At 60.6% G+C, this 41,141-nt stretch carries 37 protein-coding genes; 29 read left to right on the top strand and 8 right to left on the bottom strand.

Going from position 1 to position 41,141, the window contains the following annotated elements:
- The 4 genes from AC1DVF_RS22495 to yfiB all read left to right on the top strand — a co-directional run.
- On the top strand, positions 1–414 hold a 414-nt coding region (locus AC1DVF_RS22495), incomplete at its 5' end, for an ATP-binding domain-containing protein (RefSeq protein ID WP_477783157.1).
- A gap of 120 nt (positions 415–534) precedes the next feature.
- Positions 535–1,110, top strand: a complete 576-nt coding sequence (gene yfiR, locus AC1DVF_RS22500) for a regulatory sequestration protein YfiR (RefSeq protein ID WP_093442386.1) — start codon at positions 535–537, stop codon at positions 1,108–1,110.
- Positions 1,107–2,375: a diguanylate cyclase DgcN/YfiN gene (gene dgcN / locus AC1DVF_RS22505; RefSeq protein ID WP_093442383.1), complete on the top strand. Its 1,269-nt coding sequence runs from the start codon at positions 1,107–1,109 to the stop codon at positions 2,373–2,375. Before yfiR ends, dgcN begins: the two co-directional genes overlap by 4 nt.
- Before the next feature lie 14 nt (positions 2,376–2,389).
- Positions 2,390–2,875 carry an outer membrane lipoprotein YfiB gene (yfiB, locus tag AC1DVF_RS22510; protein WP_407047286.1) on the top strand — a complete coding sequence of 162 codons (486 nt, stop codon included), beginning with the start codon at positions 2,390–2,392 and terminating at the stop codon, positions 2,873–2,875.
- Here yfiB and AC1DVF_RS22515 read toward each other — a convergent pair.
- Positions 2,872–3,819 carry a LysR family transcriptional regulator gene (locus tag AC1DVF_RS22515; protein WP_477783168.1) on the bottom strand — a complete coding sequence of 316 codons (948 nt, stop codon included), beginning with the start codon at positions 3,817–3,819 and terminating at the stop codon, positions 2,872–2,874. The two genes, yfiB and AC1DVF_RS22515, sit on opposite strands and share 4 nt — an antisense overlap.
- A 149-nt stretch (positions 3,820–3,968) precedes the next feature.
- Between AC1DVF_RS22515 and AC1DVF_RS22520 the strand changes: the two genes are divergently transcribed.
- Both AC1DVF_RS22520 and mmsB read left to right on the top strand, forming a co-directional pair.
- Complete coding sequence (locus AC1DVF_RS22520) at positions 3,969–5,495, top strand: CoA-acylating methylmalonate-semialdehyde dehydrogenase (RefSeq protein WP_038357437.1); 1,527 nt, start codon at positions 3,969–3,971, stop codon at positions 5,493–5,495.
- A 10-nt stretch (positions 5,496–5,505) separates the two neighbouring features.
- Positions 5,506–6,408: a 3-hydroxyisobutyrate dehydrogenase gene (gene mmsB / locus AC1DVF_RS22525; RefSeq protein ID WP_093442369.1), complete on the top strand. Its 903-nt coding sequence runs from the start codon at positions 5,506–5,508 to the stop codon at positions 6,406–6,408.
- Positions 6,409–6,571: 163 nt separating this feature from the next.
- Here mmsB and AC1DVF_RS22530 read toward each other — a convergent pair whose 3' ends face one another.
- A complete protein-coding gene (locus AC1DVF_RS22530; protein ID WP_003177747.1) occupies positions 6,572–6,916 on the bottom strand; it encodes a cupin domain-containing protein in 345 nt (114 codons plus the stop codon).
- A 512-nt stretch (positions 6,917–7,428) separates the two neighbouring features.
- Here AC1DVF_RS22530 and AC1DVF_RS22535 point away from each other — a divergent pair.
- The 11 genes from AC1DVF_RS22535 to AC1DVF_RS22585 are packed head-to-tail and all read left to right on the top strand — an operon-like array spanning position 7,429 to position 22,115.
- Positions 7,429–7,998, top strand: a complete 570-nt coding sequence (locus AC1DVF_RS22535; RefSeq protein ID WP_477783158.1) for an acyl carrier protein — start codon at positions 7,429–7,431, stop codon at positions 7,996–7,998.
- Positions 7,999–8,006: 8 nt separating this feature from the next.
- The gene (locus AC1DVF_RS22540) at positions 8,007–9,281 is read left to right on the top strand and encodes a beta-ketoacyl-[acyl-carrier-protein] synthase family protein (RefSeq protein ID WP_093442363.1); all 1,275 of its coding nucleotides are present in this window, start codon (positions 8,007–8,009) and stop codon (positions 9,279–9,281) included.
- A 1-nt stretch (position 9,282) separates the two neighbouring features.
- Entirely contained in the window at positions 9,283–10,341 is a 1,059-nt protein-coding gene (locus tag AC1DVF_RS22545; RefSeq protein WP_093442360.1) for a beta-ketoacyl-[acyl-carrier-protein] synthase family protein, read from the top strand.
- Positions 10,338–11,633: a beta-ketoacyl-[acyl-carrier-protein] synthase family protein gene (locus AC1DVF_RS22550; RefSeq protein WP_477783159.1), complete on the top strand. Its 1,296-nt coding sequence runs from the start codon at positions 10,338–10,340 to the stop codon at positions 11,631–11,633. The genes AC1DVF_RS22545 and AC1DVF_RS22550 overlap by 4 nt, the downstream gene beginning before the upstream one ends.
- On the top strand, positions 11,630–12,838 hold the full coding sequence (locus AC1DVF_RS22555; protein WP_477783160.1) for a beta-ketoacyl synthase N-terminal-like domain-containing protein: 1,209 nt from the start codon (positions 11,630–11,632) through the stop codon (positions 12,836–12,838). The genes AC1DVF_RS22550 and AC1DVF_RS22555 overlap by 4 nt, the downstream gene beginning before the upstream one ends.
- Positions 12,839–12,892: 54 nt before the next feature.
- Entirely contained in the window at positions 12,893–15,763 is a 2,871-nt protein-coding gene (locus AC1DVF_RS22560) for an aminotransferase class III-fold pyridoxal phosphate-dependent enzyme (protein WP_477783161.1), read from the top strand.
- A 9-nt stretch (positions 15,764–15,772) separates the two neighbouring features.
- A complete protein-coding gene (locus tag AC1DVF_RS22565; protein WP_093442345.1) occupies positions 15,773–16,510 on the top strand; it encodes a 3-oxoacyl-ACP reductase family protein in 738 nt (245 codons plus the stop codon).
- Positions 16,507–17,271, top strand: coding sequence for an SDR family NAD(P)-dependent oxidoreductase (locus tag AC1DVF_RS22570; protein WP_077570926.1), 765 nt, complete (start codon positions 16,507–16,509; stop codon positions 17,269–17,271). Before AC1DVF_RS22565 ends, AC1DVF_RS22570 begins: the two co-directional genes overlap by 4 nt.
- Before the next feature lie 2 nt (positions 17,272–17,273).
- Positions 17,274–18,572: a DUF1302 family protein gene (locus AC1DVF_RS22575; protein ID WP_180698291.1), complete on the top strand. Its 1,299-nt coding sequence runs from the start codon at positions 17,274–17,276 to the stop codon at positions 18,570–18,572.
- 57 nt (positions 18,573–18,629) lie between these two features.
- Positions 18,630–19,466: an outer membrane lipoprotein-sorting protein gene (locus tag AC1DVF_RS22580; RefSeq protein ID WP_477783162.1), complete on the top strand. Its 837-nt coding sequence runs from the start codon at positions 18,630–18,632 to the stop codon at positions 19,464–19,466.
- 33 nt (positions 19,467–19,499) lie between these two features.
- Positions 19,500–22,115: an efflux RND transporter permease subunit gene (locus tag AC1DVF_RS22585; protein ID WP_320335847.1), complete on the top strand. Its 2,616-nt coding sequence runs from the start codon at positions 19,500–19,502 to the stop codon at positions 22,113–22,115.
- A gap of 69 nt (positions 22,116–22,184) precedes the next feature.
- Here AC1DVF_RS22585 and AC1DVF_RS22590 read toward each other — a convergent pair whose 3' ends face one another.
- The 3 genes from AC1DVF_RS22590 to AC1DVF_RS22600 form a co-directional block, all read right to left on the bottom strand.
- The gene (locus AC1DVF_RS22590) at positions 22,185–22,595 is read right to left on the bottom strand and encodes a MerR family transcriptional regulator (RefSeq protein WP_034154373.1); all 411 of its coding nucleotides are present in this window, start codon (positions 22,593–22,595) and stop codon (positions 22,185–22,187) included.
- Positions 22,596–22,794: 199 nt separating this feature from the next.
- Entirely contained in the window at positions 22,795–23,370 is a 576-nt protein-coding gene (locus tag AC1DVF_RS22595) for an NAD(P)H-dependent oxidoreductase (RefSeq protein WP_137218889.1), read from the bottom strand.
- Between the two features lie 55 nt (positions 23,371–23,425).
- Positions 23,426–24,307 (bottom strand): LysR substrate-binding domain-containing protein, encoded by an 882-nt coding sequence (locus tag AC1DVF_RS22600; RefSeq protein WP_093442329.1) that lies wholly within the window; start codon positions 24,305–24,307, stop codon positions 23,426–23,428.
- Positions 24,308–24,523: 216 nt separating this feature from the next.
- On the opposite strand from AC1DVF_RS22600, the gene AC1DVF_RS22605 reads away from it, so the two are divergent.
- Positions 24,524–25,288, top strand: coding sequence for a sulfite exporter TauE/SafE family protein (locus AC1DVF_RS22605; protein ID WP_093442324.1), 765 nt, complete (start codon positions 24,524–24,526; stop codon positions 25,286–25,288).
- Here the strand turns inward: AC1DVF_RS22605 and AC1DVF_RS22610 are convergent.
- The gene (locus AC1DVF_RS22610) at positions 25,278–25,592 is read right to left on the bottom strand and encodes a putative quinol monooxygenase (protein ID WP_311885676.1); all 315 of its coding nucleotides are present in this window, start codon (positions 25,590–25,592) and stop codon (positions 25,278–25,280) included. The two genes, AC1DVF_RS22605 and AC1DVF_RS22610, sit on opposite strands and share 11 nt — an antisense overlap.
- A 184-nt stretch (positions 25,593–25,776) precedes the next feature.
- Here AC1DVF_RS22610 and mdaB point away from each other — a divergent pair, with 184 nt between their 5' ends.
- The 8 genes from mdaB to AC1DVF_RS22650 all read left to right on the top strand — a co-directional run bounded on the left by mdaB (position 25,777) and on the right by AC1DVF_RS22650 (position 33,927).
- Positions 25,777–26,367, top strand: coding sequence for an NADPH:quinone oxidoreductase MdaB (mdaB, locus tag AC1DVF_RS22615; protein WP_038357444.1), 591 nt, complete (start codon positions 25,777–25,779; stop codon positions 26,365–26,367).
- A gap of 60 nt (positions 26,368–26,427) precedes the next feature.
- Complete coding sequence (locus tag AC1DVF_RS22620) at positions 26,428–27,339, top strand: LysR family transcriptional regulator (protein ID WP_116256485.1); 912 nt, start codon at positions 26,428–26,430, stop codon at positions 27,337–27,339.
- Between the two features lie 103 nt (positions 27,340–27,442).
- Positions 27,443–28,336: an NAD-dependent epimerase/dehydratase family protein gene (locus tag AC1DVF_RS22625; RefSeq protein WP_186623016.1), complete on the top strand. Its 894-nt coding sequence runs from the start codon at positions 27,443–27,445 to the stop codon at positions 28,334–28,336.
- 140 nt (positions 28,337–28,476) lie between these two features.
- The gene (locus AC1DVF_RS22630; RefSeq protein ID WP_477783163.1) at positions 28,477–29,094 is read left to right on the top strand and encodes a Fic/DOC family protein; all 618 of its coding nucleotides are present in this window, start codon (positions 28,477–28,479) and stop codon (positions 29,092–29,094) included.
- A gap of 662 nt (positions 29,095–29,756) precedes the next feature.
- Positions 29,757–31,106 (top strand): GntP family permease, encoded by a 1,350-nt coding sequence (locus tag AC1DVF_RS22635; RefSeq protein WP_095051052.1) that lies wholly within the window; start codon positions 29,757–29,759, stop codon positions 31,104–31,106.
- Between the two features lie 15 nt (positions 31,107–31,121).
- Positions 31,122–31,982 (top strand): MurR/RpiR family transcriptional regulator, encoded by an 861-nt coding sequence (locus AC1DVF_RS22640; RefSeq protein WP_110718966.1) that lies wholly within the window; start codon positions 31,122–31,124, stop codon positions 31,980–31,982.
- Position 31,983: 1 nt separating this feature from the next.
- Positions 31,984–33,441, top strand: a complete 1,458-nt coding sequence (locus tag AC1DVF_RS22645) for an N-acyl-D-amino-acid deacylase family protein (RefSeq protein WP_477783164.1) — start codon at positions 31,984–31,986, stop codon at positions 33,439–33,441.
- 117 nt (positions 33,442–33,558) lie between these two features.
- Positions 33,559–33,927 carry a glyoxalase superfamily protein gene (locus tag AC1DVF_RS22650; RefSeq protein ID WP_095051026.1) on the top strand — a complete coding sequence of 123 codons (369 nt, stop codon included), beginning with the start codon at positions 33,559–33,561 and terminating at the stop codon, positions 33,925–33,927.
- Positions 33,928–34,180: 253 nt separating this feature from the next.
- On the opposite strand, the gene AC1DVF_RS22655 is transcribed toward AC1DVF_RS22650, so the two are convergent.
- Together AC1DVF_RS22655 and gliR are read right to left on the bottom strand one after the other, a co-directional pair.
- Entirely contained in the window at positions 34,181–34,546 is a 366-nt protein-coding gene (locus AC1DVF_RS22655) for a DUF6124 family protein (protein WP_099757938.1), read from the bottom strand.
- A gap of 517 nt (positions 34,547–35,063) precedes the next feature.
- Positions 35,064–36,080: an AraC family transcriptional regulator GliR gene (gene gliR / locus AC1DVF_RS22660; protein WP_477783165.1), complete on the bottom strand. Its 1,017-nt coding sequence runs from the start codon at positions 36,078–36,080 to the stop codon at positions 35,064–35,066.
- Positions 36,081–36,288: 208 nt separating this feature from the next.
- On the opposite strand from gliR, the gene AC1DVF_RS22665 reads away from it, so the two are divergent.
- Genes AC1DVF_RS22665 through AC1DVF_RS22675 form a run of 3 tightly spaced genes read left to right on the top strand, consistent with a single transcriptional unit; the run spans position 36,289 to position 41,074 of the window.
- The gene (locus AC1DVF_RS22665; protein WP_460089822.1) at positions 36,289–37,884 is read left to right on the top strand and encodes an FAD-binding oxidoreductase; all 1,596 of its coding nucleotides are present in this window, start codon (positions 36,289–36,291) and stop codon (positions 37,882–37,884) included.
- Between the two features lie 5 nt (positions 37,885–37,889).
- The gene (locus tag AC1DVF_RS22670; protein ID WP_477783166.1) at positions 37,890–39,485 is read left to right on the top strand and encodes a glycerol-3-phosphate dehydrogenase/oxidase; all 1,596 of its coding nucleotides are present in this window, start codon (positions 37,890–37,892) and stop codon (positions 39,483–39,485) included.
- Between the two features lie 20 nt (positions 39,486–39,505).
- Complete coding sequence (locus AC1DVF_RS22675; RefSeq protein ID WP_477783167.1) at positions 39,506–41,074, top strand: FGGY-family carbohydrate kinase; 1,569 nt, start codon at positions 39,506–39,508, stop codon at positions 41,072–41,074.
- Positions 41,075–41,141: the final 67 nt, after the last annotated feature.

The raw sequence follows: 41,141 nt of genomic DNA on the forward strand, positions 1-41,141 counted from the left end.
GATTACGGTCTGGGCTTGATGAACGGCGACATCGGTATCGCCCTCAAGCTGCCCGAGCGCGAAGGGCCGGACGCGGGAAAACCGGTATTGCGCGTGGCGTTCCCGCGCAACGACGGCCAGGGCGGCGTGCGCTTTGTACTGCCCAGCCGCCTGAACGACGTTGAAACCGTCTACGCCATGACGGTACACAAGTCCCAGGGCTCGGAGTTTGCCCACACGGCGCTGATCCTGCCGGATGCCTTGAACCCGGTGCTGACCAAAGAATTGATCTACACCGGTATCACCCGCGCCAAGCACTGGTTCACCCTGATCGAATCCCGCCCGGGGGTGTTCGAGGAAGCAGTGCAGCGCAAGGTCAAACGCCTGAGTGGGCTGATGCTGGAACTGGAAGAGGGCGCCGTGCCTCGGGGGTGAAAATCCAGACGATTGACGGCGATTACTGACCGACCGGTCAGGGGGGCGCTGTCTCGCTGGCGTTCCAGTGCTGTGCTATCGTTGCGGCATCATTTCGCTACGATCCAAGAGAATCCCTGCATGAAGGTGTCTGTCTGGGCGACAGAGCGCGTAGTTGTCTGCAAGCACGCGTTGCTTGTCGGTCTGCTCTGGTTGTTGACGGGTGCGGCTGTCGCACAGTCGCAAGCGCCGACGGGCATGGCCGAACAACGGGCCAAATCTGTCACTCAGGTTGTTCTTGGCATTCTCAGCTACGCGCGCTGGCCGGTGGAACCGGCGCAATTGCGCTTGTGCATCGTCGGCCCCACCGAATACACCGATGATCTGGTCAAAGGCACCACTCAAGCCACCGGCCGGCCGGTGACCGTACGTCGCCTGCTGGCCGACAACCCGGCCATCGTCAGCGACTGCGATGCGGTGTACATCGGCAAACTCACGGTGGATGAACGCGCTCGCTTGTTCGCTTCGCTGATCGGTCATCCGGTGCTGAGCATCAGCGAAGGCGGCGATCAGTGCACGGTCGGCAGTCTGTTCTGTCTACGCGTTGGCGATGAACAGGTGTCTTTCGAGGTCAACCTCGACTCTGTTGCCCGCAGCGGCGTGCGTATTCATCCAAGCGTGCTGCAATTGTCGCGTCGCAAACCGGCGGCGCCATGAAACTGTTCCGAGCGGAAAAACGCCCGACGTTGGGGTCGGTCATCGGCCGAGGGCATTTGATTGTTGCGCTGGTGGGCGTGGCGATGGCCAGTGTTTCGCTGACGTTGCTCGGCGTACTGGCTTTACGGGTGTACGCCGATCACAACCTGCACTTGATCGCCCGTTCGATCAGCTACACCGTGGAAGCTGCGGTGGTGTTCAACGACAAGACGGCCGCCAACGAATCGCTGGCGCTGATTGCTTCCGCCGAAGAGGTCGCTGATGCCCAGGTGCTGGACAGCCAGGGACAACTGCTCGCGCATTGGCAGCGACCGGAAAACGGCTTGTTCTCTGAGCTGGAAATGCAGATCACCCGCGCCGTCCTGGAAAAACCCATCAGCCTGCCGATCGAGCATCAGGACCGTGAAATCGGTCGCGTATTGCTCACTGGTCATGGCGGTAGCCTGATGCGCTTTCTGCTCAGTGGTCTGGCGGGGATCATCCTCTGTACCGCGATCAGCGCCTGGGTCGCGCTCTACCTGGCGCGGCGCCAGTTACGCGGCATCACCGGCCCCCTGCGCAGCCTGGCCGCCGTCGCCCACGCCGCACGCAGTGAACGTGCGCTGGACCGCCGCGTGCCGCCGGCGCAGATCGCCGAACTCGATAACCTCGGCAATGACTTCAACGCCTTGCTCGACGAACTGGAGTCGTGGCAAACCCATCTGCAAAACGAAAATGAAACCCTCGCTCACCAAGCCAGTCACGACAGCCTGACCGGTTTGCCAAACCGCGCCTTTTTCGAAGGGCGGTTGATCCGCGCGTTGCGCAATGCTGGCAAACACGATGAGCGCGTGGCCGTGTTGTTTCTCGACAGTGACCGTTTCAAAGGCATCAACGACAACTTCGGCCACGCCGCCGGTGATGCGGTGTTGGTGGCCGTAGCCAACCGCGTTCGTGCGCAGTTGCGCGAAGAGGATCTGGTGGCGCGGCTGGGCGGTGACGAGTTCGCTGTGCTGCTCACGCCGCTGCACAAGGTCGAAGATGCCGAGCGGATTGCCGACAAGATCCTCGCCAGCATGGACATGCCCATCGCGTTGCCGGGCGACACCAGTGTGGTGACCTCGCTCAGTATCGGCATTGCGGTTTTTCCCGATCATGGTGCCACGCCGGGGGCCTTGCTCGATGCCGCCGATGCGGCGATGTATCAAGCCAAGCGCCTGTCGCGCGGCGCCCAATTCACGGCCGGGGCGGAGCACCCGGTCGATTCCGTGCAAACCAGGAGCTGACTCTCGTGTCCACACTGACCATTCGATCTTTTTACGCTGTGCTGTTGATCGCCGTACTGGCCCTGACCGGTTGCCAGACCGCGCCGCAAAAAGGCCTGACCCCGGCGCAAGTTGCGGTCCTCAAACAACAGGGCTTTGAACTGACCGACGAGGGCTGGGAGTTTGGCCTGTCCGGCAAAGTGCTGTTTGGCAGCGACGTCGAAAGCCTGAACACGCAAAGCACCGAGATCGTCGAACGCATCGGCAAGGCATTGCTGGGCGTCGGTATCGAGCGCGTGCGCGTCGATGGTCACACCGATGCATCGGGCAAGGAAACCTACAACCAGCAACTGTCCCTGCGCCGTGCGAAAAGTGTTGCCAACGTCCTGCGCACAGTCGGCATGAAGGACGAGAACATCCAGCTGCAGGGCCTGGGCAGCAAAGAGCCGGTGGCATCCAACGATACGGCAGCCGGTCGCACGGAAAACCGCCGGGTCTCGATTGTGGTCAGCGCCGACTAATCGGCGAACTGCATTTCGCGCGTCTTGCCCATCAACAGATCCTGATTTCGCTCAGTCACCTCACGGATGTAATCCCACAACAGGGTGATCCGTTTCAACTTGCGCAGATCCTCGCGGCAGTACATCCAGAACTGCCGGGTGATGTCGATGTCCTCCGGCAATACCGGCAGCAGGCGCGGATCCTGTGCGGCGAGGAAGCACGGCAGAATCGCCAGAGAACGCCCCTGCTGTGCGGCGACGAACTGCGCGATCACGCTGGTGCTGCGCAAATGCGCGCTGGCGCCCGGCAACACGTTCGCCAGGTACAGCAGCTCCGAGCTGAACGCCAGGTCATCCACATAACTGATGAATTGATGCTTGCTCAAATCGGCCGGGCGGCGGATTGGTGGGTGTTGGTCCAGATAGTCCTGGGTTGCGTAGAGCTGCAAACGGTAGTCGCAGAGTTTGCAGCAGACGTACGGTCCATGCTCCGGGCGTTCCAGAGCAATGACGATATCGGCCTCGCGCTTGGACAGGCTGATGAAGTGCGGCAGCGGCAGGATGTCCACCGAGATCGCCGGGTAGGCGTCGACGAAATGGCTCAGCTGCGGGGTGATGAAAAAACTGCCGAAGCCTTCGGTGCAACCCATGCGCACGTGCCCGGAGAGTGCCACGCCAGAGCCGGATACCTGCTCGCAGGCCATGTGCAATGTGCTTTCAATCGACTCGGCATAACCGAGCAAGCGCTGGCCTTCGCTGGTCAGGACGAAGCCGCTGGTCCGCGATTTCTCGAACAGCAAAGTGCCCAATGCCGCTTCCAGCGAACTGATCCGCCGCGACACCGTGGTGTAGTCGACAGCCAGCCGTTTGGCCGCGGTGCTGGCCTTGCGGGTGCGGGCGACTTCGAGGAAAAACTTGAGGTCGTCCCAGTTCAGCGAACCGAGGGAGGTGATGTTTTTTTGCATGATGGACGGGCTTATATGTGCGTTCTTATTAGAAGTTTGCACATCTATACTCCAAAAACAGTCCGACAACCAATTCGTGACACACGCCTCATCTCAAGGCGAACCCTTCGCCTTGGCTCCTACGATAAAAACAAGTTTCGGAGACCAGCATGAACGCATCGCTTACGCCCAACGACACCACGCTGCAGAAGGTCAAACTGCTGATCGACGGCGAGTGGGTCGAGTCGCAGACCACCGAATGGCACGACATCGTCAACCCGGCCACCCAACAGGTGCTGGCCAAAGTGCCGTTTGCCACCGCCGCTGAAGTCGATGCCGCCGTCAGCGCCGCCCAGCGTGCTTTCCAGACCTGGAAACTGACTCCGATCGGCGCGCGCATGCGCATCATGCTCAAGCTGCAAGCGCTGATCCGCGAGCACTCCAAACGTATTGCCGTCGTCCTGAGTGCCGAGCAGGGCAAAACCATTGCCGACGCCGAGGGCGATATTTTCCGTGGTCTGGAAGTGGTCGAGCACGCGTGCTCTATCGGCAGCCTGCAAATGGGCGAGTTCGCTGAAAACGTCGCCGGCGGCGTCGATACCTACACCCTGCGTCAGCCAATCGGCGTGTGTGCCGGCATCACCCCGTTCAACTTCCCGGCAATGATTCCGCTGTGGATGTTCCCGATGGCCATCGCTTGCGGCAACACTTTCGTTTTGAAGCCTTCGGAGCAGGATCCGCTGTCGACCATGTTGCTGGTGGAGTTGGCCATTGAGGCCGGCGTTCCGGCGGGCGTGTTGAACGTGGTTCATGGTGGTAAAGATGTGGTCGATGGCCTGTGCACGCACAAGGACATCAAAGCCGTGTCCTTCGTCGGTTCGACCGCTGTCGGCACTCACGTTTACGACTTGGCCGGCAAGCACGGCAAACGCGTGCAATCGATGATGGGCGCGAAGAACCACGCCGTGGTGCTGGCCGATGCCAATCGCGAGCAGGCGCTGAATGCCCTGGTCGGCGCCGGTTTCGGTGCGGCCGGGCAACGTTGCATGGCCACCTCGGTGGTGGTGCTGGTCGGCGCGGCGAAACAATGGCTGCCAGATTTGAAAGCGCTGGCGCAGAAACTCACCGTCAACGCCGGTAATGAGCCGGGCACCGACGTCGGCCCGGTGATCTCGAAGAAAGCCAAGGCGCGAATTCTCGACCTGATCGAAAGCGGCATCAAGGAAGGCGCCAAGCTTGAACTGGACGGCCGCGACATCAAGGTGCCGGGCTACGAGCAAGGCAACTTTGTCGGCCCGACCCTGTTCTCGGGCGTGACCACCGACATGCAGATCTACACCCAGGAAATCTTCGGCCCGGTACTGGTGGTGCTGGAAGTCGACACCCTTGATCAGGCGATTGCGCTGGTCAACGCCAACCCGTTCGGCAATGGCACGGGCCTGTTCACCCAGAGCGGTGCGGCGGCGCGTAAATTCCAGACGGAAATCGACGTCGGCCAGGTCGGCATCAACATCCCTATCCCCGTGCCGGTACCGTTCTTCAGCTTCACCGGTTCGCGCGGTTCGAAACTCGGCGACCTCGGTCCGTACGGCAAACAAGTGGTGCAGTTCTACACGCAGACCAAAACGGTCACGGCGCGCTGGTTCGATGACGACAGCGTCAACGACGGCGTGAACACCACCATCAACCTGCGCTGAGGAATCGACCATGAAAATCGCATTTATCGGTCTGGGCAACATGGGCGCACCGATGGCGCGCAATCTGATCAAGGCTGGCCACTCGCTGAGTCTGGTCGATCTGAACAAAACCGTGCTGGCTGAGCTGGAGCAACTGGGCGGCAGCATTCGTGCCTCGGCCCGCGAAGCCGCTGAGGATGCTGAACTGGTGATCACCATGCTACCGGCGGCGGTGCATGTGCGCAGTGTCTGGCTCGGTGAGGACGGTGTGCTGGCTGGCATCCGCCAAGGTGTGCCCGCGGTGGATTGCAGCACCATCGATCCGCAGACCGCTCGCGATGTGGCTGCCGCTGCGGCGAAACAAGGCGTGGCCATGGCCGATGCGCCGGTGTCCGGTGGTACTGGCGGTGCGACTGCCGGCACGCTGACCTTTATGGTTGGCGCCACCCCGCAACTGTTCGCCACCCTGCAACCGGTGCTGGCGCAAATGGGCCGCAACATTGTGCATTGCGGCGAAGTCGGCACCGGGCAGATCGCCAAGATTTGCAACAACCTGCTACTGGCGATTTCGATGGTCGGTGTCAGCGAAGCGATGGCGCTGGGCGATGCGTTGGGCATCGACACCTCGGTGCTGGCCGGGATCATCAACAGCTCGACCGGGCGTTGCTGGAGTTCGGAGATGTATAACCCGTGGCCGGGCATCGTCGAAACGGCGCCGGCCTCGCGTGGTTATACCGGTGGGTTCGGTGCGGAACTGATGCTCAAGGATCTGGGGTTGGCGACCGAAGCTGCGCGTCAGGCGCACCAACCGGTGGTGCTCGGCGCGGTGGCGCAGCAGTTGTATCAGGCGATGAGCCAGCGCGGTGACGGCGGGAAAGACTTCTCGGCGATCATCAACAGCTATCGCAAGCCTGCAATTGAAGGGCAGCGCTGAACAAACTGTGGGAGCGAGCCTGCTCGCGATGACGGCGGTTGCTTCAACAAGGAAGTGACTGACGGTCCGCTTTCGCGAGCAGGCTCGCTCCCACAGGGGATTTGCGTATATCAGACATTGTTTGCCGGGAAATCACGTCGGGTGATCTCCCGGCTTTTTTGCATCAGGCAAACACGAAATATTTACGCACGGTCTCGACCACTTCCCACGTGCCTTTCATCCCCGGCTCAACCACGAAAATATCGCCGGCGCGCAGATGAATCGGCGCCATGCCGTCCGGAGTAATCACGCAGTAGCCTTCCTGGAAATGGCAGTACTCCCACTTCACATAATCGACGCGCCATTTGCCCGGTGTGCATATCCACGTACCCATGATCTTGCTGCCGTCTTCGCTGGTGTAGGCGTTGAGATTGACGGTGTGCGGGTCGCCTTCGAGTTTTTCCCATTTGCAGGCATCGAGTACCGGCAGCGGATGAGTGTCGCGTAGAACGGTGATAGGGGCGGTCATGTGTCGGCTCCAGACAAGGCGATCAAACGGAAGCTGCACCCTATAGCGCCGTGCCTTGGCCCAGATGTCTGTGCTCGACATGCAGATATCCAGAAACGCTGCCAGGTTTTACGAATGGAGACGTAAACCTTCCAGCAAAATCAATTAACGGCAGTATTGATCTAAAACAAAGGCTATGARGTTATAACTATTTTACTTGTCTGGTTTTTACTTTTAGTACGTCTGTTCCGTTGCGTCCTTAGTTGCTTTCGATAGTCAACCTGCCTGATACCGCGGGCGCCCCACCATACCCCGTCTTTGTTAAGTAAATAAGTCGCTAACCGCAACAAGGAGGTGCGGTGTCAGTGGGCTTTCGCAGACTTTTTTCGAGTTGTAAAAAAACCTTGAATAGTTCGTTGACTCTCCCCTTAAGGGCAGAGTTTAGATTCCCGCCGCGTGAGAAGTTGCTGTGGGAAAAGTTACTTTTCATAAGTCGAATTCATGAAGTAGCCACGACATATAGGGAGATAGAAATGAACAATCCATTGGACTTGGAACATGTCGTTGCCAGCACTCGCGAAATCCTCGCACAGCTGTTGGTGATGGATGCGAATGACATCGAAGAAAACAGCAGCATCGTCGAAGACCTCGGTGCCGACTCGCTGGACATCGTCGACCTGAGCTTCCAGCTGGGCCGCCAATATGGCTGCACACTGCCGAAAACCAGCGTGCTTGACCATGCGGTGGCGGTTTGCGGGGATGCCAGCGAGTTTCTCGCCAGCGGTCGCATTACCGAAAGCGGCAAGCGCCTGCTTGAGCAAAGTCTCAGCGCCTACACCCCGGATCAACTGAAAGCGGGCATGCAGCCGGCTCAGGTCTTCGCTGCTACCACCGTGCGTAACTGGGCCAACCAGTGCCGCAATCTCTTCAACTACCTGCCGGCAGCGTGCCCGGATTGCAACGCTCACCAAGCGGTTCTGAACGAGCGCCAACAAGTGGTCTGCGGCGCGTGCAGTGCACGTCTGGTGCCGGCGGATGGCGATGAAGTGTCCCGTCAATTGGTTGAGCAGTTTGTCACCACTCACACCAAAGAAGCGGTGTAGGAGTTCTCATGCGGGCACGAGAAGTCTATGTGAGCGGGTTCGGTCTGGTGGCGCCCATGGCGCTGGACGCTGCCACGTTGTTCGAGCGGATTTGCCGGAAGCAATCCTGTGTCCGCGAACATCCTCGGTTCAAGGCGCTGGGATTCAACAACAGCGCCGCCGGTTTTATCGACGATACGCAGTGGCAGCGGATCGGTGCCGGTTTCGGCGGCAACGCGGCGCTGCACCCACGGCAAAGTGTGCTGGCCGAATACGTTGCCCGGCAGGCGCTGGAGCATGCCGGGCTGACACCGGCAGACTTTGCCCACAGTCGCAGCGGTCTGTTTCTGGGCGCCAACAAATACTGTGCCGACAGCCACGACCTGCAGCGGCTCAGCCGGTGCATGGATGAGGCCGGACGTGTCGATCTCGACCGTCTGCTGGACAGTCCGGCAGCGTCCAGCGCGACTTTCACCCGGCGGGTCGATCAACAGACGCAGCACCTGGCCGATCGGCTCGGCATTCGCGATCACATCTCGACCCATTCCGATGCCTGTGCCGCCGGCACCATGGCCATCGGCAGTGCTTACCGGGCGATCGAGCGCGGAGAGATCGATCTGGCTATCTGCGGCGCCGTCGAACTGATGGCCAACGAACTGCCTTATTACATGTTCAACAGCCTCGGCGCGCTCTGTCAGGCCGACTTGCCGGCGAGCGAACAAAGCCGCCCGTTTATGCCTGACCGCAGCGGTTTTGTCCTCAGCGAAGGCTCGGCGATGGTCATTCTCGAATCTGCTGAACACGCACAGCGGCGCAAGGCTGCGCCCCTGGGCCGGGTGTTGGGGTACGCGAATGTCTGCGAGGCACAGAAAATGACCTCCAGCAGCCGCGATGGCAGTAAATACGAGGAATGCATGGAAGCAGCAATCGAAGATGCCGGGCTGCTGCGCAGCGCCGTGCAACACGTCAACACCCACGGGACCTCCACGCAGGCCAATGACAGTTGTGAAGCGTTGGCGCTGCAGCGTCTGTTCGGCGGCTGCCAGGACTTCATGACCTTCACCGCCAACAAGTCCGCCATCGGGCATTCCCTGGCAGGCAGTGGCGCGATCGAAGCGGTGCTGTCGCTGATGAGCCTGCGTGACGGTGTGCTGTTGCCCACCCTGAATTACGACCCCGAGCGTGCCGAATACCCTTCGCTGAAGTTCTTGAGCGAGCCGGTGCGACAGCCGATCAGCGTGGTGATGTCCAACTCGTTCGGCTTTGGCGGCATCAACAGCTCGCTGGTTCTGGGGAGGGCATGACATGAACCGAGCCATCTACCTGAATGCCGCTGCGGTGCTGAATGTGGCGGGCAGTGAATGCGCTGACTTGCTCGGCACACCCTGCGCGGCGCAACCGCTGGCCTTTGACGCACAGCGTCAGGCGTTTGCCTTGCCGACGCCGCGACTGGCCAGTGATCTGTTTGATCGCAAGATCCAGCGCAGCGTCGAACCGCAGGGCTTGCGCCTGTTGCATTGCGCCGCACGGCTGGCGCCAGCGCTGGCGGCGCTGCAATTGCCCGCGTCACGCATTGCCCTGACAGCGGCCATTCCTGAAGTCGACGCGCCGAGTCCTTGCTGGGATGCGGTGCAGGCGATCATCGAACAGCCGCAAAAACACCTGGCGCAGTTATTGGCCAACACACCGCCCCTGCATGCGCTGACCCTGCTCAACAGCAGCGTCATGGCCTATGTGGCTGAAGCATTGAATTGCCATGGGCCAATGGGTGGATTTTGTTCTCAGGACAACGCCGGGCTGGATGCGCTGATCGAAGCGTGCCAGCAGATTGGCGAGCGACATGCCGACGCCGCGTTGGTGGTCAGCAGCAGCCCGAACCTGACCCCAGCCCTGTATCTGCGCGAGCCCGATCAGGCGAACGAAGCGATTTTCGGTGAGGGCGCCGCCGCGCTGTTGCTGGCGTCGACACCGCCGCCGGGTGCGGCACACGCCGTGCGCATTGCCGGATTTGCCCGCGGTTACAGCAACGATCCGCAACGCTCTGTGGCGGTGGGTCGGCGCGTCATCGATCAGGTCCTGAGCGTCGAAAAACTGCGGGTCGGCGACGTCGAGCATATCGTCGGCAATTGCGCTGACGGGCAAGTGATGAAGTTGCTCGAAGCTTTCCCGCGCGAGATTCGCAGTACCCGCGCCATGACCGGCGAACTGGGCGCCAGCGGCTTGCTGACAGAGGCCGCACTGACTTTGCATCTCAGCGGTGATACGGCGGCGGCACCGGGTTACACGCTGCTCGTCAGCCACACTCGCGCCGGTCACTGGGGCGCATTGCTGTTGGCCAGTGAAACCATGGAGAAGCACGCATGAGTGCGACACGGATTGTGATCACCGGCATGGGCGCCGTCACCGGTTTCGGTTTCGAATGGCAGACCCTCTGGGAAAAAATGCTCGGCGCCGAACATTGCGTGCGGCCATGGCAGCCGGACGACTTGCAAGAGGCGTCGTTCGCGGTGCGTTATGCCGCGCCTGTCGACATGCGCCTGTTGCCGGAAAAACTGCAAAGCCATCCGGCCTGGACGATGCCGCTGGAAAAGCGCAGTCGGTTTGGCTGGGTGGCTGCCACCCAGGCAGTCGGTGACAGCGGCTTGCAGCCAGAACAGTTGCGGGGCGCGGCGGTGCTGTGTGCCTCGGGAGCACCGCAGCACATGCTCGCCGACATGCTGCTGACCGAAGCCCCGAATGGTGGCACCCCGAGCTGGTCGTACCTGATGCCACGGGCCGGGCAAGTGAATGCCGATGGCTCACTGCGCCAGAGCAACGATCGTCTGGCGCGGGTAATCGCCGACGACCTGGGCTGTGAAGGACCGGTGATCAATATCAGCAGTGCCTGTGCCGGTGCTTCACAAGCCATTGGCAATGCCTTCCAGATGATTCGTCGCGGAGAAGTCAGCGTTGCGCTGGCGGGTGGCGCCGACTCGGTGCTCAACCTCGACACCATGGCCGCGTTGTATCTACTCGGTGCCGCGTCGGGCGAGCAGCGCTGGGGCGCGGATCTGTGCCGTCCGTTCGATCGTGACCGCAGCGGTCTGATTGCCGGCGAGGGCGGTGGTTTTGTCGTGCTGGAAAGCCTCGAACATGCCTTGGCCCGTGGCGCCACGCCGTATGCCGAGGTGTTGGGTTTCGGCAGCAGTCTGGATGCCTACAAAGTCACCGCACCGCAACCGCAAGGACGCGGTGCGGCACTGGCGATGCAGGCCGCGCTGGATGACGCCGGTTTGCGCGCGCAGCAGATTGATCTGATCAACGCCCACGGCACTTCGACACCGCTCAATGACGTGGCCGAGACCCTGGCGATCAAAAGCGTGTTCGCCGAGCACAAGCATTATCGAACCCTGGCCGTCAGCGCCAACAAATCACAGTTCGGTCACCTGATCGCGGCCGCTGGCGCCCCTGAATGCATCGTCACCGCGTTGGCCTGCCTCAACGATCTGGTCACGCCAACGGTGAACCTGCATGACGCCGACGAACAGTGCGATCTGGATTACTGCGCCGGGCAAGCCGTCAGCCGCCGAGTGGATTACGCGCTGAGCAATTCCTTCGGTTTCGGTGGCCTCAATACTTCGCTGGCCCTTGGCAAATATCGGGAGCATGGACAATGACTGACGCCACTGTACGTGTCGCGATCGCCGGCAGCGGTTGTGTATTGCCCACCGGCTGGGGCGTCGAGGGTTTCTGGGCGGCGGCCCGCGAAGGGCGCAGCGCAATCTCGCCCCTGAACTCGTCGCTGTTCCACAGCGAGCGGGTCACCGCGTTCGGGCATATCGCTGATCGAGATCATCAACGTAGCCGTCAGGACGTTGCACAAAACCTCCAGCGTTACTGCCCGCCGGCGGTGATCTGGGGCGTCAGTGCGGTGCGCCAGGCGTTGGCCGAGGCCGAGCTTGAACCGGGCCGCGACAACGTGCGTTTTGGTCTCTATTGCTGCCAGGGCGGTTACACCCATCCCTCGCTCGCGTCTTACGGTGAACTGCTGCACGAATGTCAGACCGAGAGCGGTGCCGACATGCAGCGTCTGGCCAAACGTGTGTTGCAGGAGCGCGCGCTCGATCCGTTTCTGGTGCTCAAGAGCCTGAGCAACGGTTTGCTCGGCGTCGTCAGTCTGGCCTTGAAGCTTGAGTGCGAATGCAACGCCTACATGCAAGGCGTGGCCGGCAATCTGGCGGCGCTGCGCGAAGCCTGCGCGGCGTTGCAGAGCGGGCGGATCGATGCGGCCATTGTGGTGGGCGCGGGCAGTGAACTGGATCCGCTGGCCCTCGCCGCACTGGCCGAGGCGGGGGTGATCAGCACCGACGGTTCGCCAAGCCTGCGTGCCTTTGATCGCCAGGGCCGTGGCGGCATTGCCGGCGAAGGTGCGGCGGCGCTGGTACTGCGCCGCGCCGATGACCTGCCGGCAGGGCCGCAAACCTGCCTGACAGCACTGTTCGCCCATCCGCGTCTGGACTCTCTGAGCTTGCCGGACAAACAGGTGGATCTGCTGATCAGCAGCGCCACTGGCGATCCGCACAAGGATGCCGATCTGGCCCGCACGCTGGCGCGAACCGGCGCCGCGCACATCACCAGCAGCACGCCGCTGACCGGCATGCTCAGTGGTGCACCGAGCCTGGTTGACCTGATCTTTGCCCGGCAGGCTTTGCAGGCGCAGAGCATCCCGCCGGTCAGTGGCCTGGAGCAACCGCTGGATGCGCATCTGCCGTTCGTTATCGGCGGGCCGCGCGATGCCGTGCTCCACGATTGCCTGGTCATCAACCGCGACGACAACGGTTTTAGCGCCGGTTACCAACTCGAATTTCACGCGGCTGACTGACCGTCGGCACGCAACGAAACGCAGCTGATTTTTTACTCAAGGGATAGAACTGTCATGGATTACCGCGATTACGTACGGCCGAAATTCGTTGAATTGATGCAGGCCCTGGGCCTGGAGTGCCAGTTCCACAGAGCGCTGGGCAGTAAATTGTTTTACCGCGACCGCCAGGGCGAAGAGGTGACGGTTACTGACTTCCTCGGCGGTTACGGCGCCGCGCTGTATGGCCACAACGATCCGCAATTTGTCGATCAACTCGTCGACCTGCTGCGTGCCGATGTGCCGTTCAATGCGCAGATGTCGGTGCGCGGTGCGGCCGGTCAATTGGGGCGTGAGCTCAGTGAGGCGTTCAACCGTGAGCTGAACAACAGCGAACGCTATATTTCGACCTTCTCCAACAGTGGCGCCGAGTCGGTGGAGATCGCCGTCAAGCACGCCGAATACCGTCGTCAGAAAAACCTGCAGAAGCAATTCGACGAGCGCGATTTCGCCCTCGCCAATCTGGTTGCCAGCGACAAGGCTTACGTCGAACTGGACATCGACGATCTCGATTTGCCCGCCGGTCTGCTGCCGCAGAATCTATCCTGCGTCACCGTGCGCCAAGTGGCCGAAGCGGTGCGTCAGCACAACCTGGCGCAGTTGCATGTCGAGCCGGTGTTCCTCGCTGTGCGCGGCAGCTTTCACGGCAAACTGGTGAACACCGTTCAGTTGACCTATGGCAAGCAGTACCGCAAACCGTTCGCCCGTTTCGGCCTAAACGTCGAGTTCATCGACCCGCAGCAACCCCAGCAATTGCAAGAGCTGCCGGCCCGTCATATTCGTCATTGGCTGAGCCTGGAGTGGAGCGGCGAAACCCTGCAGGTGCGCCGTGAGGCATTCAGTGCGATCACCGCCGTATTGCTGGAGCCGATCCAGGGCGAGGGCGGCATCAACGAGTTCGCCAATGAGTTCTATCTGGGCCTGCGGCGTCTGTGCAACGAGCAGCAATGCCCGCTGATCATCGACGAAGTGCAATCCGGTTTCGGCCGCACCGGCACCTTGCTTGGCGCCAGCCATTTCAACTTGCAGGGTGATTACTACTGCCTGTCGAAAGCGCTGGGCGGTGGCCTGATGAAAATCGCCGCGACGGTGATTCGCGCCAGCCACTACGAAAACGATTTCAGCTACATCCACAGTTCGACCTTTGCCGAAGATGACGCGTCCTGCCATATCGCCCTGTCGGCCTTGCGCCGTCTGTTCGAGAACGACAGCGCGATGCTCAAGGACGTGAACAAGAAGGGCGAGTACCTCAAGGCTTCGCTGCTGGAACTCAAAGCAGCGTACCCGGACGTCATCGCCGACGTGCGTGGGCGCGGCTTGCTGCTGGGCTTCGAGCTGCACGACCTGACCGGCACCAGTTCACTGGTTCAGGCCTCGGCGCAGTACAACGATGCGCTGGGCTACATCATCGCCGGCTACCTGCTGCAATTCGAATCCCTGCGCGTGGCGCCGTCGGGCAGCAATGCCAATGTGATCCGTCTGGAACCGCCGGTGTGCATCACCTTCGAAGAAATCGACGGCTTGATCGGCTCCTTGCAGAAAGTCTGCGACATGCTGCGCCGCCGCGATGCCTTCCCGCTGGCCGCCGGGGTGTGCGCCGACAGCATCGCTGATGTACCGGCGCGTGAGGTCAGCTTCAAGGAGACCGAAACCCGCCCAAAGTCTGATGAGAACGTGCGCGTGGTGGCCCGCGTGGCGTTCATCAACCATTTGATTGATTCGGACATGCTCAGCGACGTCGATCCTTCACTGTCGACCCTGAGCGCTGAACAGAAACGCGAGTTCATCAAACGCATGGCCCCCGAGCGCCGTGCCGCGCCAATCGGCCCGGTGCAGATTCGCTCGAAACTCGGCACCGCCGTGGAGTTCACCCTGTACCCGCTGTGCATGGATTCCGACGCCATGGCGGCGTACATCGCCAGCGGCGATCTGCAAACCATCCGCGAAGAAGTCGGCAACCGTATCAAGGATGCCCGCGCCGACGGCTACAGCGTCGCCGGGCTGGGCATGTACACCTCGATCGTCACCAACAATTGCCAGGCGCTGCAGATTCCCGACATGGCGCTGACTTCCGGCAACGCGCTGACCATCGGCATGGGCCTGGAAGCCATCGAACAGGGCTGCAAACAGCAAGGCCTTGAGCTGGGCGAGCAGACCGCTGCAGTGGTCGGTGCCGCCGGCAATATTGCCTCGACCTACGCCTCGCTGCTGTCGACCAGCGTCGAGCACCTGATCCTCATCGGTAGCGGCCGCGACGGTTCCCTGCGTCGTCTGGAAAAAACCGCGCAACAGATTTACGCCGAAGCCGCCCGCGCGATTCTCAAGGGTGTCGCCGAACACGATCGCCTCGCCCGTCGCCTGCAGCAAATTGATGGAATCGATGCGCTGTTGCAGGCCCACGGCAGCAGTGCCGATCTAGGCCTGCGCGTGGCGAAACTGGTCGAAGAACGCCTGGGCGCGAATGCCTTCATCACCGTCAGCAACGATCTTGATGTACTGAAACAGGCACGCATCGTGCTCTGCGCGGCGAACGCACCGCAGCCGTTTCTCTTTGCCGAACACTTCGCCGAAAACAGCGTGATCTGCGACATCGCCGTGCCGCTGAACGTTGACCAGAACCTCGCTAGCCAACGCTCCGACGTGCTCTACATGCACGGCGGCATCGTGCAGACGCCGCTGGGCGATGGCCTGGTGAAAAACGTTCGCGCCTATCTCAAACAGGGTCAGTTGTACGCGTGCATGGCCGAGTCGGTGCTGATGGGCCTGTCCGGTATGAAACAGCACTACTCCTACGGCGACATCAGCCGCGAGCAAGTGCAGCAGATTCGTGCACTGGCGGCGACTCATGGCTTCAGCCTCGCGCAGTTCAAAACCGACAACTCGCTTTAAGGAACGGTCATGCCGAATAAAGTAGCAGTGGTGACCGGTGGCAGTCGCGGCATCGGCCGGGCGATTGTCCAGACCCTGGCCGGGGCGGGTTATCAGATCGCGTTCAGTTACGTGCGCGATGAAGTCGCGGCGATGGCCTTGCGCGATGAGGTACAGGCGTTGGGCATCGATTGTCTGGCGTTGCAGTGCGATGTCAGCAGCGGCGACAGCATCAAGGCGTTTTTCGAACGGGTCGATCAGCATTTTCAGCGTATCGATCTGCTGGTCAACAACGCCGGCATCACCCGTGACGGCTTGCTCGCGACGATGTCGGCGCGCGACCTGGTCGAGGTGATCCAGACCAACCTGATTGGCACGATGCTCTGCTGTCAGCAGGTGGTGCCGGGCATGTTGCGCCAGCGCAGCGGTTGCATCGTCAACATCAGTTCGGTGGCGGCGCAGAAGCCCGGCAAAGGCCAAAGCAACTATGCCGCCGCCAAGGGCGGGGTCGAATCGCTGACCCGTGCCTTGGCGGTGGAGCTGGCGCCGCGCAACATTCGCGTCAACGCGGTCGCCCCGGGCATCGTCAAGACCGAGATGAGTACGGCGCTGATCGGCAGTCAGGAAGAAGAAATCCAGTCGCGTCTGTTGATCAAACGCTACGCCGAACCGGAAGAAATCGCCGAAGCGGTGCTGTACCTCGCCGATCGCGGTTTGTATCTGACCGGGGAGGTCCTGTCGGTCAACGGCGGGTTGAAAATGCCATGAGCCGGACCATTCTGATCACCGGTGCGGCCAAAGGCATCGGCCGCGCGGTTGCCGAGAACTTTGCCGCCGACGCCGACAATCGCCTGATCCTGCTGGATCTCGATCTGGCCGAACTGCAGCGCTGGGTCGACGAGCGACAGGAGCAGATCAAGGCGCGGGTCGAAACCCATGCGGCGAACATTGCCGACCTGCCGGCCATGCAAGCGTTCTTTAAAACCCTCGGTTCGCAAGTCGAATACGTCGATGTGCTGGTCAACAGCGCCGGCATCTGCAACGAGAACGAACCGGAAGATCTGCACAACTGGCACAAGGTGATTTCGGTCAACCTCAACGGCACGTTCTACGTGACCTCGTTGTGTCTGGCGCTGATGCCCGACCGTGGGCGGATCATCAACATGTCGTCGATCCTCGGCCGTGCCGGCAAGGTGCGCAACACCGCGTACTGCGCGTCCAAACACGGCATCGTCGGCATGACCAAGGCGCTGGCGCTGGATCTTGCTTCGCGGCAGATCACCGTCAACGCGATTCTGCCAGCGTGGATCGACACGCCGATGTTGCAGGGTGAACTGGCGACGCAAGCGGCAATTGCCGGTTTGACCCAGGAGCAGATCGTGCGTAACGCGAAGAAGAAACTGCCGATGCGCCGTTTCATCCAGAGCGAAGAAGTGGCGGCGATGGTGCGTTACCTGGCCAGCCCCGAGGCTGGCGGGGTGACCGCGCAGAGTCTGGTGATCGATGGCGGTGTCGGGTTGGGAATGTAGCGATGCTTCGATTTCACAACAGTCACATTGTGGGTGCGGTGTGGGCGTGCATGGCTGCGCCCGCCGCGATGGCCGAATTTACCGTCGCTGATCTGAAGCCCGATTACGCCGACGGAGAAGTCGGCGTGGCCACGGCCATGCGTCTGCACGGCGACGATCAGGTCACGCAAAAAGCCGTGTATTTCAAAGCCAACCTGGAAGACAACTGGGAGGGCGGTTACTACAAGGCCAAGGGGCGCGTGCGTTACGACGCGCGCTATGACGGCAACAATCCGTACAGCGAACGGGCGCGCGACAAGTACCGTTTCGACGCTGATTGGCGGCACCTCTACGTCGGCCATTCGCTGGGTGACGGCGAAGTGACGGTGGGCTGGCAGCAAGTGGTCTGGGGCCGCGCGGATGAATTGCGCGTGCTCGATCAGATCAACCCGCTGGACTATCGCGACGGTCTGACGCCGTTGCTCGAAGACAGCCGCATCGCTGTGCCGATGGTTCGTTTTGCGCAACCGGTGGGCGAGTGGGAGCTGGAGGCGCTGTGGATCACTGACTTCGTGAAAAACCAGGCGCCGGTTGAGGGCAGTGAATTTGCCGCGCCACTGTTTGCTACGCCGGACCCGCAGTATTTCCTGCTCGACTCCAAGCCCGGCTATGACGGCGACAAGGGCTATTCCTATGGCCTGAGCGCCAACGGCCGGATCGGCGCGGTGGACACCAGTTTTGTCGCCTTGAGCGCGCGTCAGCAGGACCCGGTGTACGCGGTCGAAGGCCTCGCCGACGACGGCCGTACGCGGCTGGAACGGCAGTTTCCCCGTTACACCATGGGCGGTGCCGGGCTGGCGATCGACGCCGGGCACAGCATCGTGGTGCGCAGCGAGGTGGCGTATTTCGACAACTGGCGCGTGACCAATCCGACGCGTGCCTACGGTGCCGACAGCACGCCTATGGTCAAGTCACTGCTGGGTGTCGACTACCTGTTGCGCGACTGGCTGATCTCCGCGCAATGGCAGGAGCAGGTGTTGCTCGACTGGCAGGACGGCATGTTGCAGGACAAACGCGAACCGCTGTTCACCCTGTCGGCCGAAGGCACCCATTGGCAGGACCGTCTCAAGAGTCGTCTGGTCGCTGCTGCCTCACCACCGTTTCAGGACAACGCATTGCTGCAAGGCATCTTCACCTACAAGCCGGTGGACTACATCAAGCTCGGCCTGGAAGTGGATGTGTTCTTCGGCAAACCCGACAGGTCTTTTGGCGAGTACAGCAAGCGCGATCAAGTGCGGCTGTCGGCCGGTTATCTGTTCTGACCCATCACGCCTGCCGCGCTCGCGCAGGTGCACTCATCCAACGAAAAGGAAGTTGTTATGTTGCCGTTTTTGAAAAGTCTGACCACCGCCGCATTGATCYTCGGTAGCGCCTGCGCCAGTGCCGCCGAGGCTGGCAATGCCGATGAGATCATCCGTCAGGTACGCGATCGCAATGACGGGAACAGCTTCATGTCCCAGGTTTCGCTGATCCTGCATGACAAGAAAGGTAATACCCGGGTTCGCGAGTTCACCTATCTGCAAAAGGATTACCCGGACAGCGACAAGTTCAGCATGTACTTTTCCGCGCCGACTGACGTCCGTGACGTGGCCTTCCACATCGAAAACCCGCACGAAACCCTTGGCCTGGAAGACAGCCAGTGGATGTACCTGCCAGTCAGCCGCCAGACCCGCCGCATCTCCACCACCGACAAGCGTGGCTCGTTCATGGGCAGTGAGTACTCGTACGCCGATCTGGACAAGATCCGCGTCAAAGACTATTCGCAGAAACTCGTCGGCGAAGAACAGATCAAGGGCCGCGACTGCTACGTGATCGAGCGCGAACCGGCGTCCCCCGAAGTGCTGGCCAAGACCGGTTACAACAAGCTGAAGGTGTGGATCGACAAGCAGAATTTCCTGGTCATGCGTCAGGATTTCTTCGACGTAAAAGGTGTATTGATCAAGCAGATGCGCACGCAGAAAGTCGCGACCATCGATTCGATCGACAGCATCGTGCTCAGTGAAACCGAGCACTTCATCGACGGTACGCGTTCGGAAATGCGCTTCAACCAGTTGCAGTACAACGTTTCTCTGGAAGATCGCCTCTTCACCCAGACCGCCATCAAACGCGGGCTGAAAACCGGTGACCTGCCGGAATTTGCCGTGTCTGCCCGCTAAGCGCCGACCCCGACGACCTGGAACCGCATGATCATGGAAAGATATCTGAATTTCGTCGAGCGCTATGCGCGGGCGATTGTTTTCCTGCTGGTGGCGATTACGGCGTATTTCACTTATACGCTGGGCGCGCTGGTGTCCGACACCAACCCTTATCTGCTCAAGGAAAGCCACCCGGCGCGCAAGACCATCATCGATTTGCAGGGTGAATTCACCGGCACGTTCGACTCGGTCATGGTGGCGCTGAACAACCCGCAAACGGTGTTCAACAAATCGACGCTCAACGCACTGTTTTCGATGTCGCAATCAGTGCGCAAGATGATTCTGGCCAACGATGCCGACAAGGAGCAGTTGGCACAGATCGTCGCCCGGCATGCAGACGACAGCCGTGCGCAGTTGTTGACCCGGGACATTCTCGAGGGTGGCTTTTCGCAGAACGATTACGCTAACGCCAAGGCCTTGCGTGATCATGCCCAGAGTCAAAACTGGGATTCCCATGATCAGCTGTTCCTGACCTTTCTCGCCGAGCGGATCAACCCGATCCGCGAAATGGCCTCGATGGGCGACCTGGAAAACATCGTCCTGACCGACGACGGCGAGCTGTTGATCCACAAAACCCTGAATGCCTATGACATGGACCCGGCGCTGGTCGAGTCGCAGATCATGGGCAACGAATTGATGGTCGACGGGGTGGTGTCCAAGGACAAGAAAGTCGCGATGCTGGTGGCCGAACTTGGCACCAAGCAGGACGACGCTCAGGCGCAATTGCGCGCCTATCAGATCGTGCGCGGCATCGTCGCGCAATATCAGGCCGAACACCCGGAGTACAAGGACGAAATCTTCATTGCCGGCATGCCGATCTTCATCGCCGCGCAGCAGGAGATCATCGATCATGACCTGGCCGTGCTGTTTCCGATCGTGTTTTTGCTGATTACCTTGCTGCTGATTTTCTTCTTCCGCAAACCACTGGGCGTGCTGCTGCCGCTGTTCAACATTCTGTTCTGCACCATCTGGACCTTGGGCCTGATGGCGCTGTTGCGGGTGCCGTTCGACCTGTTGACCAGTGTGCTGCCGGTGTTCCTCTTCACCATTTGCTGCTCCGATGCGATCCACGTGATGGCTGAATATTACGAGCAGAAAAACGCGGGCAAGAGCAATCGTGAGGCCAACCGTGAAACCCAGCGTCTGATGGTGGTGCCGGTGGTGTTGACGACCGTGACGACCATCGCCACGTTCATGATTTCCACCACCAACAACATTGTCAGCATCCGCAATTTCGGCGTGTTCATGTCGATCGGTCTGACGGCAGCGTTAATCATTTCGCTGCTGCTGATTCCGGCGTGGATCGCGATCTGGGGCAAGGATCAGCCGCAGCAGGCCAAGGCTGAAGTACACAAGGAATCGATCATCTCGCGGTACCTGGTGGCGTTCTGTGCCTGGATGATCCGCTTTCGCAAACCGATCCTGATGGTCATTCTGCCGCTGCTGGCACTGGCCACCGTGTTCACCTTCCGCGTCGATATCGAAGACTCCGGCATTGCTTACTTCAAGCCGGAAAGCCACATTCGCGTGTCCGATCAGTTCATCAACCACGCCAAAGTAGCGGGCACGGCGCCGGGCTGGATCGCGATCGACAGCAAAGAGCCGCGCGGCGTGCTGACCACCGAAGTGGTGCAGTTCATCGACAAGCTCGACCACTTCATCAAGCAGCAACCGAACGTCAGTTACGGCTACTCTCTGGCCACGTACGTCAAGCGCATGAACCTGGTGCTCAACGACATGAACCCGGAGTATCTGCGGGTGCCGAATGCCGTGGAGAAGGTCACCTCGGTCAATGACGACGGGCAGGTCGAGCGTTTTGAAGTGCCGGGCAATTCGCTGATCGAGCAGCACGTGATGCTGTTCGAGAACGGTGGCGGTTCGGACCTGAACAACGTGCTCAACGCCGATTTTTCCAAGGCCTTGACCCTGTACACCATGACCTCGTCGGTCGCCAGCGACTATCAGGGCATGCTCGACCGCCTCGATGCCTGGTTGCTGGTCAACAAACCGGCCAACCTGGAGGTGACCCACGCGGGCACGCCGTTGATCTGGACCGGGGTGTTGCAGGAAATCACTCAAGGCCAGGTGCTGAGTTTTTCCCTGGCCTTGCTGGTCGTCACGCTGATGATGATGTACTGGCTCAAGTCAGTGCGCCTCGGTGTGCTCGGCATGCTGACCTTGCTGACCACGTCGGTGACGGTCTATGGCTTCATGTTCCTGTTCGGCATTGAGCTGAACATCGGCACGACGCTGGTGACGTTCCTGGTGGTCGGCGTGGTGGATTACGCGGTGCACCTGCTGTCGCGGATCAAGTTGCTGGTGCAGCAGGGCATTGAGATCGACGCGGCTATTTTGCAGGCGATGCACAGCGTTGGCCGCTCGACGGTGATCAACGTGGTGATCTTCTCCGTAGGCTTCATGGCGCTGCTGTTTTCCGACTTCAAGCCGATTGTCGATCTGGGTGCACTGGTGGCGATGGCGCTGTTTTCCAGCGGAGTCATGACCATTGTCCTGGTGACGCTGGTGTCACCGTGGTTCTTTGCGGCGATAGCACCGGTGCATGCGCCGGTTCAAGCGCTGCGCACAGAAGGGGAGGCGGTACCGGGCTGATTCGCCAACGACCGGGCGCGCCTGCCCTGAGACGACGGGCGAACCCGGTCATGCGGCGCAGCAGGGTTTTCAGTTCAGTGTATTGACCGGGTTTTTTTCGCCATAGCGGGCGATGCGCTCGAACTGACATTCCTGGCGGGCGTCGTTGAGGTTGTGTTCAAACGCCTCAAGGCCATCATGCAATTGCTGCAAATCGCCGATCTGGGTCACCAGTTCGGCTTTTTTTTCGGCAATGGCTCGTTGCGCCATGTCCCACGGGAATTCGTCGCCGCGGTAGTTGTTGAGGATCACCTGCAGCTCTTTGAGCTTGAAGCCCAGTTGCTGGGCGCACTTGATGAACGTCAACACTTCGACACTTTGCTGGCTGTAGATACGGTATTTGCCTTCACGCTTGGGCTCGGGCAACAGGCCGATTTCTTCGTAATGGCGAATGCTTTTGACTGTGGTGCCCGACAGCTGGGCGGCTTTGCCGATATACATAAGGTCCGTCTCGATGGTCAAACATAGCGTAGCGCGATCGGGCGTCATGCCGGATCGGCGGCGATTATATGTCCAATACCATCTGAAAATGGCAACTGCGCGTAAATGACGTGCACAGGCGACGGACGGGCTCGTGGAGGAAGCCCGAAGAGGCACTGACGGCGGCTTGTGCGCCGTCAGTTGAGGCGGCTGGAAAGCCTTAGACGGCGGCGGTCACGCGCGCCTGTTCCAGCCAGGCATCGCGCTGGTTTGGCTTGGAGCCAAGGATCGGCCCGAAGGTCAGGGTCTTCAGTGGCTTGATGCCGCAGAATTCCAGCGTGGTCTTGCGCATCTGATTCAGCCCCGGCATGCCGTAGATCCATTTGTAGTACCAGTACGGCGTGTCCATGGTCACCAGCAAATGCGCGGTGCGGCCTTTGAGCAGCTTGTCGGGGAAGGCTTTGCCTTCGCGGTATTTGAAGGCGAAACCCGGCAGGAAAATCCGGTCGACGAAGCCTTTCAACAGTGCCGGAATCCCGCCCCACCAGATCGGATAGACGAATGTCAGATGTTCAGCCCAGGTGATATCGGCCTGGGCTTGCAGCAGGTCCGGCTCCAGTGGTTGCACCTTGTTGTAGCCTTCGTGCAGGACCGGGTCGAACTCCAGCGCATCCAGACGCAGCAGCCGCACTTCATGCCCGGCGTCCTTGGCGGCCTGAACGTAAGTCTCACTCAATGCCCCGCAAAAGCTGTCGGTGGAGGGGTGACCCAGTATCACGAGCATTCGTTTGCTCATTGTGTGTACTCCTGAAATGAAGCTCACAGGATAGAGTCTGCCCCTAGCGGTAGAGTCAAGGCACCAGCGCATCAAACAAGGCCCGGGCGTAACCGGGCAGGTGGTCGAAGTCCCGTGCGCACAGTTGCAAGGTGCGATGCGCCCAGACTTCGTCCAGCGGCCGGCACGTTACCGAGTGCACCGCCGCCCAGCGTTCGATGGCCACCTTGGGCACGATAGCCAGCCCCGCACCTCGCGCCACCATGCGCATGACGCCCTCGAAGCCATCGGCACGGATCCGGATCGACATGCGCTGGCCGATGTGCAGCGCCTGTTCCTCCAGGTGAATCGCCAACGCGCTGTGGCTGCCAAGCGCTACGTAGTCGTGCGCCAGGGTTTCACCAAACGTCAGCGACGCCTGACTCGCCAAAACATGCTCAGGGGGCAGGATCAGCACCAATGGATCGTCGCGAAAGGGCCGGGTCTGCAGACCGTGGGTGTCGACCGCATCGGAGACGATCCCGAGGTCCGCCGCGCCTTGGCGCAAGGCATGGGTGATGCGCGCGCTGGGCAACTCCTGCAAGTCGATGTCGAGATTGGGATGATCGCGCAGGAAGTCCGCGAGTACTTCCGGCAGGTATTCGGTGATCGCCGTGGTGTTGCACAGCAAACGCACCTGACCTTTGACGCCTTGGGCATAGTCGGCCAGATCCTGCTGCAGGCGTTCGGCTTGTTGCAGGAGGATGCGTGCGTGTTGGGCCAACGCTTTACCGGCCGGCGTCGGGGTGACGCCACGACGGCCGCGTTCGAGGAAATCGATGCCGAGCGAGGCTTCCATTGCGCGGATTCTGGCGCTGGCGGCGGCCAGGGATAAATGGCTGCGGACGGCGCCAGCGGTGATGTTGCCGGTGTCGAGGATGTGCAGGTAGAGGCGCAGGTCGGTGAGGTCGAAGTGCATGAGGGTGGCCTCTGGTTTTAGGGTGTTCGGGCTGGCCCCTTCGCGAGCAAGCTCGCTCCCACAGGGAGTTGCGTACGACACACATCCAATGTGGGAGCGAGCCTGCTCGCGAATGGGCCAGAAGCCTCAATGGAATAATCAGCCTCTTGCTAAAAGAGAGGCACCATCAGTATATGGCAGATTTTCAGCCAACCCCGACTGGCGCACAGTAGCGCCATGAACACACTCGCGGAATTCTATCAAAACCTCGGTCTGGCCCTGTCCTTACTGGTCATCCTGACGTTCATCCTCGCCGGCCTGATCAAAGGCGTGATCGGCCTCGGCCTGCCCACCGTCGCCATGGGCTTGCTCGGTCTGGCTATGGCACCGTCGCAGGCAGCCGCGTTGCTGATCATCCCGGCAACACTGACCAATGTCTGGCAACTGGCATTCGGCGGGCACTTGAAAGGACTGAGCAAACGCCTCTGGCCGATGCTGCTGATGATTTTCCTCGGCAGCGGAATAGGCACGTTATCGATCGGCATGGCGGGCGGGCATTGGGTGGTGCGCGGGTTGGGCGCGGCGTTGTTGCTCTATGCGTTGAGTGGTTTGTTTCTGCCAACGCTGAGCGTCAATCCGCGCCATGAAGGTTGGCTGGGTCCGGCGTGCGGTTTGATCACTGGCGTAATCACCTCGGCCACCGGCGTCTTCGTGATTCCGGCGGTGCCGTACCTGCAAGCGCTGGGCTTGAATCGCGATCAACTGGTGCAGGCACTGGGCCTGTCATTCACCGTTTCGACGCTGGCATTGGCCGCAGGATTGCTCTGGCGTGGCGCCCTCGGTGGCGGCGAACTGAGTGCTTCGCTGCTGGCGCTGATCCCGGCCATTCTCGGTATGTTGCTGGGCCAATGGCTGCGCGAACGGATCAGCGCCGTGTTGTTCAAACGGGTGTTCTTTGTCGGTATGGGCGCGCTCGGCGCGCACTTGTTGATCAGCGGTTAGCCGAGGCTTCGCTGAGCATTTCAATCTGGCGGATATCAAAATCACGTTCCAGATAATCCATGCGCCGCTCAAAGAAAGCCTTCATATGCGGCAGGTTCGAGTGCACATCCAGATGCGCCTGCGACGCCCAGATCTCGTAGAAGATAAACAGCGTCGGGTCTTCCTTGTCGCGCAGCATGTGGTACTCGATGCAACCTGGCTCGGCGCGGCTCGGTTCGACGTAGGCGCGAAACAGCGCTTCGAAAGCCTCGGATTGTTCCGGGCGGGTCTTGGCGTGCAGGATAAAACCCAAGCGTTCACTCATCACAACGACTCCTCACATTCAGAATGCCGCGGATGTTATTGCAACAATCGGTGATTGATTCGTGCTTTTTGATCAAATGTATTTTGCACAATCAGGCCTTATTCCGCGCGAGGCGGATCGTTAATCTGCCGCCATTCCAGTTTCCCTTCTCCATCCAGCCCAATGGCTGCGCCGAGGCTTTCTCATGAAAAAAGTGCTGTTGCTCAATGGCGGTAAAAAATTCGCCCACTCTGACGGTCGCTACAACGCCACCCTGCATGAAGCCGCGTTGAGCGTGCTGGATCGCGGCGGTGTCGATGTGAAAACCACCTTCATCGACGAGGGCTACGACGTTGCCGAAGAAGTGGCGAAATTTCTCTGGGCCGACGTGATCATTTATCAGATGCCCGGCTGGTGGATGGGCGCGCCATGGACGGTGAAAAAGTACCTCGACGAAGTCTTCACCGAGGGCCACGGCAGCCTCTACGCCAGCGATGGCCGCACCCGTTCCGATGCGTCGCAGAAGTACGGCAGCGGCGGTCTGATTCAGGGCAAGCAATACATGCTGTCGCTGACCTGGAACGCACCGCAGCAGGCCTTCGATGACCCGACGGATTTCTTTGAGGCCAAAGGCGTCGACGCGGTGTACTTCCCATTCCACAAGGCCAACGAGTTTCTCGGTATGACCGGGTTGCCGACGTTCCTCTGTGTCGACGTGATGAAACGGCCGAACATCGAGGCAGATGTGGCGCGTTACGAGCAGCATCTGACCGAGGTGTTTGGCCTCAAGGGCTGATGCTCGGCTACTATCGAAGGCCTGAGCCTGCGGAGCAGGCCAATCGATTTGAGGACACCCGTGAAAGCCAGATCCGATGAGTTGCAGATTTTCGTCTGCGTGATCGAATGCGGTTCGATTTCCGCCGCCGCCGAACAGGTCGGGCAAACGCCTTCTGCGGTCAGTCGCACATTGTCGAAGCTGGAAGCCAAGCTCGACACCACGCTGATCAACCGCACCACGCGGCGCATGGACCTGACCGAGGAGGGCAAGTATTTCTTCGAGCAGGCCAAGCTGATTCTCGATCAGATGGATCAACTTGAAGAACGCCTGTCCTCGCGCCAGCAAACGCCGTCCGGGCGCCTGCGGATCAACGCCGCGTCACCGTTCATGCTCCACGCAGTGGTCCCGTACATCGACGAATTCCGCCGTCTCTATCCGGACATCCAGCTCGAACTCAACAGCAATGACCTGATCATTGACCTGCTGGAACAAAGCACCGACATCGCCATCCGTATCGGCACCCTCGCTGACTCGACGCTGCATGCGCGCTCGCTCGGTTGCAGTCCGCTGCTGATCGTCGCCAGTCCGGCTTACCTGAAAAAACATGGCGCGCCGCAGCAAGTCGCGGACTTGAGCGAACACACCTTGCTCGGCTTCACTCAGAACGAAGGCCTCAACCAATGGCCGCTGCGCTACGTGCACGGTGACCGCTGGCCGATCAACCCGGCGATCGGCGCCTCCAGCGGCGAGACCGTGCGCCATCTGGCGCTGGAAGGGCAGGGCATCGCCTGCCTGTCGCACTTCATGACCATCGATGACATTCGGGCCGGGCGCCTGAAAGTCTTGCTCGCTGAATTCAACAGCGGTTATCGCCAGCCGATCAACGCCGTGTACTACCGGAACTCGCAACTGGCGTTGCGCATTCAGTGTTTCCTCGACTTTATCCAGAGCAAACTCGCCGCTTACGCCAGCGCCGATTTCAAGGGCTGATTCGTGACCTCTGCGCAAGAGTGAATTGGTCGAGGGCGGGTTTTTCCCTCGGACCCACAGGCCGATACTCGACCCATCACTTATTCACGCAGGGAGTTTCTCCATGAACGTATTCGTCACCGGCGCTGCCGGTTTTATCGGCGGCTCCATCGCTAGCGGTCTGGTCAAGGCCGGGCATCAAGTCACCGGTCTGGTGCGCAACCCTGAACAAGCGGCTGAGCTCAAGGCACTGGGCATGACCCCGGTCATCGGCACCCTCGACGACAAAGCATTGCTCGCCGAACAGGCCCGTGCTGCCGACGCAGTAATCAACGCCGCCAGCAGCGACCATCGCGGCGCCGTCGAAGCATTGCTCGACGCGTTGCGCGGTTCCAGCAAAGTGTTCCTGCACACCAGCGGTTCGAGCATCGTCGGCGATGCATCGGGCGGCAAGTCCAGCGATGTCATCTACTACGAAGACAACTTGCCAGAGCCGACTGTCGACAAAGCTGCGCGCGTGGCAATCGATAACCTGATCCTCGCAGCGGCGCAGGACGGCGTGAACTCGGCGGTGATCTGCAACACGCTGATCTACGGCCACAGCCTGGGCGTTATCCGCGACAGCGTGCAATTGCCGCGTCTGCTCAAGCAGGCGCGTAAAAGCGGTGTGGTGCGCCACGTTGGCACTGGCCAGAACATCTGGTCCAACGTGCACATCGAAGACGTCGTCGCCCTGTACCTGCTGGCGCTGACCAAGAACGTACCGGGTACTTTCTACTTCGTCGAAAGCGGCGAAGCATCGTTCATCGACATGACCACCGCCATGGCCGAAGCCCTGAACCTGGGTCAACCGCAAGACTGGCCGTTGCAAGACGCCGAAGCCGAATGGGGCTACGAAATGGCCAACTACGGCCTCGGCTCCAACAGCCGCGTACGCGGCAAACACGCCCGCGAACTGCTGGGCTGGGCACCGAAACGCACGTCGGTGGTTGAATGGATTCGTAACGAAATGGTGTGATGGGTGTTTAAGCCCCACCGGGCTTTGTTATCGCCCTTTAGAACGGCTGCCATCGGGCAGCCGTTTTCGTTTCGGGCTTTACGCTTGTGTCACGCCAGACCTATGGTGCTCTGAACATTGCCAGTTCAGCAGGGACAAGGATGATTAACCGTTATGAAGCAGAAGGGGCGCAAAGCAGCTTTCAGCCCGGCTCGAATGAGCAAGTGCTGAGCAATAAACTGGGAATTGTCGAACCCGAAGACATGGATGATGCAGAGCTGGTTCTGTTGGAAAAGCTCTACCAATCGGTACTTATCGAGCATTTGCCTGATCGGTCACTGACTGTTCAGGATTTGAAGGATTGGCATCGACACTGGCTCGGGAACATCTATCCATGGGCGGGTGATGTGCGCGCGGTAAATTTGGGCAAGGATGGATTTTTCTTTGCTGCTGCGCCGCAAATTCCTCGATTGCTCAATGGATTTGAAAGGGACTGCCTGGCGAAATACACGCCATGTCGGCCCGATCTGGACGAAAACCTGATTCGCGCCATTGCTGTAACGCACGTCGAGTTCATCCTTATTCATCCCTTTCGCGAAGGTAACGGACGCTTGTCGAGATTACTGGCGGATGTCATGGCCGTTCAGGCGGGCTACGTGCCGCTGGACTACAGCAGTTGGGAGCGAAACAAAGAGGCTTATTTTGCAGCCATCAACCAAGGGCTTAACTGCAACTACGAACCCATGGAGTATTGGGTCCGGCAGGCATTGTGGACTTGAGGCGGAGCTACTTGGCCAGGGACAAGTGCAGGAACTTGCTGGACCTGAGTTTGAGTTTGCGCTCAATGGTCTCCACGCTTTGACCCGTCTCGATGGCTGTCGAACTGGCAACTGCGCGAATCAACGTTTCGGTTGTCAGTTTTTTTTTGGTGCGAGGCGTGGGGCTCATGGCAGGGACTCCGCGGAGGTTGTCAGGCGAGTATAGCGCTTGGCTGGATTTGAAAAATATAAGGTATGGCTGGACACCGAACCGGTGGTAGCTGGTTTGCCAGCGATAGTGGTCGGCCAGTCAGCATCTAAGTTGAATGTGCAGCCATCATCGCTGGCAAGCCAGCTCCCACAGGTTTTGCGCATTCTGTCTGGAAGAATGCGATCAAAACTGTGGGAGCGAGCCTGCTCGCGAAAGCGCTGGATCAGTCGGCAGAGATGTTGAATGTGAAGCCGCCTTCGCGAGCAGGCTCGCTCCCACATTGGTTTCTCGTTCACCGAAAAACCATGTAAATCCCGCCCCGCTATTTTCATTAATCACGACAAGACATACCCATCAGCGACACGCCTTGCCTCTCCACGAAAATTACTTTCATGCGGTTTGAAATCTCGATCTCGAAATGATTTATGAGTTTCACAACCCATTCGAACGTGACCCTTTCGAGGAGTACCGCATGACGCCTTCCTTCGGCTATTGGCTGCTGGTCTATGCCGCCGTCGCCATCATTGCGCTGATCGTGTTGATCGCCCGTTACCGGCTCAATCCGTTCATCGTCATCACCTTGATTTCCATCGGCCTGGCACTGGTGGCGGGGATGCCGCCGTCGGGTGTAGTGGGGGCGTATGAGGCCGGGGTGGGCAAGACGCTGGGGCATATTGCGCTGGTGGTTGCGTTGGGGACGATGCTCGGCAAGATGATGGCCGAGTCCGGCGGCGCCGAGCAGATGGCGCGCACGCTGATCGATAAATTCGGCGAGAAGAACGCGCACTGGGCGATGGTCTGCATCGCCTTCTTGGTCGGCTTACCGCTGTTCTTCGAAGTCGGTTTCGTGTTGCTGGTGCCGATCGCGTTCACCGTGGCACGGCGCGTCGGCGTGTCGATTCTGATGGTCGGCCTGCCGATGGTCGCCGGCCTGTCGGTGGTGCATGCGCTGGTGCCGCCGCACCCGGCGGCGATGCTCGCGGTGCAGGCCTATCAGGCGTCGGTCGGGCAGACTTTGCTGTATGCGATCGCCATCGGCATTCCGACCGCAATCATTGCCGGTCCGCTGTACGCCAAATTCATCGTGCCGCGCATTCAACTGCCGGCAGATAACCCGCTGGAAAAACAATTTCTCGACCGCGAACCGCGCGACAAACTGCCGGGGTTCGGCATCACCATGGCGACCATTCTATTGCCGGTGGTGCTGATGCTGATCGGCGGCTGGGCCAACCTGATTTCCACCCCGGGCAGCGGTTTCAATCAGTTCCTGTTGTTCATTGGCAACTCGGTGATTGCCTTGCTGCTGGCGACCTTGCTGAGCTTCTGGACGCTGGGCATCGCCCAGGGTTTCAACCGTGAATCGATTCTGAAATTCACCAACGAATGCTTGGCGCCGACCGCCAGCATTACTTTGCTGGTGGGCGCTGGCGGTGGCTTGAACCGCATTCTGGTCGACGCGGGCGTCACCGATCAGATTGTCGGTCTCGCCCACGAATTCCACCTGTCGCCGCTGATCATGGGCTGGTTGTTCGCGGCGTTGATGCGCGTCGCCACCGGTTCCGCGACCGTGGCCATGACCACCGCGTCCGGCGTGGTCGCGCCAGTGGCCATTGGTCTGGGTTATCCACACCCTGAACTGTTGGTGCTGGCGACCGGCGCTGGCTCGGTGATCTTTTCCCACGTCAACGACGGCGGCTTCTGGTTGATCAAGGAATACTTCAACATGACGGTCGCGCAGACGTTCAAGACCTGGACCGTGCTCGAGACGCTGATCTCGCTGGTCGCGTTCGGCCTGACCGTCGGCCTTTCTTACCTGCTGTAACCGGAGCCTGCCGCCATGGACATCCTTTATCAGATCCGCGCCCGCCAGGATTCCTTCAGCGCCGGCGAAGGTCGCATCGCCCGGCTGATGCTCGACGACGTCGGTTTTGCCGCCAGCGCCAGCCTCGAAGACCTCGCGCAACGCGCCGAAGTCAGCACCGCCACGCTGTCGCGTTTTGCCCGCACCGTGGGCTGCCGCGACCTGCGTGATCTGCGCCTGCAACTGGCTCAGGCCAGCGGCGTCGGCAGCCGTTTTCTCGACCCGGCGGGCACGCCTGAGCAGTCGGCGTTTTACGGGCAGATCGTCGGCGACATCGAAACCACGCTGCGCCAGCACCTGGCCGGATTCGACGAATCGCGCTTTGCCGATGCGGTGAAAATGCTCGGTCAGGCACGGATGATTCACGCCTTCGGTATGGGCGGTTGCTCGACCCTCTGCAGCGATGAATTGCAGGTCCGCCTGGTGCGCCTCGGCTACCCGATTGCCGTGTGCCATGACGCGGTGATGATGCGCGTCACCGCCGCCAGCCTGAACGCCGAGCAAGTGCTCATCGTTTGTTCGTTGACCGGCATCACTCCGGAGTTGCTGGAGACTGTGGAACTGGCGCGCAACTACGGCGCGCGCATTCTGGCGATCACCCGCGCCGATTCGCCGCTGGCGCAACTGGCCGACATCGTCCTGCCGCTGCAAGGCGCGGAAACCTCGTTCATCTACAAACCGACGGCGGCCCGCTACGGCATGCTGCTCGCCATCGATGTGCTGGCGACCGAGCTGGCACTGGCCAATCCTGAAGACAATCAAGAGCGTCTGCGGCGGATCAAACTCGCCCTCGACGAATACCGTGGCGGCGACGATCACCTGCCGCTGGGAGACTGACATGCTGTACGACACGCTGATTCGCAACGCCCTGATCATCGACGGCAGCAACGTGCCCGGTTACCGCGCCGACGTGGCGATTCGTGAGGGCCGCATCGAGCGTATCGGTGACTTGCACGACGCCACGGCAACCGAAGAAATCGACGCAACCGGCCGTGTGCTGGCGCCGGGTTTCATCGACGTGCACACCCACGACGACACGGTGGTGATTCGTCAGCCAGAGATGCTGCCCAAGCTCAGCCAGGGCGTGACCACGGTGATTGTCGGCAACTGCGGGATCAGCGCTTCGCCCGTGACATTGAAGGGCAATCCGCCCGACCCGATGAACCTGCTCGGCACAGCGGCGGCATTCGTTTATCCACGCTTCAGCGATTACCGCGCGGCGGTGGAAGCGGCGAATACCACGCTGAACGTGGCGGCACTGATCGGCCACACGGCGCTGCGCAGCAATCATCTGGATGATTTGTTCCGTACCGCGACGCCAGAAGAAATCGCCGCGATGCGCGAGCAGTTACGCGAAAGCCTTGAGGCTGGTGCGTTGGGTTTATCCACAGGTCTGGCGTACGCCAGCGCCTACAACGCCTCCACCGATGAAGTGATGCAACTGACCGAAGAACTGACGGCATTCGGCGCGGTGTACACCACGCACCTGCGCAGCGAATTCGCCCCGGTTTTGGAAGCGATGGACGAGGCGTTTCAGATTGGCCGTCACGCCAAATCGCCAGTGATCATTTCCCACCTCAAATGCGCCGGCGTCGGTAACTGGGGGCGCAGTCCGCAACTGCTTGCGTCATTGGAAGAGGCCGCCAAAACTCACCCGGTCGGCTGCGATTGCTACCCGTATGCGGCGAGTTCATCGACACTGGATTTGAAGCAGGTCACCGATGCGCATCGCATCACCATCACTTGGTCGACGCCGCACCCCGAGGTCAGCGGCCGCGACCTGATCGACATCGCTGCTGAATGGAATCTGCCGCTGCTCGATGCCGCGAAACGCCTGCAACCGGCCGGCGCGGTGTACTACGGCATGGACGAGGCGGATGTACGAAGAATCCTCGCCCATCCGTTGTCGATGGTCGGGTCTGACGGACTGCCCGAAGACCCGTTCCCGCATCCGCGCCTGTGGGGCGCTTTCCCACGGGTGCTCGGACATTTCAGTCGTGACGTCGGGCTTTTCCCGCTGCACACCGCCGTGCACAAGATGACCGGATTGTCGGCGGCGCGATTTGGTTTGAAGGAACGCGGTGAGATTCGTGAAGGCTATTGGGCGGATCTGGTGTTGTTCGATCCGGCGACCGTGCGTGATGTCGCGGACTTCAGTGATCCGCAACGGGCTGCGCAGGGGATTGATGGGGTTTGGATCAATGGCGTGTTGAGTTACCGCGATGGACAGGCGAATGGCAGGAGAGAAGGGCGTTTTCTGGCACGCGAAGGTGATTTGCGCCAAGGGTTTCATTGATTCTGATGGCGCCACGTCTCATGGTGGCACTCTGAGATTAAAGAAAGTCATCAACAGGCCGAATTGCTGACATCCACCCCGTCTACACTGTGGGGCCAACCAGTCAGGGAGCACCCCATGAGCTTCGGCAAAACCACCCCGATCCTGCGGATCTTCGATGAAGCCAAAGCTGTCGAGTTCTACGTCGATTTTCTGGGTTTCAAGATTGACTGGCAGCATCGCTTCGAGGCGAATTTTCCGCTGTATCTGCAGGTGTCGCGGGGCGAGTGTGTGTTGCATTTGTCTGAACATCATGGCGATGCGACGCCGGGTTCGGCGCTGCGTATCGAGACGGATGAGCTGGAGGCGTTTCAGCAGCAGTTGGTGGCCAAGGACTACAAGTTCTCCCACCCGGGTATTCAGGCGATGCCGTGGGGGAGTCAGGACATGACGATCGTTGATCCGTTTGGTAATCGGCTGGTGTTTACCAACGCGATTTGTCTCTGAGCTGAAAAGCCCCTCACCCTAACCCTCTCCCGGAGGGAGAGGGGACCGATTCGGGGATGCTTGAGAGATGCACCGACCTGAACCTGCTCGGTCGAATCCATAATCGACTCGGTCATTCAGGTCGATGTCTAGCGCCAGACAACTCGGTCGGCCCCCTCTCCTTTTGGGAGAGGGCTGGGGTGAGGGGAAAATGGCACACCGCAAAAAGAAGCCCGCCACCTAACCATCACAGTTGGGGCAGCGGGCTTTTTCGTTACTCGGTCGGCACTAACCTGTCCAACACGCGATTGACGGCCATTTCCGCCACCATCACCACTTGCGCAATACCCTGCAGCGTCTTGCGGTGTGTGCCTTCAACCTGCGCGGCATGGTTGTTGAGCATGACGGTCGCCGAGCCAAGCGTTTCGCTGGCGTCGGCCAGCAGGGATTCGGTGCCTGCCTCGGGGTTGGCCATGTACAGCGTGTTGGGGGAGTAGGGCGTTGCCATGAGGTCGGCGTTCGTCGGACCGAGGTAGTGGTCGAGCGCGCGCTCGGCGGCTTCGTGGAATTTCTTTGAATCGGCGGATTCGTAGGGGGAGGCCGGGTCGGTGACCGGCGGGTTTGGCGTTATCTTGAACATAGCTGTGTTCCCTTTGTTGAGCGGCAACCCTTTGGCTACTAAACGAAAGGGTGGCAGCTGCACGCAGGTTAGTAGACCGGGGAACTCAGCTAAAAGCCGGCGCGCCGAAGCGCCCTGCGTACAGCCACCATCAAGCTCAGGTACGCGAGTACCTGTGATGAATGTACGACCAGCAGAATTACCGCCGGGCTACTAAACCCGATCACTGGGAATCAGTGACGCAATCAAGTTACGCAGCATGCTCAGGGCGCACAAGCCGGCGGATTCTGGCGCAGGCGTAGGTTACGGCGCAAGGATTTGTGGGCTGTTTCGCGTAACGCTGAGTGTCTTTAAACACCTGTGATGCGGGATGTTTATTGCGCTCAAGTATCGAGGATTTGCCTGTAGGAATTGGGTGCTGCAGTTGGYGCATTCGCGAGCAAGCTCGCTCCCACAATGGATCTGCAGTGAACATCGAATTTGTGAGCCGCCGAGATCTACTGTGGGAGAGAGCTTGCTCGCGAAGAGGCCCGAACAATCACCCGCGATGCATCTGCCGAAACTCCCCCGGCGGCATCCCGCGCCGACTCTTGAACGTGCGGTGAAACGAGCGGGGTTCGGTAAACCCCAGATACTGCGCAATGTCCTGAATCGGCAGCGTGCTATTGAGCAAATAATGCTCAGCCAGCTCCTGACGCAAATCATCGAGAATCTGCTGATACGACGTCCCCGCCTGATGCAACTGCCGCTGCAACGTCCGCACCGAAACGCTCAACTGTTCGGCGACCTGTTCCTTGCGCGGCAACCCCTCCTTGAGCAACTGCCGCAGGATGTTTTTCACCTGCTGCTCAAGCGACGCATCCTCCAGCGTCGCCATCAAGCCCAGCGCATGTTCTTCCAGCGTTCGCAGCAACTGCGCATCGGCCTGACGCAACGGCAGCTGCAAATACGCCAGCGGCACGACCAGCGCCGAATACGGCTGATCGAACAACACCGGGCAATCGAAAAACGCTTCGTACTGCGCTGGCGTGGCCTCGGCCGGGCATGGATGTTCGAGCCAAACTCCGGCCGGCGACATCTGCGTGTCGGCGATCCAGCGCGCATAGTGCAGCCACGAACCGAGGACGTTTTCCACCAGATGCCGACGAATGCGCGGGCGCTGATAGCGGCAGGTCCAGATCAGATGCACGTGACCGTCCTGCACCTCGGCACGGCTGACGCCCATGTCGCCGACCAGTTTCTCGAACGGCATGATCCGGCTCATCGCATCGCCCAACGTCGCGCAGTTCATGGTGATGTAACCGAGCACGCTCCACGAATTGGGCAGGACAAAATTCGCCGCGTTGAGCCCGAACAACGGATCGCCCGAGTGCTCGCAGAAATAATCCAGCAAGCGTTCATGCGCCTCACCGGGCAAACGCAGGGTGTTGTCGCTCAACTGCTGCGCCTGCAAACCCGCCGCCGCCAACGCCGGTTCGACGGCCATGCCCAGTTGCTCGGCGTGGCGCAGGTATTTGAGCAGTGGCGGAACTGAGGTGAAGCCGAGCGATTGCATGATCCCTTCCTTTGATCGACGGCCGCGTGGGCGGATGAATGCCTGAAAGGTAATTTGAAACCCCGACTAAAGTAAATGGCTGACGCTTGCGCGACGTTTGACTCAATTGGCTACACGAACTGGCCGGATGCGACCGTGACACTTGGCGGCCGCTGGCTAGTATGGAGGCCTGAAATATCACTGATCTGACGGTAAGAAGGACACACGCATGCGACGCTGGAACGGCTGGGGAGATGCAACCACGGTGGTCGAACTTCCGGCCCAGGGCGCGGAGTTTCTTCATGAGCGCCTGGGCGAGGGGCGCGCGCTGCCCGATGCGACGCTAGAGGCGGCGCTGGCGCGTGTGCCGAATTCGCGGTTGCAGGCGCACACTTTGTACAGCGTCGATGCCCATGATCGTTTGCTGCATGCGCGGGGCCAAAGTCTGCCGGACTGGCTGGCGTTGCGCGAAGGTGCGCTGGGCCATTATCCCGATGCGGTGGCCTTTCCCGAGACCGCTGAGCACATCCGCCAGTTGCTGGCACTCGCCCATGAACAAGACGTGTGCCTGATTCCTTATGGCGGCGGCACGTCGGTGGCCGGGCACATCAATCCGCCGCAGTCGTTGCGGCCGGTGGTGACGGTGTCGCTGGCGCGGATGAACCGCCTGATCGACCTCGATGAACAGAGCCTGCTGGCGACGTTCGGCCCCGGCGCGAGTGGGCCGCAGGTCGAAAGTCAGTTGCGTGCGAAAGGCTACACGCTGGGGCATTTTCCGCAGTCCTGGGAGCTGTCGACGCTGGGCGGTTGGGTCGCCAGCCGTTCCAGCGGTCAGCAGTCGCTGCGCTATGGCCGGATCGAGCAGTTATTCGCTGGCGGAACCCTGGAAACCTTCGCCGGGCCGCTGGAGATTCCAACCTTCCCGGCCTCTGCCGCCGGTCCTGATCTGCGCGAAGTGGTGCTCGGTTGCGAAGGCCGTTTCGGGATCATTTCCGAGGTTAAAGTGCGGGTCAGCGCGCTGCCCGCCGATGAGCGTTTCTACGGTGTATTTCTGCCCGACTGGCCGCAAGCGCTAAGGGCGATCCGCCAATTGGCTCAAGCGCGCGTACCGCTGTCGATGCTGCGCCTGTCCAACGCCGTGGAAACCGAAACGCAACTGGCGCTGGCCGGTCATCCGCAACAAATCGCCTGGCTGGAAAAGTATCTGAAACTGCGCGGCGCCGGTGCGGGCAAGTGCTTGCTGACCTTCGGCGTGACCGGCAATCGTCGACAAAACGCGCTGTCGCTGAAACAGGCGCGACAACACCTCAAGGCCTTCGGCGGCGTGTTCACCGGCACCTTGCTCGGCAAGAAATGGGCGCAGAACCGCTTCCGTTTCCCCTATCTGCGCGAGAACCTGTGGAACGCCGGTTACGTGGTCGACACGCTCGAAACCGCCACCGACTGGAGCAATGTCGACCACCTGCTCAACCTCGTTGAAAACAGCCTGCGCGAGGCCTTGGCCGCCGAAGGCGAGCGCGTGCACGTGTTCACCCACCTGTCCCACGTCTACGGCGAAGGTTCGAGCATCTACACCACCTACGTGTTTCGCCCAGCAGCGGATTACCCCGCGACGCTGGCACGCTGGAAGGCGCTGAAACACGCGGCAAGCCAGACCATCGTCGACAACCACGGCACCATCAGCCACCAGCACGGTGTCGGCAAGGATCACGCGCCGTACCTGCTGCGCGAGAAGGGCGCATTGGCGATGGACACCTTGCAGGCGCTGAGCAAACACTTCGATCCGGCCGGGCGCCTCAACCCCGGCACGCTGCTGCCGGAGTGACGGCCATGAGTCAGGACTGGAACGCCGCGTGGCGCCAGCAGATTCTGCCGACGCTGGCCGAGGAAAGCTGGGATCTGATCGTCATCGGCGGCGGTATCAGCGGCGCCGGCATCCTGCGTGAAGCGGCGCGTCGAGGTTGGCGCTGTCTGTTGCTGGAACAGCGCGATTTTGCCTGGGGCACGTCCAGTCGATCTTCGAAAATGGTTCATGGCGGTTTGCGTTATATCGCCAAAGGGCAATGGCGCCTGACCCGTGATTCGGTACGCGAACGTCAGCGCTTGCTCGACGAAGCGCCGGGGCTGGTCGAGCCGATGAGTTTCCTGATGCCGCACTATCGCGGCGGCTTTCCCGGGCCTCGTGTACTGGGCGGTTTGCTGAGCGTGTACGACGCCTTGGCGGGACGGCGCAGCCATCGCTTTCATGATGCACAACAACTGCGTTATCTGGCGCCGGGCGTGAGGGAAAACGACTTGCTCGGTGGCACCTGTTTTGTCGATGCGCTGACCGATGATGCGCGGCTGGTGATGCGTGTGTTGAGCGAGGCGCGGGCCGAGGGTGCGGTCGTGGTCAATGGCGTGCGCGTCGAACATCTGCTGCGGGAAAACGGCCGAGTGTGTGGCGTTCAGGTCGAGGATTGCGAATCCGGTTCGTCACTGCGATTGCGCTGCGACGTGCTCGCGGTGGCTACTGGCGCCTGGGCTGAACGCCTGCGCCCGGCAGAGGCGCCACGGCAATTGCGGCCGTTGCGCGGTAGTCATCTGTTACTGCCAGGTTGGCGTTTGCCGGTCGCACAGGCGTTCACTTTCATGCATGAGCGCGACCGGCGTCCGGTGTTCGTTTTCCCGTGGGAAGGCGCGACGGTGGTCGGCACCACGGACCTCGATCATCGCGAGGATCTGGATCAGAGCGCGAGCATCAGCGGCGAAGAACTCGACTATCTGCTGGCGGCTTGCACGCAACAGTTTCCCGGAGCGCAAGTGAACGCTTCGGACGTGCTGTCGACATGGTCGGGCGTACGTCCGGTAGTCGGCAGTGCGGCGGGCAATCATAAAGACAAACCGTCGAACGAAACCCGCGAGCATGTGCTGTGGCAGGAGCCCGGTTGCGTGACCCTGGCTGGCGGCAAACTGACCACGTTTCGCCCGCAAGCCATCGAAGTGCTTAAGGCCTGCGCGGCGATGCTCGAGCGTCCTTTCATTGACGACGCCGCGCCAGTGTTTGCCGCTGTGCCTGCGCTGGCGATCCCTGAATTGAGCAACCATCAGTGGCGACGCCTGGCCGGACGGCATGGCCGCGACCTGCCGAGGCTGGCGCAACTGATCAAAGAAGTCAGCCACGAAACGGTCGGTGCTACGGACACGTTGTGGGCAGAACTGGCCTTCGCCTGCGAAGCGGAAATGGTCTTGCACCTCGACGATCTGCTCCTGCGCCGCACGCGTCTGGGCCTGCTGTTGCCGCGCGGTGGCGAAGCGTATTTCGCCGCCATCCGCCAACTCTGCCAGCCACGACTGGGCTGGAGCGACGAACACTGGCAGCAGGAAGAACAGCGTTATCGGGCGTTGTGGCAACGCCATCACGGTTTGCCGGATGCCACGCCTTGATGCCCCCAGAAGAGAGCTCCATGGATAACCACCCGAACAAGCGTTACCTGCTGGCCATCGACAACGGCACCCAGAGCGTGCGCGCGCTGCTCTTCGATTTGCAGGGCAATCTGCTCGGCAAAGGCAAGGTCGAGTTGCAGGCGTATTACTCGACGCAACCGGGCTGGGCCGAGCAGGATCCTGAGTATTACTGGGCGAAACTCGGCGAGGCGTGTCAGCAGGTCTGGCAGCAAACGGGGATTGATCGCGCGCAGATTGCCGGCGTTTCCCTGACCACGCAGCGCGGCACGGTGATTAACGTCGATGCCGAGGGCAAGCCATTGCGTCCGGCGATTCTGTGGCTCGATCAGCGTCAGAGCGAGGTCGAGGGCGGCATCAAAGGGCCTTGGGGCTGGTTGTTCAAACTGGTCGGCGCGCAGGGCACTGTGGATTACTTTCGTGCCCAGGCTGAGGCGAACTGGATCGCTCAGCATCAGCCTGAAGTGTGGGCGGCGACGGACAAGTTTTTACTGCTCTCGGGGTTTCTCACCCATCGACTTTGCGGACGCTTTGTCGATTCGGTCGGTTGCTGCGTCGGCTACCTGCCGTTCGACTTCAAACGCCTGAAATGGGCCGCACCGAGTGACTGGAAATGGCAGGCGCTGGCGGTGCGCCCCGAGCAATTGCCGAGCCTGCACAAACCCGGTGAAACCCTCGGCCACATTACCGCCGAGGCCGCTCGCCATACGGGTATTCCCGAAGGCTTGCCGCTGATCGCTGCCGGCGCCGACAAGGCTTGCGAAGTGGTCGGTTCTGGCGTGGTCGATGCGAGCACGGTGTGCTTGTCCTACGGCACCACGGCGACGATCACCAGCACCCGCTCGCGCTATCTGGAAATCGTCCCGTTGATCCCGCCATATCCATCTGCGGTGCCGGATCAGTACAACTGCGAGGTGATGATTTATCGCGGTTACTGGATGGTCAGCTGGTTCAAGAACGAGTTCGGATTGCGCGAGATGCAGCAGGCGAAAGAGCAGGGTATCGAGCCTGAGCAGTTGTTCGATGCACTGGTTGAGGCGGTGCCGCCGGGCTCGATGGGCCTGATGCTGCAACCGTATTGGTCGCCGGGGATTCGCGAGCCGGGTGTCGAGGCCAAAGGCGCGATGATCGGCTTCGGCGATGTGCACACCCGTGCGCATATTTATCGGGCGATTCTTGAGGGACTGGCGTATGCGTTGCGTCAGGGCATGGAGAATATCGAGCGGCGTTCGAAGGTCTCGGTCAAGCGGTTGCGCGTGGCCGGTGGCGGCTCGCAGAGTGATGCGGCGATGCAGCTCACGGCGAACATTTTCGGCCTGCCGGCGGAGCGTCCGCATGTGTATGAGGCGTCCGGTCTGGGCGCGGCGATTTGTTGTGCGGTGGGGTTGGGGCTGCATGCGGATTTCCCTACGGCGATCGCTTCAATGACCAGAGTAGGGGCTGTCTTCACCCCACAACCCGATGCGCAAAAAATCTACGAGCAACTGTACAAAGAGGTCTACCTGCGCATGTATCGCCAACTCAAACCGCTGTATCAGAGCATCCGCAAAATCACCGGTTACCCCGCCTGAAAGAACGCCGCCAATCCCTGTGGGAGCGAGCTTGCTCGCGAATGCGGAGTGTCAGTCACTATTGTCT

This window comes from Pseudomonas sp. P4_D7, from assembly GCF_056401755.1.

Bases quoted from the DNA above. Each gene is read 5' to 3' on its own strand.
- mmsB (WP_093442369.1), top strand. From the start codon at position 5,506: ATGAAAATCGCATTTATCGGTCTGGGCAACATGGGCGCACCGATGGCG.
- gliR (WP_477783165.1), bottom strand. From the start codon at position 36,080: ATGCAATCGCTCGGCTTCACCTCAGTTCCGCCACTGCTCAAATACCTG.
- AC1DVF_RS22610 (WP_311885676.1), bottom strand. From the start codon at position 25,592: ATGAGTGAACGCTTGGGTTTTATCCTGCACGCCAAGACCCGCCCGGAA.
- AC1DVF_RS22670 (WP_477783166.1), top strand. From the start codon at position 37,890: ATGAGTCAGGACTGGAACGCCGCGTGGCGCCAGCAGATTCTGCCGACG.
- AC1DVF_RS22605 (WP_093442324.1), top strand. From the start codon at position 24,524: ATGAACACACTCGCGGAATTCTATCAAAACCTCGGTCTGGCCCTGTCC.
- AC1DVF_RS22665 (WP_460089822.1), top strand. From the start codon at position 36,289: ATGCGACGCTGGAACGGCTGGGGAGATGCAACCACGGTGGTCGAACTT.
- dgcN (WP_093442383.1), top strand. From the start codon at position 1,107: ATGAAACTGTTCCGAGCGGAAAAACGCCCGACGTTGGGGTCGGTCATC.
- AC1DVF_RS22560 (WP_477783161.1), top strand. From the start codon at position 12,893: ATGGATTACCGCGATTACGTACGGCCGAAATTCGTTGAATTGATGCAG.
- mdaB (WP_038357444.1), top strand. From the start codon at position 25,777: ATGAAAAAAGTGCTGTTGCTCAATGGCGGTAAAAAATTCGCCCACTCT.
- AC1DVF_RS22585 (WP_320335847.1), top strand. From the start codon at position 19,500: ATGGAAAGATATCTGAATTTCGTCGAGCGCTATGCGCGGGCGATTGTT.
- yfiR (WP_093442386.1), top strand. From the start codon at position 535: ATGAAGGTGTCTGTCTGGGCGACAGAGCGCGTAGTTGTCTGCAAGCAC.
- AC1DVF_RS22550 (WP_477783159.1), top strand. From the start codon at position 10,338: ATGAGTGCGACACGGATTGTGATCACCGGCATGGGCGCCGTCACCGGT.
- AC1DVF_RS22555 (WP_477783160.1), top strand. From the start codon at position 11,630: ATGACTGACGCCACTGTACGTGTCGCGATCGCCGGCAGCGGTTGTGTA.
- AC1DVF_RS22570 (WP_077570926.1), top strand. From the start codon at position 16,507: ATGAGCCGGACCATTCTGATCACCGGTGCGGCCAAAGGCATCGGCCGC.
- AC1DVF_RS22625 (WP_186623016.1), top strand. From the start codon at position 27,443: ATGAACGTATTCGTCACCGGCGCTGCCGGTTTTATCGGCGGCTCCATC.
- AC1DVF_RS22530 (WP_003177747.1), bottom strand. From the start codon at position 6,916: ATGACCGCCCCTATCACCGTTCTACGCGACACTCATCCGCTGCCGGTA.
- AC1DVF_RS22540 (WP_093442363.1), top strand. From the start codon at position 8,007: ATGCGGGCACGAGAAGTCTATGTGAGCGGGTTCGGTCTGGTGGCGCCC.
- AC1DVF_RS22520 (WP_038357437.1), top strand. From the start codon at position 3,969: ATGAACGCATCGCTTACGCCCAACGACACCACGCTGCAGAAGGTCAAA.
- AC1DVF_RS22590 (WP_034154373.1), bottom strand. From the start codon at position 22,595: ATGTATATCGGCAAAGCCGCCCAGCTGTCGGGCACCACAGTCAAAAGC.
- AC1DVF_RS22635 (WP_095051052.1), top strand. From the start codon at position 29,757: ATGACGCCTTCCTTCGGCTATTGGCTGCTGGTCTATGCCGCCGTCGCC.
- AC1DVF_RS22545 (WP_093442360.1), top strand. From the start codon at position 9,283: ATGAACCGAGCCATCTACCTGAATGCCGCTGCGGTGCTGAATGTGGCG.
- AC1DVF_RS22575 (WP_180698291.1), top strand. From the start codon at position 17,274: ATGCTTCGATTTCACAACAGTCACATTGTGGGTGCGGTGTGGGCGTGC.
- AC1DVF_RS22515 (WP_477783168.1), bottom strand. From the start codon at position 3,819: ATGCAAAAAAACATCACCTCCCTCGGTTCGCTGAACTGGGACGACCTC.
- AC1DVF_RS22565 (WP_093442345.1), top strand. From the start codon at position 15,773: ATGCCGAATAAAGTAGCAGTGGTGACCGGTGGCAGTCGCGGCATCGGC.
- AC1DVF_RS22675 (WP_477783167.1), top strand. From the start codon at position 39,506: ATGGATAACCACCCGAACAAGCGTTACCTGCTGGCCATCGACAACGGC.
- AC1DVF_RS22535 (WP_477783158.1), top strand. From the start codon at position 7,429: ATGAACAATCCATTGGACTTGGAACATGTCGTTGCCAGCACTCGCGAA.
- AC1DVF_RS22595 (WP_137218889.1), bottom strand. From the start codon at position 23,370: ATGAGCAAACGAATGCTCGTGATACTGGGTCACCCCTCCACCGACAGC.
- AC1DVF_RS22640 (WP_110718966.1), top strand. From the start codon at position 31,122: ATGGACATCCTTTATCAGATCCGCGCCCGCCAGGATTCCTTCAGCGCC.
- AC1DVF_RS22655 (WP_099757938.1), bottom strand. From the start codon at position 34,546: ATGTTCAAGATAACGCCAAACCCGCCGGTCACCGACCCGGCCTCCCCC.
- AC1DVF_RS22650 (WP_095051026.1), top strand. From the start codon at position 33,559: ATGAGCTTCGGCAAAACCACCCCGATCCTGCGGATCTTCGATGAAGCC.
- AC1DVF_RS22600 (WP_093442329.1), bottom strand. From the start codon at position 24,307: ATGCACTTCGACCTCACCGACCTGCGCCTCTACCTGCACATCCTCGAC.
- AC1DVF_RS22645 (WP_477783164.1), top strand. From the start codon at position 31,984: ATGCTGTACGACACGCTGATTCGCAACGCCCTGATCATCGACGGCAGC.
- AC1DVF_RS22630 (WP_477783163.1), top strand. From the start codon at position 28,477: ATGATTAACCGTTATGAAGCAGAAGGGGCGCAAAGCAGCTTTCAGCCC.